Annotated in this window: 52 protein-coding genes (1 of these 52 running past the window's edge); 14 read left to right on the top strand and 38 right to left on the bottom strand. The window is 34.3% G+C overall.

Annotated elements, in window-relative coordinates; translation table 11 throughout:
- Positions 1-108 precede the first annotated feature (108 nt).
- The 10 genes from FD26_RS03850 to FD26_RS03895 form a co-directional block, all read right to left on the bottom strand.
- Complete coding sequence (locus FD26_RS03850; protein WP_057867124.1) at positions 109-957, bottom strand: DegV family protein; 849 nt, start codon at positions 955-957, stop codon at positions 109-111.
- A 5-nt stretch (positions 958-962) separates the two neighbouring features.
- Complete coding sequence (locus FD26_RS03855) at positions 963-1,496, bottom strand: DUF1836 domain-containing protein (protein WP_057867125.1); 534 nt, start codon at positions 1,494-1,496, stop codon at positions 963-965.
- A 233-nt stretch (positions 1,497-1,729) separates the two neighbouring features.
- Complete coding sequence (locus FD26_RS03860; protein ID WP_057867126.1) at positions 1,730-3,325, bottom strand: APC family permease; 1,596 nt, start codon at positions 3,323-3,325, stop codon at positions 1,730-1,732.
- 332 nt (positions 3,326-3,657) lie between these two features.
- Positions 3,658-5,280, bottom strand: coding sequence for an APC family permease (locus FD26_RS03865; protein WP_057867127.1), 1,623 nt, complete (start codon positions 5,278-5,280; stop codon positions 3,658-3,660).
- A 338-nt stretch (positions 5,281-5,618) separates the two neighbouring features.
- Positions 5,619-6,215, bottom strand: a complete 597-nt coding sequence (locus FD26_RS03870) for an NAD-dependent epimerase/dehydratase family protein (protein ID WP_057867128.1) — start codon at positions 6,213-6,215, stop codon at positions 5,619-5,621.
- Between the two features lie 147 nt (positions 6,216-6,362).
- A complete protein-coding gene (locus FD26_RS03875; protein WP_057867129.1) occupies positions 6,363-7,472 on the bottom strand; it encodes a DMT family transporter in 1,110 nt (369 codons plus the stop codon).
- A 211-nt stretch (positions 7,473-7,683) separates the two neighbouring features.
- Positions 7,684-9,564: an LTA synthase family protein gene (locus FD26_RS03880; RefSeq protein ID WP_057867130.1), complete on the bottom strand. Its 1,881-nt coding sequence runs from the start codon at positions 9,562-9,564 to the stop codon at positions 7,684-7,686.
- A 114-nt stretch (positions 9,565-9,678) separates the two neighbouring features.
- Positions 9,679-11,562, bottom strand: a complete 1,884-nt coding sequence (locus FD26_RS03885; RefSeq protein ID WP_057867131.1) for an LTA synthase family protein — start codon at positions 11,560-11,562, stop codon at positions 9,679-9,681.
- A gap of 187 nt (positions 11,563-11,749) precedes the next feature.
- On the bottom strand, positions 11,750-12,340 hold the full coding sequence (locus FD26_RS03890) for an NAD(P)H-dependent oxidoreductase (RefSeq protein WP_057867132.1): 591 nt from the start codon (positions 12,338-12,340) through the stop codon (positions 11,750-11,752).
- A 124-nt stretch (positions 12,341-12,464) separates the two neighbouring features.
- Complete coding sequence (locus FD26_RS03895; RefSeq protein ID WP_057867133.1) at positions 12,465-13,316, bottom strand: YitT family protein; 852 nt, start codon at positions 13,314-13,316, stop codon at positions 12,465-12,467.
- Positions 13,317-13,458: 142 nt separating this feature from the next.
- Here FD26_RS03895 and FD26_RS03900 point away from each other — a divergent pair, with 142 nt between their 5' ends.
- A complete protein-coding gene (locus FD26_RS03900; RefSeq protein WP_057867134.1) occupies positions 13,459-14,322 on the top strand; it encodes an NAD(P)-dependent oxidoreductase in 864 nt (287 codons plus the stop codon).
- 659 nt (positions 14,323-14,981) lie between these two features.
- On the opposite strand, the gene FD26_RS03905 is transcribed toward FD26_RS03900, so the two are convergent.
- The 3 genes from FD26_RS03905 to FD26_RS03915 are packed head-to-tail and all read right to left on the bottom strand — an operon-like array spanning position 14,982 to position 18,972.
- Positions 14,982-15,896, bottom strand: coding sequence for a sce7725 family protein (locus FD26_RS03905; protein ID WP_103429379.1), 915 nt, complete (start codon positions 15,894-15,896; stop codon positions 14,982-14,984).
- A complete protein-coding gene (locus tag FD26_RS03910) occupies positions 15,893-16,609 on the bottom strand; it encodes a hypothetical protein (RefSeq protein WP_057867135.1) in 717 nt (238 codons plus the stop codon). The genes FD26_RS03905 and FD26_RS03910 overlap by 4 nt, the downstream gene beginning before the upstream one ends.
- Complete coding sequence (locus tag FD26_RS03915) at positions 16,606-18,972, bottom strand: ATP-dependent DNA helicase (RefSeq protein ID WP_057867136.1); 2,367 nt, start codon at positions 18,970-18,972, stop codon at positions 16,606-16,608. The genes FD26_RS03910 and FD26_RS03915 overlap by 4 nt, the downstream gene beginning before the upstream one ends.
- Before the next feature lie 139 nt (positions 18,973-19,111).
- On the opposite strand from FD26_RS03915, the gene FD26_RS03920 reads away from it, so the two are divergent.
- The gene (locus tag FD26_RS03920; RefSeq protein WP_057867137.1) at positions 19,112-19,666 is read left to right on the top strand and encodes a TetR/AcrR family transcriptional regulator; all 555 of its coding nucleotides are present in this window, start codon (positions 19,112-19,114) and stop codon (positions 19,664-19,666) included.
- A 42-nt stretch (positions 19,667-19,708) separates the two neighbouring features.
- Here the strand turns inward: FD26_RS03920 and FD26_RS03925 are convergent, their stop codons facing one another.
- The 7 genes from FD26_RS03925 to FD26_RS03955 all read right to left on the bottom strand — a co-directional run bounded on the left by FD26_RS03925 (position 19,709) and on the right by FD26_RS03955 (position 24,110).
- Entirely contained in the window at positions 19,709-20,542 is an 834-nt protein-coding gene (locus FD26_RS03925; RefSeq protein ID WP_057867138.1) for a putative RNA methyltransferase, read from the bottom strand.
- 8 nt (positions 20,543-20,550) lie between these two features.
- Positions 20,551-21,117, bottom strand: coding sequence for an SOS response-associated peptidase family protein (locus FD26_RS03930; protein WP_057867139.1), 567 nt, complete (start codon positions 21,115-21,117; stop codon positions 20,551-20,553).
- Between the two features lie 68 nt (positions 21,118-21,185).
- A complete protein-coding gene (locus FD26_RS03935) occupies positions 21,186-21,608 on the bottom strand; it encodes a DUF805 domain-containing protein (protein ID WP_057867140.1) in 423 nt (140 codons plus the stop codon).
- A 10-nt stretch (positions 21,609-21,618) separates the two neighbouring features.
- Complete coding sequence (locus FD26_RS03940; protein ID WP_075887319.1) at positions 21,619-21,963, bottom strand: fluoride efflux transporter FluC; 345 nt, start codon at positions 21,961-21,963, stop codon at positions 21,619-21,621.
- Positions 21,956-22,372 (bottom strand): fluoride efflux transporter FluC, encoded by a 417-nt coding sequence (locus tag FD26_RS03945; protein WP_057867141.1) that lies wholly within the window; start codon positions 22,370-22,372, stop codon positions 21,956-21,958. The genes FD26_RS03940 and FD26_RS03945 overlap by 8 nt, the downstream gene beginning before the upstream one ends.
- Before the next feature lie 145 nt (positions 22,373-22,517).
- Positions 22,518-23,420: a phosphogluconate dehydrogenase (NAD(+)-dependent, decarboxylating) gene (gene gnd / locus FD26_RS03950; RefSeq protein ID WP_057867142.1), complete on the bottom strand. Its 903-nt coding sequence runs from the start codon at positions 23,418-23,420 to the stop codon at positions 22,518-22,520.
- A 123-nt stretch (positions 23,421-23,543) separates the two neighbouring features.
- Positions 23,544-24,110 carry a MerR family transcriptional regulator gene (locus FD26_RS03955; protein ID WP_057867143.1) on the bottom strand — a complete coding sequence of 189 codons (567 nt, stop codon included), beginning with the start codon at positions 24,108-24,110 and terminating at the stop codon, positions 23,544-23,546.
- Between the two features lie 225 nt (positions 24,111-24,335).
- Here FD26_RS03955 and FD26_RS03960 point away from each other — a divergent pair, with 225 nt between their 5' ends.
- Positions 24,336-25,724 (top strand): hemolysin family protein, encoded by a 1,389-nt coding sequence (locus tag FD26_RS03960; protein WP_057867144.1) that lies wholly within the window; start codon positions 24,336-24,338, stop codon positions 25,722-25,724.
- A 100-nt stretch (positions 25,725-25,824) separates the two neighbouring features.
- On the opposite strand, the gene FD26_RS03965 is transcribed toward FD26_RS03960, so the two are convergent.
- The 3 genes from FD26_RS03965 to FD26_RS03975 all read right to left on the bottom strand — a co-directional run bounded on the left by FD26_RS03965 (position 25,825) and on the right by FD26_RS03975 (position 29,163).
- Entirely contained in the window at positions 25,825-27,531 is a 1,707-nt protein-coding gene (locus FD26_RS03965) for a YfhO family protein (RefSeq protein WP_057867145.1), read from the bottom strand.
- Between the two features lie 149 nt (positions 27,532-27,680).
- Positions 27,681-28,496, bottom strand: a complete 816-nt coding sequence (locus tag FD26_RS03970; RefSeq protein ID WP_057867146.1) for a hypothetical protein — start codon at positions 28,494-28,496, stop codon at positions 27,681-27,683.
- 4 nt (positions 28,497-28,500) lie between these two features.
- Positions 28,501-29,163, bottom strand: a complete 663-nt coding sequence (locus FD26_RS03975) for an HAD hydrolase-like protein (RefSeq protein ID WP_057867147.1) — start codon at positions 29,161-29,163, stop codon at positions 28,501-28,503.
- 87 nt (positions 29,164-29,250) lie between these two features.
- Here FD26_RS03975 and FD26_RS03980 point away from each other — a divergent pair, with 87 nt between their 5' ends.
- Positions 29,251-31,584 (top strand): HAD-IC family P-type ATPase, encoded by a 2,334-nt coding sequence (locus tag FD26_RS03980; RefSeq protein WP_057867148.1) that lies wholly within the window; start codon positions 29,251-29,253, stop codon positions 31,582-31,584.
- Here the strand turns inward: FD26_RS03980 and FD26_RS11035 are convergent.
- The 4 genes from FD26_RS11035 to FD26_RS03995 all read right to left on the bottom strand — a co-directional run bounded on the left by FD26_RS11035 (position 31,564) and on the right by FD26_RS03995 (position 35,998).
- Positions 31,564-31,719: a hypothetical protein gene (locus FD26_RS11035; RefSeq protein ID WP_156401768.1), complete on the bottom strand. Its 156-nt coding sequence runs from the start codon at positions 31,717-31,719 to the stop codon at positions 31,564-31,566. The two genes, FD26_RS03980 and FD26_RS11035, sit on opposite strands and share 21 nt — an antisense overlap.
- Positions 31,720-31,730: 11 nt before the next feature.
- On the bottom strand, positions 31,731-31,895 hold the full coding sequence (locus FD26_RS11040) for a hypothetical protein (protein WP_156401769.1): 165 nt from the start codon (positions 31,893-31,895) through the stop codon (positions 31,731-31,733).
- Positions 31,896-31,991: 96 nt separating this feature from the next.
- The gene (locus FD26_RS03985) at positions 31,992-34,121 is read right to left on the bottom strand and encodes an SLAP domain-containing protein (protein ID WP_057867149.1); all 2,130 of its coding nucleotides are present in this window, start codon (positions 34,119-34,121) and stop codon (positions 31,992-31,994) included.
- A gap of 434 nt (positions 34,122-34,555) precedes the next feature.
- Complete coding sequence (locus FD26_RS03995; protein WP_057867151.1) at positions 34,556-35,998, bottom strand: glycoside hydrolase family 1 protein; 1,443 nt, start codon at positions 35,996-35,998, stop codon at positions 34,556-34,558.
- A gap of 269 nt (positions 35,999-36,267) precedes the next feature.
- Between FD26_RS03995 and FD26_RS04000 the strand changes: the two genes are divergently transcribed.
- A complete protein-coding gene (locus FD26_RS04000) occupies positions 36,268-36,636 on the top strand; it encodes a hypothetical protein (protein ID WP_057867152.1) in 369 nt (122 codons plus the stop codon).
- Between the two features lie 133 nt (positions 36,637-36,769).
- Here FD26_RS04000 and FD26_RS04005 read toward each other — a convergent pair whose 3' ends face one another.
- The 3 genes from FD26_RS04005 to FD26_RS04015 form a co-directional block, all read right to left on the bottom strand.
- Positions 36,770-37,330 carry an SDR family oxidoreductase gene (locus FD26_RS04005; protein ID WP_235525295.1) on the bottom strand — a complete coding sequence of 187 codons (561 nt, stop codon included), beginning with the start codon at positions 37,328-37,330 and terminating at the stop codon, positions 36,770-36,772.
- 198 nt (positions 37,331-37,528) lie between these two features.
- Positions 37,529-38,509 (bottom strand): ribose-phosphate diphosphokinase, encoded by a 981-nt coding sequence (locus FD26_RS04010; RefSeq protein ID WP_057867153.1) that lies wholly within the window; start codon positions 38,507-38,509, stop codon positions 37,529-37,531.
- A 15-nt stretch (positions 38,510-38,524) separates the two neighbouring features.
- Positions 38,525-38,905, bottom strand: coding sequence for a YueI family protein (locus FD26_RS04015; protein WP_057867154.1), 381 nt, complete (start codon positions 38,903-38,905; stop codon positions 38,525-38,527).
- A gap of 130 nt (positions 38,906-39,035) precedes the next feature.
- Here FD26_RS04015 and FD26_RS04020 point away from each other — a divergent pair, with 130 nt between their 5' ends.
- Together FD26_RS04020 and FD26_RS04025 are read left to right on the top strand one after the other, a co-directional pair.
- Entirely contained in the window at positions 39,036-39,284 is a 249-nt protein-coding gene (locus FD26_RS04020) for a hypothetical protein (protein WP_057867155.1), read from the top strand.
- 126 nt (positions 39,285-39,410) lie between these two features.
- Positions 39,411-40,229, top strand: coding sequence for a hypothetical protein (locus FD26_RS04025; RefSeq protein ID WP_057867156.1), 819 nt, complete (start codon positions 39,411-39,413; stop codon positions 40,227-40,229).
- 58 nt (positions 40,230-40,287) lie between these two features.
- Here the strand turns inward: FD26_RS04025 and FD26_RS04030 are convergent, their stop codons facing one another.
- Positions 40,288-40,893 carry an alpha/beta hydrolase gene (locus FD26_RS04030; protein WP_186809291.1) on the bottom strand — a complete coding sequence of 202 codons (606 nt, stop codon included), beginning with the start codon at positions 40,891-40,893 and terminating at the stop codon, positions 40,288-40,290.
- Between the two features lie 66 nt (positions 40,894-40,959).
- Positions 40,960-41,625 (bottom strand): type 1 glutamine amidotransferase, encoded by a 666-nt coding sequence (locus tag FD26_RS04035; protein WP_057867158.1) that lies wholly within the window; start codon positions 41,623-41,625, stop codon positions 40,960-40,962.
- Between the two features lie 202 nt (positions 41,626-41,827).
- Here FD26_RS04035 and FD26_RS04040 point away from each other — a divergent pair, with 202 nt between their 5' ends.
- Entirely contained in the window at positions 41,828-42,238 is a 411-nt protein-coding gene (locus FD26_RS04040; RefSeq protein WP_057867159.1) for a hypothetical protein, read from the top strand.
- Positions 42,239-42,464: 226 nt separating this feature from the next.
- On the opposite strand, the gene FD26_RS04045 is transcribed toward FD26_RS04040, so the two are convergent.
- The 5 genes from FD26_RS04045 to FD26_RS04065 form a co-directional block, all read right to left on the bottom strand.
- Positions 42,465-43,460, bottom strand: a complete 996-nt coding sequence (locus FD26_RS04045) for a helix-turn-helix transcriptional regulator (protein ID WP_057867160.1) — start codon at positions 43,458-43,460, stop codon at positions 42,465-42,467.
- Positions 43,461-43,628: 168 nt separating this feature from the next.
- Complete coding sequence (locus FD26_RS04050; RefSeq protein WP_057867161.1) at positions 43,629-44,594, bottom strand: helix-turn-helix transcriptional regulator; 966 nt, start codon at positions 44,592-44,594, stop codon at positions 43,629-43,631.
- Positions 44,595-44,678: 84 nt separating this feature from the next.
- A complete protein-coding gene (locus FD26_RS10870) occupies positions 44,679-45,488 on the bottom strand; it encodes a MerR family transcriptional regulator (RefSeq protein ID WP_235525293.1) in 810 nt (269 codons plus the stop codon).
- A gap of 98 nt (positions 45,489-45,586) precedes the next feature.
- Complete coding sequence (locus FD26_RS04060; RefSeq protein ID WP_057867162.1) at positions 45,587-46,537, bottom strand: zinc-binding dehydrogenase; 951 nt, start codon at positions 46,535-46,537, stop codon at positions 45,587-45,589.
- 616 nt (positions 46,538-47,153) lie between these two features.
- On the bottom strand, positions 47,154-47,912 hold the full coding sequence (locus FD26_RS04065; RefSeq protein WP_082596228.1) for a glycosyltransferase family 2 protein: 759 nt from the start codon (positions 47,910-47,912) through the stop codon (positions 47,154-47,156).
- Between the two features lie 70 nt (positions 47,913-47,982).
- Here FD26_RS04065 and FD26_RS04070 point away from each other — a divergent pair, with 70 nt between their 5' ends.
- Positions 47,983-48,735 (top strand): tyrosine-protein phosphatase, encoded by a 753-nt coding sequence (locus tag FD26_RS04070; RefSeq protein WP_057867164.1) that lies wholly within the window; start codon positions 47,983-47,985, stop codon positions 48,733-48,735.
- Between the two features lie 226 nt (positions 48,736-48,961).
- On the opposite strand, the gene FD26_RS04075 is transcribed toward FD26_RS04070, so the two are convergent.
- The gene (locus tag FD26_RS04075) at positions 48,962-50,875 is read right to left on the bottom strand and encodes a fructose-bisphosphatase class III (protein ID WP_057867165.1); all 1,914 of its coding nucleotides are present in this window, start codon (positions 50,873-50,875) and stop codon (positions 48,962-48,964) included.
- A gap of 721 nt (positions 50,876-51,596) precedes the next feature.
- On the opposite strand from FD26_RS04075, the gene FD26_RS11140 reads away from it, so the two are divergent.
- The 5 genes from FD26_RS11140 to FD26_RS04100 form a co-directional block, all read left to right on the top strand.
- Positions 51,597-52,259 (top strand): sensor histidine kinase, encoded by a 663-nt coding sequence (locus FD26_RS11140; RefSeq protein ID WP_162254847.1) that lies wholly within the window; start codon positions 51,597-51,599, stop codon positions 52,257-52,259.
- On the top strand, positions 52,252-52,875 hold the full coding sequence (locus FD26_RS04085) for a response regulator transcription factor (protein ID WP_057867167.1): 624 nt from the start codon (positions 52,252-52,254) through the stop codon (positions 52,873-52,875). The genes FD26_RS11140 and FD26_RS04085 overlap by 8 nt, the downstream gene beginning before the upstream one ends.
- A 187-nt stretch (positions 52,876-53,062) precedes the next feature.
- Entirely contained in the window at positions 53,063-55,003 is a 1,941-nt protein-coding gene (locus tag FD26_RS04090) for an ABC transporter ATP-binding protein/permease (RefSeq protein WP_057867168.1), read from the top strand.
- Positions 55,004-55,261: 258 nt separating this feature from the next.
- Positions 55,262-56,611 carry a zinc ribbon domain-containing protein gene (locus FD26_RS04095; protein WP_057867169.1) on the top strand — a complete coding sequence of 450 codons (1,350 nt, stop codon included), beginning with the start codon at positions 55,262-55,264 and terminating at the stop codon, positions 56,609-56,611.
- A 168-nt stretch (positions 56,612-56,779) separates the two neighbouring features.
- A protein-coding gene (locus FD26_RS04100) for an Ig-like domain-containing protein (RefSeq protein ID WP_057867170.1) crosses the window boundary here: on the top strand, positions 56,780-57,671 show its 5' portion. 1,037 nt of this gene lie beyond the right edge of the window; only the first 892 of its 1,929 coding nucleotides appear in the window; it begins with the start codon at positions 56,780-56,782; its stop codon lies off the right edge, out of view.

Here is a 57,671-nt window from a genome sequence, read left to right on the forward strand (position 1 = left end):
CGGATTAAATTTGCAATCTACCATTTAATATTACAGAGAAAAAATTCCTATACACTCTAAATTTGAGTGAGAACCTTTATATAGTTCATTGGATACCTTTTTGAACTATCATAACTTAACAATACCTACACCTATTAAACCTGGACCGGTATGAACACCCAAAGCAGGACCTACTTGTCCTAAAAATTCCTGTTGACCCTGAATTTGATTATCATGCAATAGATCTAGCATCTTTTGTCCACCTGCCTCATCAGCACCATGACCAACAGCCAGTAAATAGTTTTGATTATCACCCAAAAATTCTTGAGCAAAATTTAACATCATTTTTTGACCTTTTTTCATTCCACGAGCTTTTGCAGCTATTGTGTAAGAACCATCAGCCTTGCAAGTGATAATTGGGGCTAGTTTTAACATTCCTCCAACAGCAGCAGCTGTAGCACTGATACGACCTCCAGCTCGTAAATAAGTCAAAGTCGGAATACAGAAATAAACAACCGTATTTTCTATCATCTTTTGAACGTGAAGACTAACTTCCTCAAAAGATCCGCCTGCATCAATTTGATCTTTAGCACCCACAGCAATTAAACCAGCAGCAACAGCTACCTGTTTAGTATCAAAATAAACTGAAGTAAAGCGATCGTCATCTTCCAGAAAAACTTTTAAAAAGTTAAAAGTTCCACTTAATCCTGAAGAGACCGAAATAGAAATAACATGGGTATATCCGTCTTTAACAATTTGATTTAGTGTTTCTTGAATTGACTCGCCTGAAGGTAAAGAAGTCTTAGGTATTTCTACTGGCAATTTATCATAAACTTCTTGAGCAGAAATCTCTTTTCGATCCAAATAGGTTTTATCATGGTAGGTGATTTGCATTGGTAATTCATAAATACCAGCTTTTTTTAGATATTCTTGAGGCAAATCACAACAGGAATCTACCAATACAGCAATCTTTTCCATTATTATTAGCTCTTTTCGTCTGAATTATTAGTTTCAATCATCAAGATTTTTTTTGTAATTAGCTTGGTTGCAAAGGCAATTGTTACCATCTCAACTAATAAATAAGCTGCAGATTGATTTTTTTCCGACAGCACTTGGCCTTCTTCACGATGATTCAACATCTTCAACGCAATTTCTTGCTTATCACAGAAGAAATCATAAGCTTTGGCTATTCCACCATTCAATTTGGTCTGAACATCCAAACCTTCTTGAATTTCATTAATTGAAACAACTTGTTTCAAGAAAGTAATAGCAATCAAATAGGCTAAGTGTTCTCGATTATAACGTTTCTTTTCTGGATGTGGCATCAAACCGTTCTTAACATAGTTATTGACCATTGAAGTCGTTACTACAGGACTATCCTCTAACCAAATTGGCCCGATATATTTATCAACCAGAGTTAATAGTTGATCACGATATAGCTCCAATTCAGGAAGATCTTCAAATCTAGGTAGATGATAGTCTTCGATTTTATCTAGCCATTCTTGCAATTCATCCATAAAGAAACACTCCTTTTTTGTAATTACTGTTATAATTTACCATAGTTATTCAAACTATTCAATCTAGTTTTCAATACTAGATAAATTTTATTTTTATCAACTGGATATTGGTTCACATCATGTTAAGATTAAATTTTTCATGCATAAAAAAAGCTAATAGTTAAGACAAAATATTGTCTTAGTTATCAGCTTTTTATTTAACCTTCAAAACTTTCTTTAACATCATGCTCTCGCTAACCTAAAGCAATTACCATTGCTAAACCAGCTGCCGTTAACAAAATAATATAAACTAAATTACGACTAAAATTGGTATCACCCAAGTATAAATCTCCAAGCAATGTAACCAATACGGCTACCCAGATTCCTAAACGCTGTAGTTTAGTAAAAGCTGTTCCTGTCTGGCTTCTTCTCTCACGTTTAGTAATGTATGGCAATACAAATCCTAATCCAATCAAGACAATAATGGCAACAAAATTAATAACCAATTCATACCACCACATTGATGAACCAAAAGGTACATCCTGAGGTCCGATTGCGGCAATGGTAGCAATACCGGTCAAAATTAAGCACCACCAACCGACTGCTAAGGACATAGTCTTGTTCTTAATATAAACATAGCCAGAACTATACTTATCGTCATTCATTCTAACTTTTATAAAAGACCAGAAGATCCAACAAGTTACCCCTGGAGAAATAATTCCATTCAAATTCAATAGCCAATTAAAAATATCTTTCATATTTGGCAAAAGAATACCTAAGAACATAATAAAAGCACTTAAACTAACTGTCAGCAAGTAACCATTAATTGGCAAGCCAGCTGAATTAGTCTTTCGTAAAAACTTAGGCATATATTTATTGCCAGTATCAGAAATCAACATTCTTGTCATAGCATTTAATAATACGGCCAACAAAGCAGCCAAGTAAAAAATTTCAGTAAAAGCAAACAGATACATCAATGTATTTCCCATATGGAATCTTTGCCCTAAAGCTTGAAAAGCATAATATGAACCATTGATCTTCAAATCATCAGGTAGATGATAAGCATTGAAAAATACTCCTAATGAGAATGATCCAAAAATCGTTAAGAATCCAGTCATTACTGATAGCATAATCATTGCCTTAGGAAAATCTCGATTGGGATTACGCATCTTTGTAACAAAAGGAGCGATTCTTTCTGCACCATTAATCGCAAAAATCAAAAATCCTAATGTTGTCAGATAATGCAAATTGAAAGTTGGCACGATTGTATGAACAGTTAATGGCTTTGTGGCAATATGGCCACCCATTCCTAAGGCTGTTACAGTCATAATAACAAACAGAACCGTCATTCCAAACATGGCAATACCACCAATAGTACTTAGTATTTCCAAAGACCTTTCAAAACGAGATTGAATAATTATAAAGAAAATAAAAATCAACAACGTAAACAGAGCAAAATGACTGTTAGACATCTGTGTTTGTAATTTTGCATTACCATTAACTACCCAGCCCAAGGCCACTGCAATAGTATTAGCAGTATCAACTACATAAGGGATTGAAGCAGCCCAATATGTCCAGGCCGCAAAATACCCTAAGAATTCCCCACTAGTTTCTCTGACCCATGACGTTAAGCCGCCACCATCGTCGTCGAAAGTAGAACCTAGTTGTCCCACCATTAATGAGTACGGGATAACATACATAAGGATCATAATAATCCAGGACGTTATAACGCCCATCCCTTGGTTTTGGAAATTGTAAGTTAGATCATCAAATCCAACTACCGTTACAAAATCCATCAGGGCCAAAACTGGCCAGCTGATATATCTTTTCTTTGTATCTAATTCTGTCATGGCGTTTTCCTCAAGTGAAAATAAATCATTCTTTCTAATTTACTCACCTAACGGTTAATTCAAATATACAATATTTTTTGAAGAAAAGTAGAAAAATGATTTAAAAATATAAAAAAATTCAAGCGCTTACTTTCCCGACATGACCGCAATCCTGAGATTGACCTTTTGTGTACAATTTGGAAAGTTTTTTAGCAGCTCGAAATATTTTACCATAAAAAATCTTGCTATGATATAGAAAAATTTTTACTTAAGTAACTTATTTGTTCAACGATTTAAAAAAAGAACCAGAAAAACAATTATTAAGTCTAATTGCTTCACTGATTCTTTACGAGTTAGTTTTCTTTGAGATTATATTCTTTCCAGCCAAAAATAATTACTAATAAAATTCCCACAATACTAATTCCAACAATTCCAGCAATATTATGAGCTAACTTAGATCCACCCAAATATAAATCTCCGATAATTGTTAAGAGAATAACAGTTAAAATACCACTCCATTGCCAGCGGGTAAACGCTGAACCTGTAATGCTTCGTTCTTCACGACGTGTCACATAAGGTAGGATCAAACCTAATCCAATCAAAACAATGATAGATACAAAATTAATAATTAATTCGTACCACCAAGTTGAAGAAGCAAATTTAACATCTTGAGGTCCAATACCAAAAATTGTAGCTATCGCGGTAACTATCAAACACCACCAGCCAACTGTCAAAGCAGTTTTGTCATTCTTGATAAAGACATAATCTGATTGATATTTCTGACTATCCTGTCTAATTTTAATAAAAGCAAAGAAGACCCAACAAGTAACACCTGGCGAAATGATTCCGTTCAAGTTCAGAAGCCAGTTGAAAATATCGTTCATACTAGGTAAGAAAATACCCAATGACATAATGAATGCACTCAATCCACAAGTTAACAGATAACCATTAACAGGTAGCCCAACTGAATTTGTTTTCTTTAGAACCTTTGGCATATATCTATTTCCAGTATCAGAAATCAACATTCTTGTCATTGCATCCAACAAGACTGCCAACAAAGCTGCTAAATAGAAAACCTCAGCCAAAGCGTACACATATAACAATATATTTCCAAGATGATACTGTGCACCTAGTGCTTGAAACGCATAATAGGCACCATTCATCTTTAAATCTTTAGGTAAATGATAGGCATTGAAGAAAACACCTAATGAGAATGATCCAAAAATGGTTAAGAAAGCTGTCATTGCAGCTAACATAATCATAGCTTTAGGAAAATCGCTCTTTGGATGACGTAACTTAGTAACAAATGGTGCTATCAATTCTGCACCATTCATTGCATAGATCAAAAGTCCTAAAGTAGTTAGATAGTGTAAATTAAATTTCGGTATGATTGTATGAATCGTAAATGGTTGTGTTGCAATATGGCCTCCCATTGCCAATCCTGTAAAAGTCATAAGAACAAATAAGATTGTTAAACCAAAAATAGCAACTCCACCAATAGTACTCAAGATCTCCAATGATCTCTTAAAACGTGACTGTGTAAAAATAAAAACCACAAAAATAACTAATGTCCAAAAGGCAAACCAACCATTAGACATTTTATTTTGAAGCCCAGCATTTCCATTAAAAAGCCATCCCAAACCAACAACAAGCGAGTTGGCTGTATCAACGACATAAGGAATCGAAGCAGCCCAATATGTCCAAGCGGTGAAGTAACCTAAAAATTCACCATTGGTCCCTCTAATCCAAGATGTTAAACCACCGCCTTCTTTGTTAAAGACGGAACCTAATTGCCCCACCATCAAAGAATAAGGAATAACGTACAAGAATAGCATAATCGCCCAAGAGGTAATAACTCCCATTCCTTGACTTTGAAAATTATAGGCTAAATCATCAAACCCAATTACAGTAACAAAATCCATCAGCGCCAAGACTGGCCAACTAATGTATTTTTTATTTGGTTCTAGTTCTTCCATTAATAAACTCCCCGATAAATTTCTTTTAAGCACAATTTAAAAGTTTACAACTTATTAGGAATTTTAAATAGGACTTGAAAACGTTTAACTAAAATATAAGTATCCCGTCTTCCACAAAAAGTGGGAATGCTGTTGGAACGCTATGGGCTGGACTGAATCCTGTTTTGTTCACTAACTATTATAAAATTTAAATAGCAGATAAAAACTGCCACTGTTAAGAAATCCAAACATAACTGTATGTCTGGAATACCTAATAGTGGCAGTTTTTTTAATTTACTATTTTGTTCAATAATATTAGAATCAAAGACCTAATCGGTAGTATACTCACATAATTCCTACTATTGGTCAATATCCTCAATACCTAAAGTAACATTTTCTTTAGCATTCTCAATTGCGTCAATCCCTGCCAAAACAACTAAACTAACTGGCAAAGCACGATGGGCTGCTTTGCTATCAATTACATTATCATCGTCACTAGTCATGTTCGCTGGTCTCATAATAACAGTTCTAAAATTACGTTTATTCAAATTGTTTTCAGCATCGCGTTTAGTACTAATATATCTCTTATTAGCTCCCGGGATATCATCAACTGACATGTAAAGAAAAACTGGTACTTTGTATTTTTTGGCAACATCAGCTATATTCAATGCACTTTGATAATTAACTTTCTCAAAAGTTAAATCTTCATTCTTATTTTCTCGATACTCACCAATCGTATCAACTACCACATCGGCGCCTTCGATATATTTTTCCCAGAATCCTTTAGACAAGGCATTACCGATCTTCCAATCGACTTTGTTGTACCATGATTCATTTCCTAATGGTTCACCAGTTCTAGAAATACTAGTAACTGTATCGCCATTTTCAATAAATTCTTTTGCAAATTCTCCACCAACAAAACCATTGGCACCTAAAATAACAACTTTTTTTGCCATACGAAAATCCCTCTTTCAATTAAATAATAGAACAAAAATTAGAATTTGAAACAAACAAATTAATAAATCTTTTTTATATTCTATGTTATAGCAAAAAAAATAAGCTTACGCTTCCACATAATCTTATTTTAAAATGACAACTTGTCATTAATCTTCTGAAGGCAACTCGTGCTCTTCACGTTTTTGTTCTAGTGAATCTCTAACTGCTGCTTCAGTTGCTTTTCGGCGTTTAGCAAGTTCACTATTTTCAATTTTATCTTTTACAACTTCTAGTTCATCAACTTCTTGATGCGCTTCAGGATTGTTACGTCTGAAAATAGCCATAACACCGTAAGCAATCTTTTCGCCCATAAGTGTAACTAATGATCCTAATAAGATAACCACAATACCAACAATTGTATTGGCTGTCATTGCTTCGCCTAATACTAACAAGGCTAGTACGGGAGCTAAAGCTGGTTTAACCAAGAAAATCAATGAAGCTTGTAAAATACCGACTTTTTCCATTGAAACAAAGTATAAACCAAAAGCCACACCAGTAACTAAGACTGAAATGTACAAAATCAATGGTAAAGTTTGTAAACTAATTCCCTTGAAAAAAGGAATATTAGCAAATTCAGCATAACCACTAGGAATTGCATTAGCTACAGCTGGCACATGAGTAATACCCATTAAAATACCTAATTCTCCGGAACCGAATAAGAAGGCTAAACAAGTCATCGAAAGGCCATTTAAACCAATCTTATTACCATTAACCCGGGACATAACACCATAAACGCCAAAAATAATTGATGATAATAAACCTAGAGTAATTCCCATAGCACCAGTTAAATGCAGTGGATTAATAATAATCAATAAACCAACTAACGTTAAAATCAAAGCCAAGACATTAGTCCTTGATAATTTTTCTTTGAGGAATACAAAACCAATAATCAAGCCAAAAATTGGGTTAGCACTCAACATGATAGCAATAACTGAAGCCTTTGCCATACCAATTGATAATTGATAAAGTGTCATACTTAAAACAACAATCACAAAACCGGTTAGAGCAATTCGGCCCCAATCTGATCCAGAAATCTTTACATTATTCTTCTTTAAATAAAGAATTGTGAATGGCAGTAAAGCCAGTCCACCGATCAAAAATCTAATAAAATTCAATTCAATCGGATTAAACTGTCCTCCAGCAATCTTCAACGCAATTTCCATTGAGCTGAACAAAAAAGTTGGTATCAAAATGTATAAAAAACCCTTTAAATTCAAAACTTAATTTCATCCCCATTTTTGTAAGTGAATATCTTTAGTTTACTCCTCATTTTGGGGTCACAAAAAATGAAAATGTTTCCAAATACAAAAAAGGCAACTCCAGACTCATTAAAATTACAATTTTTATCATTAAAAAAACCAGCATAATCACTATTCTATAGCGTTATACCGGTTTATTTACGATTATTATTTTTCATTAAAGCCATTTTTACTTATTAATAGTCGATTGACTATAACCTTTGCCAACCGTTAAGTCATATTGAACCAATTTATAATCATGCAATAATTGCTTTTGATTAGTTGAAAAATGCTTACTTGAAATCTGTTTACCATCAGCATCAACGTACAAACTTGCATTTTTACCAACACTGTTCTTAGCCATCGCAGGCAAATCCTCTTGTACCTTAGTTAGTAAGGCATAATACGGCGTTACTTTTTGGTTCATTTGCTTTAATGCTAGTGGAATAAAACCATTCGGATCAGTCACTTCCGTAGAATCTGTCAACTTCTTAGTTCCATAACCATGCTCCAAAGCGTACTTATTACTGTAAATAAAATAGTCAGTCTCATGCTGAACGACATTATATTTTCGCATAGAATTGTGACTGTACAAACCTGGTAAATGGTCGCCATACCAGACTATTGTAATCGGCTTTTGAATTGCATCAATCTTATCCAAAAACTCTTTTGTTGAATTATCAGTGAAGTTAATGCTCTTAGCATAGTTTTCAGCTTGCTGAGTAATCTCAGTGGCTGATCCCTTGACCGTAAAGGGATTATCCGGATACATCACATTATATGGCATATGATTTTGCATTGTGACCAGACTAATAAACTGACCGCTGTGTTCTTGATTAATTTGCCATAGCGTATCTTTATACGCTGATTCGTCGCTAACATATGGATTACCATCAATCGTATCCTTATACTTCAAAGCTAATGAACCAGTAGTATTTAAATTACGAAAAGACTGAAAACCAAACTTTGGATAAACCGTTTGACGATCATAGAAATTGCCATAATAAGGATGAATTGCGGCCGACTTCTTAAAGCTATTAACAATATTTGTAGGATGCTTTTGATTAACTACTAATTGCGTATAAGGCGATTGAACCGCTTTGGAAAACTGATTGAAAGCTAATCCGGTAAAAGTCATGTATTCCATGTTCGCCGTTCCGCCACCATAGCCTGAACTAAGCATTAACCCTGAAGTATTTTCATTTTTTATATTCATGATATTAGGAGCTGCTTCTTGATTAACCTTTAAATTAGGAACTCGGCTAGGATCAGAAAAGCTTTCACTCAAGACAAAAATTAAAGTTTGCTTATTTAAATTATTGTTAGAGCGATTTTTATTAATAACATCGGCTTCTTTTTGATACTTTTTAACGATCTTAGTCATTGATTCTTTACTATAACCTTCCGGCTCATCCATGATATCAATGTGCATATTGCCCAAGAACGTTAACAGCGGACCATTAGTATTCGCAGTCAAACTAATGTTAGGAGTGAAATTAGAATAACCTGCTTTGGTCATCACAAAATTAATCGGCGTTCCTTCCTTATTAACATCATAAAAACTGGCAATACTTAAAATTCCCAAAACCACAAAAATTATTCTCATCAGCGGACTAAATTTCATCAACTCATAAGTAAAAATATTTTCTAAAATCATACAAACGGTAATAATCAAAATAATAACTAAAACCACAACAATTATGACTTTAAAAGTTACCATTGATAAAATTTGTCTTATATTTGTCAAAAAATTTAAATCGTTGGGCATGATTGGTTCCATTCTATACAGCATCTTTAATTTATTAGCTACTGTATAAATTGCAAAGAAAATATAAAACGCTGCCGTAGCGTAAAAAAAGTGATTAAATAGCCCATAAAATGCCAAATAAATCAGCATTAAAATTAATCCCGTTATTACATACTGCGCAATATCGGTTTTAAAAAGTATGCCATTAGTCATCTTAAAAGAACCTGTTTGCGAGTAGTCCAACAGATATCCAACCAAAAATGCTGAACAGATCATAAAAATAAATTGACTATAGTATAAAGCTTTTGATTTTTTTCTATGCACGAATAAACACCCTTAACTAAATATATTCATAATATATATTAACTCTTTTAGGATCAAAAAAAACGTAAGAACAAATTGAAATAAGTCTATACTTATTTTCTCTGCTCTTACGTTTTATTTATTAATTAATTTTTTACTATAATTTTGACCTGCTGTTAAATCATATTGGACTAATTTATAATCAGCAATTAGATTTTTTTGTTCAGCCGTCAAATCTTTTTTAAATATCTCTTTACTATTTTCATCAACATATAAACCATCGCTATTTTCATCAATACTCTTGGCCATCGCCGGAACCTTTTGCTGAATTTCAGTTAACAGCGCATAATACGGTGTTACTTTTTGATTCATTTGTTCCAAAGCCAACGGTATAAAACCATTTGGATCTGTAACTTGAGTCGCGTTAGTTAATTTAGTTGTTCCATAATTATGATTACGAGCATACTTATTACTATAAATAAAATAGTCCGTTTGATGCTCTACAATATTATTCTCATAAAGGTTATTGCCATCATAAATACCAGGTAAATGATCGCCGTACCAAACAACCGTTATTGGTTTATCAATCTGATCCAGTTGATTCAAAAAGCTTAATGTTGACGTATCGGTATAACTCATTCCTTTAGCATAATTGTTAACTTGCTTCCGGTTATCATCAGACACACCAGTCCCAGTATTAGTAAATTGATTATTATCATAATCATTTGTATATGGCATATGATTTTGCATCGTGACTAAATTAATAAATTGTCCACCTGTAACCTGATTAACTTGCCAAACAGCATCATTATAAGCCGACTCATCACTAATATAATCCATACCTGGTAAGGTTTTGGAATATTTAAGAGCTGCATCCCCAGTTGTATCGATATTTTTAAATGATTTAATACCAAAGCTCTTATAAACCGAATTACGATTATAAAAATTGCCATGATACGGATGAATTGCGGCTGAAGTTTTAAAGCTATTTGCTATATTAATAGGACCGTCTTGTTTATTAACCACTTGAGTATATGGTGTCTGTAATGAATTTGAAAATTGGTTCATTGCCAACCCAGTTAAGGCCATATATTCCATATTAGCAGTGCTGCCGCCATAACCGGAACTCATCATTAAACCGGATGTGGTATTATTTTTCAAATTTCTTATATTTGACATTGGGTCTTGATTCAAACTAATATTGGGTACTCGTGTAGGATCAGAAAAGCTTTCACTCAAAACAAAAATTAAAGTTTGGTCCTGCAAATTATTGTTATCACGATGCTTATTAATACTCTTAGCTTCCGCCTGATATTTTTCAACAATCTGTAACATTTTAGCTTTGCTATAACCAGCTGGCTTATCCATAACATCAACATACATATTTCCTAAAAAAGTCAGCATTGGACCATTACTATTAGCTGAACGATTGATATTTGAATCGGAATTAGTGTAGCCAGATGCAGCTAATATTTTATAGGTCATTGAATCAGTGTTGTCAGCTGTATAGAAGATTCCAATGCTAAAAGCCATTAATCCAATTAAAATCAATCTCACCCAAGTTTTAAAATGAAGCATCTTTTGGCCATACTTTTTCTCTAAAAAAATAAATCCTCCAACCAGAACTATCAAGATCAACCCAACTTTAATGATTAATCCTGGTGTAAGCATGGACAACAACGAACGACTATTACGCAACATTAATAAGTCACTAGGTAAAATTGGCTCTGATCGATAAATCACTTTTAAACGATCAGCCACCGCATATATCATAAAAAACACAAAATATATTGCTGAAGTATAGAAAAATCGATTAACCACTCCGTATATTCCCAAATAAATTATGAATAAAATTAAAACAGTTAACAAATATGTATTGAAATTGGTTCCAAAAATAATCTGACTAGTAAAAATAAAATCATTAGTTTGAGCAAAATTCAAAATAGCCCCGACAACAAATGCCGAGACAACCATGAAGCATATCTGTAATCCCTCAATCTTGTGACTTTTTTTATGCATTAAAAACATCCTCATGTAATATTCGTATTATATATCATAATAAACTAAAAAAATTTTATATCCATACGAATGGCACAAAAACTTTTGAGACAAAAGACCATTATCTTCGCAAAAAAAAAACAAGAAAAATGAGTTTCACATCACTCATTTTTCTTGTTTTTTGACTTTTTATTAAAAATAATTTTATCTACTTTATAAATTGTTGCGCGTATAAACTAGGTAAATCATTCAAAAATTGTTCTCTATCTTCATCGGTAGTTGTATTAACTTTGCCGAAATGAATCCAATGAACCGTTTTTTGATCAATTCCTAAATCTACTAACGTCCGATCAATGAAAACATTTTGAATAGGATTACCGCAATTATTTTCCAAATGTTCTTTTGTGACAGTTGACGTCGTTATAACGGTGGCTCTCTTAATATAAGTTAATAATCCTTGCCAACCGTTGCTTTCATCATAAGCAAAGCCATTCAACATTGTCTTATCAAAAAAGCCCTTTAACATTGCTGGTAAATTATGCCACCAAATTGGAAAAATAAACACTAACTCATCAGAACAGGCAATCTTCCGCTGATATTTTTTAACCAACTTATCGTCAATTTTTCCTTGACTGTACGTGGCCAAATCTTTTTTAGAAAGAATTGGATCAAAACCATCCGAATAAAGATCAATTAGCTCAAATTCTTCATCATTTTTAGAGAAGGAATTAGACAATCTATTTAAAATCTCATGGTTAAAACTACCCGGAAACGGATGAGCATAAATAATTGTTTTCATATACAAAATCTCCTTATAACCCTTATGCTCCACATTATATTATGTTTAAAGAGATTTTCAGACCCAAAAAGTGGTGTTTTTTCTGGTCTATTTTGGAATTATGCTATTGGATCTTTTAACCTGTTTAATTATCATTGAATTTTCCAGCAATTGACATTGTTGGTTGAATGTTGATAAAAGCATTCTCATCAACATCTAAAATAATTTTCTTAGCAAAGAACAATTGATATTTAGTCAGTACCATTGTTATCGACCCAATCTCTTCACCAGAATAAGCACCCTTTAGATGGTAATCCAATGTCAAACCACGATTAAGCGACTTCAACAACTCCTGAGATATTTCATCAATTTTATGAGTATAAACTGTAACAGTAATTTTTTGTTGTTGAATATACATCCGATCAATAACCAAATTAGTTATATAAATTGAAATAATTGTATATAGTGCTAATTCCCAACCAAAAGCAAAACCTGCAATAATAATGATAATTGCATTGATGGCAAAACTAACTTGACCAACTGATCTTCCCGTACTTCTTTGAACAATCAAAGCAATAATATCAGTTCCTCCAGTGGAAAAACCATAACGGAAACAAATACCAATACCCGAGCCAGATAAAATTCCCCCGAATACTGATGACAACAATGGATCTTTAGTAATTGGATATAAAGGTACGATTAAAATAAATAATGATGCTGCTACAACTGAAATAATTGAAAGAATTGTAAATTTTTTGCCAAGTTTAAACCAAGCTAATATTATCAAAGGTAGATTTAGTAACGCATACCACAAGTAAACTGGTGTGTTTAAATGAGCAAATTGCTCTAAAAGATTAACGATTAACTGTGAGGCCCCCGTTACACCACTGGTATATAATTTTGCCGGCTGTAGTAGTAATTGAATACCTAAAGCCGAGGTTATCCCATAAAACAAAGCTGCCAAAATACTTTTGTAGTAATTTTTTATAAATGTCATGAAATCCCCTCCCTGTCTATTTATTTGAACGTATGTCACAAGAATTATAGCAAATAAGTCCCCTCAAAAAATACCTTACACAGATTATTATCAATAGTTTTTTTCATATAATATAATAAACGTATTGATTGGAGGAATTGTCATGCAAAAAATTGGTTTTATTGGAACAGGAGTCATGGGTAGCGGCATCATCAATAATCTTCTCAAAGCTAACTATGAAATCCACATTTATACACGAACCAAATCAAAAGCCGAACCATTGATTGCTAAAGGTGCGAAATGGTACGCCGATCCTAAAGACGTTGCAGAAGCTGCTGATATAACTTTTACCATGGTTGGTTTTCCTAAAGATGTAGAAGACGTTTATTTCAAAGACAATGGAATTTTCGCAGGATTAACCAAGGGTAAAATTATCGTTGATATGACTACAAGTACACCTACTTTAGCCAAAAAAATCGGTAAAAAAGCTGAAACTATTGGCGTAGAAGCTATTGATGCTCCTGTTTCTGGTGGCGATGTAGGTGCCCGCGACGGCAATTTAACTATTATGGTTGGTGGTTCTAAAAGTGCTTATGAATCACTAAAACCTATTTTTAAAATCATTGGCAAGTCTACTCACTATTTCGGTTCCTTTGGCGCCGGTCAACATGCTAAAATGGCTAATCAAATTATGATAGCCGGAACCATGACTGGATTAACCGAAATGTTTGCCTACGCTAAGGCAGCTGGATTAGATCTAAATGATGTCCTTCAAACTGTCGAAGGCGGTGGCGGCGATAACTGGAGTTTGGAAAACTATGGACCAAGAATTCTTCAAGAAGATTTTAAACCCGGTTTCTATTCCAAACATTTCTTAAAAGATCTTCGAATCGCTCTAGACGAAAGTGAAAAGATGAATTTGGAGCTGCCTGCTACCCAACAAGCTAAAAAACTTTACGAAACTTTAGTTGACGATAAAAATCTTGGCAATGACGGTACTCAGGCCCTAATTAAATTATGGTGGTAATTATTCAATAGAAAAGATCCCTTCCAAATTTGGTTCTTACTCAAGTTGGGTTATAGCGTGAGTATACTAACTGATGTGGTTGAAGTATGCCATCGTCCGCAAAAAATCTGTGGGCCACTGGAACGTGGTGGACACGACTTAGAGCTAATAATTCCACACTTTGTGCGTAATTATGGATCTCTAAGCTCGGTCTTCTACTAACCTTGCTTCGCAAGCTAAGTAGAATATCACCACTGAGGGCCCACAGATTTTTTACTACCGATTAAGTCTTTGGTCCTAATATTATTGAACAAAACATTAAATAGTAAATTAAAAAACGGTCACTATTAGATATTCCAGACATACAATTATGCTTGGATTTCTTAACAGTGACAGTTTTTATCTATTATTCAAAATTCATAAACAAAGTAGAAAACAGTCCGGAACAAAAATTGGGAATGCGTTCAGCTATGAGATCATTGTTAGCGGCTTTGCCGGTTACAATGAGGCCGAGTTTGGAAATCCATTATTTTACACAAAGTGTAAAATAATTAGTTTCAAATCGGCCCATAGCGTTCCAACAGCATTTCCAATTTTTGTGGAGGACGGAAATTTAAACATACTCACGCTATAACCCAATGCGAGAAAGAGTTCAGATTTAGGCTATTGGAGGACCCTTTTTAAATAGATTCCAATAGTCGCCCCATTAATTGAAAATGATGCATTAACGATAACTTTTTAACTACACCTAAACCAGGAAATTTATTTTGTTGCCCATATTCTAGCAGTTGTTTCAATGCTGGGGTCAAATTAAGACCATGAATATTTTTATCGCACCAATTATTCATTTTATAAAGTGCCTCAAAAAATTTTTCTCTTTGACCACTCATCTTCTCGTTGCTGTCTGAAACAAAGTGATGAATTCTTAAACTACCGTCTGCTGTCACATAAATTAAATGTAAAGCAATCGCACGAGCTGGCATTCCTTTATCAAAGTAAACATGTCCTACCATTGAATAATCGCCAAATCCATCATAATTATCCACTTGCCGATACCAATTGGCAGGTTCAAAAAACTCATCTTTCAAGTCAGCATAATCTTCAACATGCCTTACAAAGGTTAAGGGGTCACATAATAAACCTACCTTATCTTTTACTAAGCGATGCATTCGTGCTACCTCAGGAATTAACACTTTATCCACATTCTGTAAAACTTTGGTATTTTGATAAGCTTTTAATAACTGATAATTTTGAACAACTAGCAATGATTCTTGTTTTTTTTGTTTTTTCAAAAAATCACTACTGAAATCGGCCGCTAAAATTGCACTGGGAACAAAATAATTTAATTTATCCACATCAGGTAGTGGATAAATTTTAGTACCATTCAATCCATAAACGCTTACTTGGGGATTAGCGATAACACTAAACGGTTGTCGTTGCTCAATAAAGGTCATTACTGTCTGCTGTAATTCCTTGGAATCTCGTACTGGCTCAATAATAGGAATAATGTCATGACTAAGTTGGCCTTGCTCAGACAATTCCTTTAGAGCCAATAAATCATACATTCTTCCCCGTAAATAAGGATAATACGTCATATTTTATCCTCCAGATTAGGCTGTTTCAGTTCTTGCAATTGTAATTTCAAAGCTTGATACTCTTCATTTCGAGCATCCAATTCATCTTGAAGTGCCTCAATTGCCTCATCTCGTAACTCTTCTACAAACCGATCGTACAAATTATGATCGGGACTATAGACATCGTACCCTGACTTAGTTCTTTTCTTGAGCTCTTTAAATAATCTATCATCAGAATATAACTGTAATCCCTTTTCAACTTTTTTGGCTTTGTCTACTTCTCTAAAAAGCGAAGCCACAAAATGACTTGTTAACTTCTGTTCATCCACTTGTAGCTCCTGATATTGAGCTTTTTTGGCAATCGTTAAAAATCCAGGTGCACGTAGTGTTTGTGGAGAAGCCTCGATTGCTTTTTTATCAAACGCCCGATAAATTAGGACACCAATCTGACTAAGTATTTCGTCACTCACTTCTTGATACAATTTTTGCGGCAAAACAAAATAATTATAATTGCCAATAAAAGACAATTTTGCATGCGAATGAAAGTCAGCCTTAGTTACTTTTAATTCATAGCAACGCCATTCTACTTGATCATCAGTCAACTGTTGATAACTTAAAGTATCAACAATTCCTTTTTTATCAGGCATTGAAACTTCTTCTACCACGTACGATCCCTGCTCATAACAATATTGATAGAGCGTTTTTTCTAAATCCTTGGTTAACTTAGTTTTCATTTCGCCTTACCTTCCCAAAAGTTATTAACAGCAGCTGTTAATTGTTGCTGCGATTTAATTCGGAGATAGTTTTGCCAGTGCTGTGGAAAAAGTCTGGTATACCGGCTGCTTCCAAAACGTTGGTCCAACAATAGGATAATGCCACAATCATGGCTACCTCGAATCAATCGTCCCGCGGCTTGCAAAACGTTATTCATCCCTGGCATTTGATAAGCATATTCAAATCCATGACCATTTTTAGAATCATAATAGTCCCGAATCAAATTGTTCTCTGGGCTTAATCCTGGCAATCCTACACTAACAATCGCCACCCCAATCAAGCGATTGCCTCGAAGATCGATTCCTTCTGAAAAAATCCCTCCTAAAACACAAAAGCCAACTAAAGTTGTTTGAGGATCTTCTTGAAACTGATCTAAAAACTCTTGACGAGCTAAATTATCCATCTCGCCTTGTTGCGACACGACAATAACCTCTGGATATTCGTTTTCAAAAGCTGTCTTAATTTGTTTTAAATAACTGTATGATGGAAAAAAGAACAAATAGTTGCCCGTTTTAGCATCAATCATTGTCTTCAGACTTTTAACAATATCATTTTGGCTCAATTGCCGTTGCCGATAAGTCGTTTGAATATATTGAGTAATCAGGATATCTTGATTTTGAACTGGAAACGGTGATGGCAACTGATAAGCCAAGCTTTTGTCGACTCCTCCTAAAACGCTTTGATAATAATCCATTGGCGACAATGTGGCTGAAAACAATACAGCTCCTAGTCCTAGATCTAGCGATTGATCGATAAAATGACTGGAGTCAAGACAAAGTTGCTTTACCACTAAGTTTTTCTCGTCTAAAAAAATTCTGGTTTTATAGCTGTCATCAAATAATGCACCGATTTTCACAAAAGTTAAACAATCAAAGAAGAAATTTTTAGCATTATCTAAAAAATCAGAGGGTTTTTGATCCTGCATCCATTCCCCCATAAAATCATTAAACTTGCCCATAGCATCAATTAATTTGTCTGGAGCTGATGAAGTTATTTTTTCTTGACGATTTTCTTCTTTTAAAACTTTTTTCATCTGATTAAAGACACGTCGTACCTTCTTCAAATGCTTTTGAAAGTCCTCGCTGGCCTTATTTTTTATTGCTTTAGCTTCCTTCAACAAACCTGCAATGGCAGTGTCGCTGACTGTTGCCGAATACATTGAGCGGGAACGACTGACCAAATTATGAACTTCATCAATTAAAAAGAAATTATCAGTATCCTTTTCAATAAAAAATCTTTGAAGATAAACTAATGGATCAAAAAGATAATTGTAGTCGCAAATAATAACATCACAGAATAGCGAGATGTCTAATGAAAATTCAAAAGGATCAACAGTATGCTTTTTGGCATATGTTTCAATTACCTCTCGTGTAATAGCATCCTCATTCGTCAAAATATCAGCTAATGCGGGCTTTAAACGATCATAATAATCAATCATATATGGATCTTCCTCTGGCGGCACATCTTGCTCTGGGAAGCGAATTTTATCCTTGGCAGTTAAAGTAATACTCTTTAACTTCAATCCCTTCTCTGACATCAAATTAATTGCTTCTTCGGCAACTCGACGCGTACTCTGCTTAGCCGTTAAATAAAACAACCGTTGAATCTTTTCTTCGCCCATGGCTTTAATGGTCGGAAATAAAGTCGAGATTGTTTTTCCAGTCCCAGTTGGTGCCTCAACAAATAAACGTTTTTGATAAACAACCGTTTTATAAACTGCCGCTGCCAATTCATGTTGTCCGGCCCGAAATTTAGGAAATGGAAACGATAATTTTTTTATTGAGCCATTTCGGGTTTTACGTAATTTAGCTCTCAAGGTTAACCAATATTCATATTCATCAATTAAACCTTGGAAAAATTTTTGAAGCTCACTTCTGTCGAATGTTTTTTCAGTAGTAGTAATCTCTTCGGTACTTACTCGAAAATAAGTCAATTGCAGTGCTACATGATTTAGTTCCGGATGTTCCTGCAAGATAATGTAGCCATAAACTTTTACCTGTCCCCAATACAGCTCTAAAGTATTGGTACTCAAATCATCAAAAGTCTGATCCGAAGTCTTGATTTCTTCAATCGTAGTTTTTTTGTCATTTGAGGTTATTCCATCGGCTCTACCGGCTATTAGATACTGATTATCATTCATCGTAACTTCTGTTTTTAAATAAACTTCGCTGTCGTAATCCTGATTTTTTGAACGCTCTTTTTGTAGTCGACGATGAATTCGTGCCCCATTTTGAGCAGTATTTTGACTATTTTTAATCTCATTTAAATCCCCACTACGCAGCACAAATTCTACTAGTTGGCGAATTCCAATCTTAGTCGTCATAGACTACCTCCTTAATTGCTAAATAACATTGTAAAACATATGTTCGATTTTGTCTGTAACGAATAGTTTACTAATTAAGCATGACGTTTCTTCCAAAAGCATATATAATAATACGGATCGAAAAAATTGGGGGATTTTAATGCCAAACGATACTGAAAAAATACTTAGTTCGGCGTTATGCGTCGTTTTACACCATAAAAACATTGATAAAATCACCGTTAAGGATATTGTCACTGAATGCGATCTAACTCGACAAACTTTTTACAATCACTTTAACGACGTTTATGACCTAGTTGAATTCTCAGCTGGTAAAATTGCTAAAAAAGTTTTAGATAATACTGCTAATTATGATAACTGGCAAAAGGGATTCTATGACGTTATGATATTGATCAAGCATAATAAAAAATTGTCTAAAAATGTTTATGAATCAATCTATCGCGATGTTATGGGAAAGTATACCTATGAAGTAATTTATAACTATATAATTGCTATTGTTGATAAGCAGGCCCAGGACATGGATGTAGCTCAGAAGCACAAGGATTTCATTGCTCATTTTTACAGTTTAGCTTTTATTGCAATTATCCTGGAATGGGTTCATAACGACATGAAAGAAGATCCCCAAGAAATAGTTGCCCAAATTGGTGTTTTAGTAAAAGGCGATTTCCAAAAAGCTTTGAAAAAATATGCCAAATAAATAAGACCTAATGACTTTTTATACACAGTCATTAGGTCTTATTTATAGTTTTGTTTTTCCAACTAAAATAGTTGCTCCAACAGTTATCTCCTGAACCTTGTTCCAATCGATTAAACTGTTATCCACATTAAACAACAATGGCGTCATATTAATAAAAGCTTCTCTTTCTTCTGCTGAAACCTGATAAGTTTTAGTAGCATCAATTTCTTCAACTAATTGATAGTGTTCTTCAAAATAATCTAAAACTTTTTTATTAGAATATTTTTCCTGTTGAAGCTGATCCTTAGCTTGTTGACGCAGTTCCTGTACGTGATACTGATTGGGAATAACTTTGAAAATATAGCCAGTTGGCTTTAAAATTCGCTTAAACTCATCATAATTAGCTGACGAAAAAATATCAACGATTCCATCAATTGATTGATTCTGAATAGGCAAATGCGCTAAATCGCCAATAAACCATTTTACTGGTGTATTTGGACCCTTAGCAGCTAACTGAATCGAGTCTTTAGAAATGTCAAAAGCCAAAACGCTTTTGTCAGTTAAATCAGCAATTTTTTTAGAATAATATCCTTCGCCACAGCCAACATCTAAAATATTTTTTATATTTACGTCACTTAACAACATTAATAGCTTATTGGCAATGTGATCATACATTCCATGTTCCAAGATCAAATGACGATTTTCAAACGACGCCCGATCATAATTCTTTTGTTGACGATTGTTTAAAATAAAATCAACGTATCCCTTTTTAGAGATATCAAAGTTATGCCCTTGTGGACAAACCAAACTATTTTCTTGCATACTCAATTGTTTTCCACAAAGAGGACATTGAAAATATTCTTTACTATCACTAAATTTTTGAATCTTACTATTCATTACTATCCCTATTTTTCTTGCTGAGATATCAATTGAGGCATGGTACTTTGTAAAAACTCCGTAGCAAAATCATCGTCATATATCCAAGCATTAATTTGGTTCTTTCTTAATATCAAAGGCATCCGATCATGAACTGCAATCATTGACTCGTTTGGGGCAGTGGTGAATAAAATACTTTGTGGCTCCCCGTCAAAATAATTATAGCAACCAGCAATAAATAGCGTCTCAGGATCATTATTAAAATTAAATTTGTATTTTTCCTTAGCTTTATTCCATTCAAAAAATCCAGTTGTTGGATAAACACAGCGCCGTTTCATAAAAGAATCAGCAAACATTTTCTTCTGTCTAACTGTCTCGCTACGGGCATTAATAATTGATTGTCCATCTTTAAATCCGGGGAATCCCCACTTCATAGCCACTACTTTTACTTTATGATCTCCAGCTATAATTAAAGCCGTTTTATCGGTGGGAAAAACTTCTCCTGTTTTAGGTTGATACCCAGCGTCAACTGCTAATTGATAGATTCTACCTATTTCAGGATTCTGGTCTGGTTGAAACATATAACGTCCACACATAATTTTTCCCTCCTTCAATATAGTTAAACCGGGCTTAGTCTGAAAAAGACTCTAGTCCGGTTTTTCTTCTATATCTCTTTTTGCCACCGATTGCCAAAGTTTCTCTGTGGCAAACAAAGTAATACTAACAAGGCAATATTTCCGATGATTGGTATTATAGCAATCAAAATCCACCATCCATGCATTTTTCGATCATGCAATCGTCTAATCATAGCTGTGAATATAGAAATCCAATAATACCCACAGACAATTGCTAAAGCTACGCCCAAAATTGAGCTCCAGTAAAAATCATCCACTGGCATCTTAGTAATAACCCATGCTAGTACTGCCATAATAATTCCTGCAAAAATAGTCATTCCTAAATATCCCCACCAAAAATCCTTGCGGCTCATTCTTTTTGCACCAACAAATAAATCTTGAAAATATAATCTGGTTGAAGAAATTATTCCTGGACGAAAACTTTCATTCCAAACTTGTTCTTTCATTTGCATTGAACTTCTCCTAAATGTGAATACCGATAATGAATCCTAGGATACCAAAAATATAAGTCAAAATAAAATAAAGCAAGCAACTTCCTAAGCGATGTTGGAACCATAATTGACTTAATTCCATATTGAAAGTTCCAAAAGTAGTAAAGCCACCACAAAATCCAGTTCCTAGCAATAATAATATCGCACCGTTATGAATTTGTGCAGTAAAAATGCCCAAGAATAACGCTCCTATAATATTTATCAATAACGTAATAACGGGAAAATCCACTTTTATTTTTGCCTGCTGCAGGGTCAATTCGTTTCTTATAAAAGCACCTATCGTGGCGCCAAATCCTACAAGCATAATATTAATCATTCTTTTTACCTCTAGCATAATCATTAAAGGCGCTAGTAGCAGCCAGATAATTTCCTAACAGAGCCATCAAAAAGCCCCCAACCATGGTTAATGTTAAATAAATTATTAATCCAATCCACTGACCTGCAGAATATAAACGATAACTATCAGCCGTAAAAGTTGAAAAAGTCGTATATGAACCTAATAAACCAGTACTTAATGTTAAGACAATTTCTGAGGAAAGATGATATCGGTCTTGCAAATAATGAATCAAAAACGGCAAAAATAAAGCACCGCTTAGGTTTGCTACTACCGTTCCCCATGGGAAGCCACTGCTAGTTTTGAATAATAAACTTTCTCCATAACGTAAATTGCTGCCAATAAAAGCTCCAATAAATAAAAATAACAACACTTTAACTCGTTTTTGCATAGCTTTCGTTCCTCTCTAAAATAATAGTTTAAAACACAATCTATTGTTTGACTAAACTTATTGTAAAAGTCTAGTTTCTTTTGCAAAAAAATAGCGTGACAGCCATCAAAATAGCTATCACACTGATTTTTTATTATATCCCCAATTATTTCTTTGCGTCGACTGCATGACCGCCAAATTCATTACGTAAGGCCGCCACAACTTTTCCCGTAAAGGTATCATCTTCCAATGAACGGTAACGCATCATCAACGATGCTGCAATTACTGGTGTTGGAACTTGTAAACGTAAAGCTTCATCCAAAGTCCATTTTCCTTCTCCAGATGAATGCATGACACCTTTAATTTCTTCTAACTTAGGATCTTTTGAAAAGGCTGACTGAGTCAATTCCATCAACCAACCACGAATAACTGAACCATGTTCCCAAACTTTAGCAACAGCCTCGTTATCATAATCAAATTGACCATGTTCTAAAACATCAAAACCTTCAGCAATTGCTTGCATCATACCGTATTCGATTCCATTATGAACCATCTTTAGATAATGACCGCTCCCGGCTTTACCAGTATATAAATAGCCATCTTGTTGAGCAATACCTTTGAAAATAGGTTCAATATATTCAAAAGTTTTTTCATCATCGCCACCAATCATGAAATTACCATCACGATTAGCACCACTCATTCCGCCTGATGTACCAACATCGAAGAACTTAATATTCTTGCTAGTTAGGATTTCATTATGTTGCAATGAATCTTTGTAAAATGAATTACCGCCATCAATAACGATATCATTCGGATCAAGAATTTCACTCAAGGTATCAACTGTTTTATTTGTAGGATTACCAGCTGGCAACATTACCCACACAATACGTGGTTTTTCCAAAGCATCAATTGCTGCTTGTAAGCTTTCTTTTACTTGAGCACCAAGGGTTGAAGCATCATTTCTTGCGCCATCATTTAAATCAAAAGCCACTACTTCGTTACCATTACGAATCAAATTCTCGGTCAAGTTGATCCCCATCTTACCGAGCCCAATCATTGCTAATTTCAAAATTAATCCTCCTAAGTTATGTTCTCACAAGTTCTAATTATACATAAAAAAGCCGCACCAAAAATAACATTTTGGTACGACCCGATTGCTCAAGAGGTTGATATCATAAGGCTAATTGGCTGACTAGTTCATAAACTTGTTCCACCAGTGACCCTTTTTATCGTCAGTAACCTTTTCATTGATACGTGCTTTAATATTTTCATCTTTTTCAGCAACTTTGTTTTCAATCTTTTCTTCAGCTTGTTGCTTCAAAGTATCTAGTTCAACTTGTAGTTGTTCTTTTGATTTTTGAACGTCAGTTAACTCTTGCTTCAAATCGTTGATAGTTAACTCGCGTTTTTTATTTTCTGACTCTAACTTGGCAATAGTCGTTTGTAAATTAGCAACTTCATCGTCTTGTTTAGTATCAGATTGCTTACCGCCGTCAGCAGCCGGAGCCGGATAAATTTGAGCAGCTGAAGTTTCCAAGGTCATCTTGGGACCATGGCTCAATTTAACCATTTCTTTAAAATCTTCAATATTTTTTTGAGTGTACAGACGATTGTTTTGACTGTTACGTTCAAAATATTTGCCATTCTTAGTCGTACGTTCGACGATCAAAGAATATTTGCGTAGCGTTGCAACGCTTATACCCAAGTCTTTTGCGGCTTGTGCAGGAGTTAATAAATTATTAGTTTTTACTTTACTCAAAAGGATTCCCCCAAGGTTGTTCATTCTCTTCATTATAAAAATAATAAATGTTAAGTTCAACTACAAAATTATAACTTAACCAAATTAAAACTGTCCTTAGTATATTTTGCACGCTAAATTAGCTATACTAAAGATGTAAAAATAAAATATTTACTCTTAGCCGACGCAGTCGGTTTTTCTTTGGTGTATAATTCGTTTTACAAGAATAAAAGGGGAAATCATATATTGTCTAGTTCTTCAATTACAACAAATTTTATTATTATCCTAATAACCTTTATTTTTGCTTTCTTCTTCGTGGCTGCTGAGTTTGCTTTAGTACAAACTAGATCCAGTCAACTAGAAGACGCAATTCAAAAAGGAAACGGTAATAAAAAGAAATTACAACGTGCTTTAATGATGGTCAACAATCTGAATGAATACTTATCAACCACTCAAGTAGGTACTAGTATTGCTGGTATTATTCTTGGTTGGATCGGTGAAAGTACCATTGAGTATTTATTAGTTGAAGTTATGGGTGTAGTTCATATTTCTGCTGGTGGTAGCAGTGGACTTCATGCTGTAAGTTCTATCGTTGGTGTGCTTTTGCTAACTTATTTGGAAGTTGTCCTTACAGAAATTGTTCCAAAGAATATTTCTATTGATATGCCAATGACTATGTTGATGTTAGTCGTTACGCCACTGAGATTCTTCCATTTAGCAGTTTATCCATTTGTTTGGTTATTGAATGTTTCTGCTTCAGGAATCGTTCGTCTCATGGGTATGAAACCTGCTGATACTGAAAATGAAGTCTTCTCACAATCTGAAATTCTCAGGTTATCTAAATCATCCATCAAGGGTGGCGATATGGAACCTGATGATGTTATCTTTATGCAACGTGCTTTTGAATTAAACGATAAAGTGGCTAAGGATATCATGGTCGATCGGACTAGTCTTTACGTTGTCGACATAACGGATAAAGTTAAAGATGTCATCAAAGATTATCTTCAACAAGGATTTTCAAGATTCCCTGTTGTCGCTGATAACGATAAGGATAAAGTTTTAGGTTACGTTTATGCCTATGATATTGTCCGTCAAAATCAAGTTGATGGCGATGTTGGCATCAGTCGCATTTTAAGATCTGTTAATACAGTTCCTGAAACAATGCCTATTCAAGATATTCTTTCTAAGATGATCAAGAAACAAACTCCTATCGTTATTGTTGTTGATGAATACGGTGGTACTAGCGGTATCGTAACCGATAAAGATATTTATGAGGAACTATTTGGTACCGTCAAAGATGAGATCGATGATGTTTCTGATGAATATATCGTTCAAAACGATGACGGCTCATATAATGTTTCTGGTAAAACAACTCTATATGACTTTGAGCGTTACTTTAGAACTGATGTTAAAGAGTTCCAAAGCTCAGACATTATTACTGTTGGTGGTTACCTAATTGAAAAATATCCTAATCTTCAAAAAGGCTCAACTTTGGAATTAGATAACTTTAAGTTCGAAGTTGCTGAATTCGATCACGGTTTCGTTAACTGGTTCAAAGTTACCGTTGATAAGACAGCCGTTACTAAACAAGATAATTTAGCATCATTAACTGACGTTGATGATTTAAAAGAATAGTTATTAATACTCAAAAATCCTAGTTACACCATTTTTAATGGTTATAACTAGGATTTTTTACTACAATTTGAAAAACAGTACTAGCGCTTTAGTACTTAAATCAATCTTTATTATTCCGTAACCCTTCGATTTTTTTAAAATCTACTAAATTTAATTTCTTAATAAATAATGCAGCCACAATAATTAATAAAGCTAAGAATGAAATCCGACGGCTAACTTTTTGCGTCATAGTTTCAAAGTAATCAACAGTAACTTTCCCTTTACCATTGATAGTAACCTGAGCTAAATTATTATTTTTCTTATCTACATGTAATTTGGAAACTTTACCAGTTGACTGAGTAGATTGAAAACCATAATAACCAATGATTGGCAAATCTACTTTGGCATTACGTGCATTTTTAAAGTCAAAGCTCAAGCGAGTACCATATTGTTTAAAGTTGCTAATCTTAGCCTTACCACTGCTTATTTTAGCTTTGTGAGACGTTCTTTCTAGAGTACTTAGATTTGTACCTTGAGGTAAATATTCTTGTCCTGCGCCAATACTGAACGGATATGGTTCATTATATGCAGCCTGAGTCACTAATTGTAAAGATGACTCGTTAACCAAACGATATTCTGCCGAAATAGTTAGTAGAAGTGCAAAACCGATTAAAATAAATTTAGAGACTTTGCCTGAAAAAATATTTAATGGATCAGAAGCCACAAATATTGCCAGCAGAATCGTGATGATCATGTCAAAGCGCCATGGATATTGCATCATCTTTAAAGGTGTCTTATTAAAAAGAACCCATGGGAAAACTTTAGAACTACAAATTAACAATATTACAGCAATAATTGAAAAGTGTCTTACCGCTGTATTTTTTACTTTAGTAAACGTAACTAAAACAATGATTGCCGCTAAAATTAGTACCAATCCGATATTAGGCTGTCCAATTGTGTTGTTCAAACTCCAACTTACTATATCGGATAAATCCGATGCACCTTTAGGCAACATACTTTGAGTTTCTGTCAAAACAAATTTGGTATGATGCAACTGCTCTATCATCGGTAAGAAGTACGCTATACTCAAAAAGCCTGATGATATTGCTGCCCAAAGCAACGAAAGCAATCGCTTAGGATGAACTTTTAATTCCTTAATTTGGAATAACGCTACCATAACGATTAGAATTGCTACCAAAATTGGTGCAATTGCGTGTGAATAAATTATAGCTGTCATTCCAAAGGTCAAGTAAAGCCAATGCTTACGGTTGCCATAAAAAATCTCATAGATACCTAACACTGCAATTGGTAAGAAAATCAAAGCACCCACTTCACCGATATCGCGTCGGAAAAGCATATCATGCAAGCGATAGGCCGACAATGTATAAATAAAACTAAAAACCAAGCTATTCATGTATCTTCGACTAACTTTGTAGAAGCATAAAAATGATACTCCCAAAGTCAAAAAATTAATCAATAGATAATATCCCATTAAAGTTTGGGCACTGGTAAAACCGATCAATCTTAAAAAAGCTGCCGGATATAACAAAAAGTCTGAGTAAAAAATATTAACAATATATCCAAAACCATTCATAAATGACATATTGATAATTGGAAAAAATTGATGTCGCTGTAGCGAATGATATAGTCCTTCAATTCGCATCATATGAAAACGATCATCACTAGTTCCAAGATAAGACCAAATTTTTCCTTGATAAACCTGTGTTTGATAAATTGCTAAAAAACTGACGACTAAAAATAAAATAATTGTCAAAACAATTATCATAAATTTTTTTGAATTTTTCTTCTTTAAAAAAGCAATTGGCATAAAATTTAATACCTTCCTTTAGTACACGCAATAATTTTATTATACTGACTGTTTACATTTTTAGGATACTCTATTTTCAATATTTTTTTGAAAAAATTACAAACAAAGGAATCTGAAGACAACAGTCTTCAAACTCCCCATAAATTATTTTAATATTTATATTTAGTAGTGCTTCCCCAATCAATCAAACTCACAATAAAGACCATAAAAATAATCGAAATGTAACTGAGCAAGATCCCATTGAGCACATTATAAAGAACATCCCTAACGTTGTAATCAATGTTTCCTACAATCAGATCCTGTAAGGGATAATAGGTTGCCCCTAACAATAATGCAAGTAAAATAGAAGTACAAATTCCTACAGTACCTAAATGATGGAAAAACAACATATTGGAGTGGACTTTAATTCGCAGACGAGTAGCCAGCAAGACAAAAAGGATCGCTGCGACAACCATTACAATTTTAATCAATTTTTTGATTGTTTGAACCTGCTCAATCACTTGCTCAATTGGTCCTAAATCATTATCAACAATTTGATTCATAATATCTTCATTGCTGCTGATAACCTCATCAATCTCGCTATCGATATTTAGACCGTACTGATTAGCTTCTTTCTTTAGTTTTGTACTGATTGTTGCTAAAATGGCGCTACCAATGGTTAATTTAGAGTCATCGCTATACACTTCGTCCACGGAGGTGTTGATAATTTTTCTAACATCGCTATTGGTCAGATTAACGGCAGAAAGATTTGCTGAAGCTGAGTAACTATTTACTAATCTTCCTAAACGTTGATTAGTATAATTTTTAATCAAAGTAACATTGTTTTCTCTACTAACGACCTTTTTTACATAATCACTATTTAAAATAGTTGATAAAGTAATTCCAAGAAAAACAATAATCATTAAACAAATTGACAACAAGGCTAAAGTAAAACCGTGTCTGTTGTATGACAATGACTCGTCCATAATTTTAATTCTCCATAGCTAGTTTAGCAATTTCTTGTGGTTCATTTACAATCCATTCAGAATTAGCTGCCTTCAATTCGGCATAATCACCAAATCCATAAGTAACTCCAATGGCTTTCAAATTATTCTTATGTGCCCCCACAATATCACTGCTACGATCCCCAACCATAACAAGATTCTTAGTATCTAGATCTACAGAAGTTTTATCAATGCCGTAAGAAATAACATCTTCCTTTAAAGAACGGACAGATTCATCTTCAGCAGCTCCAAATACATGTCTCACATATTGTTTCATATTTAACTGATCAATAATTTTTTTCGCAAAAATCTCTGGTTTTGAGGTAGCGATAAAAATCTCCTTATCAGCATTTTTCAAGGATTCCATCATATCATAAATACCATCAAAAACCGTATATTCTTCCCAGCCTTCATCTTGATAATATTCACGAAAGGCATTTATACTTTGGTTAATGAATGAATCATCTGCTGCTACATGATCGTACTTTTGCAAGGAATCACCAATAGTGGGTCCAATAAAAGCATGCAATGTAGCATCATCATGAGGAACATAACCCAAAGTATGCTTGTACATATACTTCAAGCTCTTCATAATTCCTATTTCAGAATTAATAATTGTTCCATCCAAATCAAAAAATAAATTGTTCAAATTAAATTCATCCTTTTATGTTAAATTTAAGTTATGTAAAGAGTATATAGCATTCATTCAAAAATAACTAACAGTCGCAGGTAGAGTATGGTAAAAATTAAGAAACCTCAAAAATATACCAGTCTCGAAACGGGATTAACTCATCTAGAAGTTGATTCACAGGTCAAACGGGGACTGACTAATGTTCAAATCAAGAAATTATCGCGACCTATACCTAAAATTTTAGCCGATAATTTATTCACGCTTTTTAATTTTCTAAATTTAATCATTGCTATTTTAATTTTTTGGACCGGTTCTTATCGAAATCTCTTCTTCTTAGGACCAGTTGTTGCCAATATTATTATTGGAAGCTATCAGGAAATCAGAGCCAAAATAACTGTAGATAAAATCAGTTTGGTCAATGTTGCTAGTTTTCATGTGACTAGAGACGGACACGATCAAAAAGTCGATATCAGTAACCTAGTTGAAGATGATATCGTTACGATTAAACGTGGCGATACTATCCCTGCTGATGGTATTGTCCGCTATTCTAATGGTTTACAAACCAATGAATCTAGTATTACTGGTGAAGCTGACACTATCAGTAAATCAATTGATGATGAAGTCTTCTCAGGTAGCTTTGCCATTGCTGGACAAGCTAAAATTCAACTAACTCAAGTTGGTAAAGAAAGTTTCGTCTCTAAAATTTCGTCAGCTGTCGGCAAGGAAAAACGCTCTGTTAGCGTCTTGATGAAAATCATAAATAATATCATTAAGATTCTAACATATACAATAATTCCTATTGGTCTTCTTTTATTTTTCCGTTCATTTTTAAAGAATGGCGATATTGCCAAATCTATTTTAGGAACTTCTGCCTCAGTGATTGGTATGATTCCTGAAGGATTAGTTCTTTTAACCTCTGTTGCTTTGGCTACTGGAGCATATAACCTTTCTAAACGGCGTATTTTAGTCCGTTCACTAAGTGCCATTGAAACCCTTGCTCGAGTTGATGTTCTCTGCTTAGATAAAACCGGAACTATCACTACCGGAAAATTAACGGTCAAGGATACTGTAACATATGGCGTCACTAAGGAGATAGTCCAGGGCATCGCGCAAAAAATCGTTGATGTTACCCAAGAAACCAACGCCACAGCAATGGCCGTAACAGCTTTAAATACTAAGGCGGCCGATTTAAAAATTGAAAAAACTATTCCTTTTTCATCCGAAACCAAATATTCAGGATTAGTAAGTTCTGATAATATCCGTTATTTAATGGGGGCCCCTGAATTCATTATTAAAGATATTGATCCAAGTGTAAAAGCAACCGTCCAGGAGGCTGCTGAAAAGGGCTTTCGAGTTATTGCTATTCTTAAAGAAAGCCCTCAACAAAAATTATTAGGCTTACTATTAATTTCCGACGAAGTTCGCAAACAAGCACCTGATACTTTCAGTTATTTAGCTAATCAAGGAATGGATCTCAAAATCATTTCTGGAGACAACCCTGTCACAGTCGCTAACGTAGCAGCTCAAGCAGGAATTGCTTCAGGACATGACTATATTGATATGAGTTCTTTACCAGAAGATACTGATTATCGTCAATTAGTTAAAAAGTACAAAATCTTTGGTCGTGTGCGTCCTAGTCAAAAGGCTGATTTAATCAAGGCCATGCAAGCTAATGGACTTACTGTTGGTATGACTGGCGATGGCGTCAACGATGTTTTAGCAATGCGCCAATCTGATTGCAGTATTGCTATTGCTGGTGAAAGCGATGCAGCTGAAGCTTCAGCTGACTTCGTCTTGTTGAATCGTAATTTTGATTCAATGATTTTCATGCTGAATGAAGGTCGACGCGTTATTAATAATGTTGAGCGAGTCGCATCTCTTTTCTTAATTAAAACAATCTATTCAGTTGTTTTATCAATTCTCTTCATTATTCTAGGTACTGGCTATCCCTTCCAACCATCTCAATTAACTCCAATTAATGCTTTGACGGTAGGAATACCCACCTTCTTATTGGCCTTAGAACCAAATTACACTCGACCAGCTGGACGATTCATGCACAACGTCATGGAAATTGCTTTACCAGCGGCTATCTGTAATATCTTATTCATTATTACCATCTCCATTCTGGGCAATCACTTAAACTTCAATTATGAAACCACCTCAACTCTGTCAGTTTTCACAATTGGTTTGATCGGATTCTGTGCTTTGATTTCTATCAGCAATCCACTATATGTTAGAAAAAAAGTCATGATTGCTATTGCCTTTGCTCTCTTCATCATTACCTTTATCTTCAGTGGCAATACTTTTGGATTACAAAGTATTCTTACTTGGAATTACACTTATCTATACGTTGCAATCTTTTTAACCGCATGGCCATTATTCATGTTTCTACGTGAAGTCTTAGGGCGACGTATCTTTTCAAAAATAAATTGGAAATAGCAAAAAAGCACTCAAGAATATACCTACTACTAAAACTCCACCAATCATAGTCTGACTAACCTTTAAAATACTTAAAACAAAGACTATTACAAAGGCAACGAACCCCATGATTAATCCACGTGTACTATTATCCATAAACTTAACCTCTATTTATCAACTCTCATAATTAAGGAGACAGCATAAACAACTAATCCAATTAAAACGACGTAGATTATACTTTGGATGATTCCATTTATTTTCAAAGTCGAAACTATTGCCACGACTAATCCTGCTATCACAGCAACCGCCAACATCTTAAGCATTTTACGCATGAAAAACTGCCTCCTTCTTTTATTGATATAAGTGTACCGCTTTATGAAAGCGTAGACAAAAAAATACACCAAACTTAATTGGTGTATTTAAAGTAATTATTTCAATGTTGAATCAGAAGCCTTGATCCATTCATCAGTAGCGACACGATACATCTTATCGCCCTTGATTGTAGCAATACGATCTGTATACCAAGGTGTATTTGTATCAAGTGCTTGATCAATAATCAATTGACCCTTTGAATTATAAACTGGTGTGACGTTCTTTCCATTTGTTGTGGCAACGGTTTGTTGAGGTGTGTACTTGTAAACATCACTAGCCTTAACATATTCGTCAGTAGCAACACGGTAATATTCAGAACCATCAATTGTTACAGTCTTATCGATAATCCAGCTTGAACCTTCTGAAAGGACAACATCCTTATTCAATTTACCTTTATTGTTATAAATCTTAATATAGCCATTCTTTGGATATCCAGAAACAATATTATCTACTGTTTGATTAGATTTTTGAACATAGATAGTTGATTTAGAAGTATCTTTATCAATCTTATAAGTTACATCATCTGCACTGACAAAAGCATATCCATCTGGAGCTTTAAGAGTAATCTTTGATCCATCGGCACCCTTACCAGTTTCTGTACCAACCTCTTTGCCACTATCTTGATCAACATAAGAAATATTGTATGGAGTATCAGCAGCTACAACATACTTAGTAACATTTTGATTATCTTTGAGAAGTAAGAAACCATTGTCAGCAATTGTAGCAAAAGCGTAGCCATCTGGAGCTGCCAAGCCAACATAATCACCTAAGGCACCTTCACTTTGTACCTTGCTGCCAACAACCTTGCCTGTACTCTTATCTCTAAATGTAACAGTGTATGAAAGATTCTTAACAACACTCTTTTGAGGCTTTACATAAACATCTTTGCTTGTTTGGTCAGCATTCAATGTTTGCATAAAGTCAGAAAGATCAACTAGTTGATAACCTGAAGGAATACTCTTTAAAATTGTTGTTGAGCCATTGTTGCCGGATAGTGTTTCTGTTCCAGCTGACTTACCAGTTGTATTATCAATGTAATTGATTGTTGTGTCAGCAGCTTGGGTAACCGTAAAATCAGTTTCGGTAGTATCAGCAGCAAGAGTATGCGATTCACTTCCAGTTAGAGTATATCCAGAATTAGCAAGTGCTGTAGTAGCTGCAGTTTTGTCTACAGTATCACCAACTTTTCCATTTTGATCAGAAGTGTAAACTACATTACCCGTCTTGGCATCTTTGAAGACCATAGTGTAATTTACAGGGTTTTCTGCATTAGCTGTATTAGTAACACTTCCCGTTAGACCTTTATAAGTAATAGCACTTCCTGTTGTTGAATCAGTTATTGTATTACCAGCGGAATCAATAGCTGTAACATCATACTTAACATTTGCTAAATCACTTGTATCTGTTGGTGTAGCTAAGAATCTTTGATTATTAGCAGTAAATATCATTGGATTCTTAGCCGTTGCTTCACTAGATACAGTTCTTGATGGAACTGTTGGTTTACTATAAATATTAACTTGAGCTTTTGCCTGAATACCACTGCCATAAATATCGCTTGGAGTAAATGTAACTAAAGTACTTGAAGTTACAGAACTAGGATTGGCACTTACTGTTGCTGAATTCTTATTGCCATTAGCATCATCGCCATTAGTTGTTTTAGCTGATACTAAGCTACCTAAAGCAGTATTAGCTTCAGTACTTGAGGTAAAGTTCATGACTTGACCCTTACTGAATGAAACGGTAGGTTGTGCCATATTATAATTAACATTTACAGTCTTAGTAGTTCCATCTAAGGTATAACTAACTTTAGTAACAAAGCCGGTCTTAGAATCAGTATCTACAGCTTTCATTGGTACTAATTGACCACTATCGTCAACAACGTTTAACTCACTTTGCAAAGTTGTAGTGAAATCAGATGCTGTTTTCTTCCCAAAGATTGGCGTTACACTTTGAGTTGAGCCATCTTCCAAATTTGAGAAGGTTGTTTGAGCATTCACTTTATTAGCAGTTGAACTTGATCCTAGTAAATCATTGATTACTTGGATCACATTTTGAATGCTACTTGTATCTACCTTAATTGGATTAGTATCGCTTGTACTTGCGGCCTTAACGACTGAAGTATTTGCCCCTAAAATTGTACTTGATAACAGAATACCTGTTAAAGCCATCATTTTAAATTTTTTCATAAACACATATCTCCCTGATAAATTAATATATATCTACACACACTTAGCATATCAGTTATGACAAAAAAAAGAAGGCATTTTATCTCTAAAATGTCTCCTTTTTGTATTTTTTTTAAATAAAATTTAATTTTTATAAACCGGTAACAATCTATAAAGAATCTTTTCGTCTGCGATGCCGCATAAATACTTCGTGATTTCGTTCCATCCCACCTAAATAAATTATAGATAGAACAATCACTGCAAATATCGCTAAAATTGCATTTGGTCGGTTGAAAAAGTAAAGAATGATTGTCGTTAAAATCAATAATAAAATCGATACTCTCAGCGTGACCCTAGGTACTTTATCTTTCATATGTTAATTACCTCTTTGCTTTGAGATTTTACTATATTATGGAAGATTTTTCCCTGCTACGCAATCAAGACGCCTTTAAAAATTATAATTCTTCACCATTTGATTCGATAACTTTTTTATACCAGTAATAACTCTTCTTAGGCTTACGACTGAAATCGCCCTTTTCATCATCATCACGATCTACATAGACAAAGCCATAACGTTTGGCCATTTGACCAGTTCCAGCAGAAACTAAATCGATACAGCCCCAAGGAGTATATCCGATAAGATCGACCCCATCTTTAATAGCTTCCTTCATTTGTTCAACGTGGCCTTTTAGATATTCGATCCGATAATCATCATTGATAGATCCATCGCTCTCTACTTCATCACGAGCGCCAAGTCCATTTTCAACTACCATAATAGGAATGCCGTAACGACCATAAACATCGTTTAGATACCAACGTAAACCTTTAGGGTCCATTGCCCAGCCCCATTCACTATATTTCAAGTAAGGATTCTTAACACCCGTCGAAAAGTTACCGGCGGCTTCTGATTTACTTGGGTCTGTTGTCAAAGCATTTGAAGAATAATAACTGAAACTGTAATAATCAACTGTTCCTTCTTTAAGAACTTCAGCATCTTCGGCGGTAATATTCAACTTAACATTATGATCAGCCCAGAAACGTTTTGCAAAGTGTGGATAAGCACCACGAACTTGAACGTCGCCACAATAATAGTTGTTAATTTCATTAGCAAATTGGGCCTTCAAAACATCATCTGGATTAGATGTTAAAGGATAGTTAACATTTCCCGCGATCATACAGCCAATCATATTGTCAGGATTGATTTTATGACCGATTTTTACTGCTAATGCACTAGCAACGAATTGATGATGCAAACCTTGTAAGTTATTTTGGATATCTTCATCAGACATTTCAGGATTAAAAGGTGCAGCACCATCTTTAATTGGCAATCCTAGCGACATATAACCGCCAAACATCATACCAATATTAATCTCATTGAAAGTCAACCAATATTTTACTAGTCCCTTGTATTCTTTAAACAAGGTTTCAGCATATTTAACGTAGAAATCAATCACCTTACGGCTACCCCAGCCACCATATGCTTCCGTCAAATGATAAGGCATTTCATAATGAGAAATTGTTACCAAAGGCTCAATACCATATTTGTGACATTCTTCAAAGACATCTCGGTAGAATTCCAAACCTTTTTGATTAGGTTCAGTCTCATCGCCATTAGGAAAAATTCTTGTCCAAGCGACTGATAAACGATAAGTTTTATAACCCATACCTGCTAAAAGATTTATATCTTCCTTATAGTGATGATAGAAATCGCTGCCCTGATGCGATGGATAATAAGCTCCTGGTTTAACCTCTTTAGTAAAAGTACGTGGTTTATCGTAAGTTCCACCTAGCAAAAGATCAGCTGTACTGACTCCTTTGCCATCAACATCCCAGGCACCTTCATATTGATTGGCTGCCGTAGCGCCACCCCACAAAAAGTTCTTTGGAAATACTGTCATCTTAATCTCTCCCTTTTTTCAACTATGTTCATTATATATGTTAGCGTTTTCTAAAACTAATCTAAATCAATTATTTCATCGCCATGATCAACTTTTTTATTAAAATTTATTTATCCTTTATTTAACCTTCCATTCAAATCGTCTATTAATCTGCCAATATTGAAATATCAGAATTTCAAGATATCTTTCACAAAAACTTCAAGCAAACTTTACAGACTCCCCACTTCTCTATGCTAAGATACGATAAAATCCGAAAGGAGTTTATAAACATGTCAAAAAAAATTATTGCAGTTGCTCTCGATATTAACAATATTCCTTTCGTTAGCGATGATGAACTCATTCTTACGTTGGAACAACAAAAAATTTGGTATACTACCAATACTCAGGCCATTGAAGTACCAGGATATATAAAATTCTTCGATAATTTAATTAATTCTTTCTTTAAGAAATTTTTCAAGAATAAAAAGCGACAGAATTCATTAAGATATAATTATTTCACTAAAAAAGTCTCTCATTATTTAAAAACTCACGATTATGATGAAATCATTTTTGAAAATCAAAAATTAAAGAGTAGTATTCTGCCCAATTTTAAAAATAAAAGCAAGTACGTTGCTAAGGATTCAAGTTCTATAGTATAAAAAAGACCAGCATAGTAATTAATTACCCTGCTGGTCTTTATAGATTTAGTTCCTATTTGATTGCTTCGACGATTGATTCGTCTCCTGCCACAAAATTATAATCTTTCTTAATTGAAGATGGGGTTTCAAGTGCCTAGGCAATAACTTTTGCAACATCGCCTCTAGCTACTGATCCGCCTTCATAATTACTTTGAATTTTGATCTGATTTGTTGCTTCATCGTCAGTCAAAGTACCGGGATGAACGATTGTATAATCTAAATTAGTTCCACGAAGGTATTTGTCAGCATAATGCTTGGCAATGTAATATGGTCTAATACCTGACTGTTCCCACTTGCTACGGTCATCGCTGTAAACTGCACTAACCATAACATAACGCTTAATGCCAAGTTCTGGAGCAAGGTCCATTGTTTTAATTGCACCATCTAAATCAATTTCCAATGTCTTATCATATCCGGCACCACCAGCACCAGCTGAAAAGACAATCGTATCAGCCCCTGATTGAGCAATTGAATCTTTAATTTCTTTAGGAGATGCTGTTAAATCAATATATTGTGTTGGAATGCCATCTGCTTGATAAGCCTTGATTTGTTCCTCTTTACGCAGTCCAGCCGCAAAATCAATCTTGCGAGCTTGCAATTCTTTAACCAACAAACGGCCCACTTTTCCATGAGCTCCAATAATAAGTACTTTCATAGTCTAAAACCTCCTCAAGTACTTTTACTGTATCAATTAATAATTATTTTCGCCATTATTATGTATTTGAACTAAGAAGTATTCAATTATATACAAAAAGAGCTAATGACTATAAATATCAAAAGTCATTAGCCCTTTTTGCATTTAAAATAGAAAATTGAGTAACGGTCACACTATTTTTGTAGAAAGCGTAATTTACTATTTAATTTCTGTGTAGCTGTCACGTACATTAAATAATGAGTCAATTGATTCATTAAGCTGTGACATGCGAATTGTATCGCCAACAAGATCTGTAACGGATAAAATCTTCAATTTATCAAATTGACATTCTTCAGGTACTACGATTGAATCAGAAACTAAAACTTGCATCAAGTCAGAAGCTTCCAATCTCTTAGCGGCATCTTTAGAGAAAATTGGATGCGTAGCCACTGCTGAGATTGTTTTAGCACCGGCAACTTTAACTGCTTCAGCACTATTGATCATTCTAGTACCTGTATCGATCAAATCATCAACGATAACACATTGTTTACCATCAACATCACCGATGATATCAGGTACAACGTTCTCGTCTTCGGTTGATCTTTGGTCAACAATAGCAATTTGTGAACCAAAAACTTCAGCAAGTGCACGAGCACGTTTTGTTGAATTATGATCTGGAGCTACGAAAACAAATTCATCTGGGTTCTTAATTCTTTTTTCAAAGTAGCTTGCAAAGATAGGCATAGCGCGCAAATGATCTACCGGAATATCAAAGAATCCCTGAATTTGGTCAGCATGCATATCAAGTGCAATTACACGGTCAACTGATCCCAATTCCAACATATTAGCAAATAACTTAGCTGAGATAGGTTCTCTAGAACGAGATTTTCTATCAGAACGAGTATAAGCAAAGTATGGCAATACACAAGTAATACTATTGGCACTGGCACGTCTCAAGGCGTCCACTGCAATCATCAATTCCATGAAGTTGTCATTAACAGGATCAGAAACTGAATGAATAATGTAAACGTCTTTACCACGGATACTTTCATTCATTTGGATGTTAATTTCACCGTCACTAAAGTGTGAAACAGTGGCATCCAACAATGGAATCCCCATATAGTCAGAAATTCTTTTTGCTAATGGTCGATTACCATTTAAAGAAAGTAAAGCAATTTTATCTAATGAACTATTAGACATATTTGTCCTCCAAAATTATATAAGCACTGGTTTATCAACAGGTTTACCCTCATTAGCAATAACCAATCCCATGTCATTATCGGTCAAAGCACGGTCTCGATTACGCATTCCTGATTGTGAAACTATTGTAAACTTATACTTTAATTTTACACTCAACTGTAGGTATTTATCCAGTATATATGAGTCTATTTTTCCATTTAAATAAAGATGGTATTGAGGATACTTTTTCATAACGCTTTCAACCGTTTGGATATTGTCCTCATTTTTCAATTGAGCAATTGTCAGAGCAATCGCTACTCTTTCCGCAAAATTACCTAAGAACTTATTCTTCTCATCAGGTTTCAATTGTGGCTTACCAAAAACATTTTGTTTAATATAATCTTCAACGTTAGTCATATTTTACCCTCCATATGCCATAGTATAGCTGAGATATCTACTTATTAAAAGAATGACAAGTTACGTTATTCTTACCTCTCCGGTCTCGTAACATTGTATAATATGGATAAAGAGAAAGGATGTGTTACTTATGGACGAGATGGTATTTTTTAACCCCGGCGATGCAATTGCCAATTCTAAAGATTATGGCGAAGCAGTCCGTGGAGCACAAATTTATAAAGCAAAAGATCCTTACGAATCATCCCTAATCATTGCTCAGGATATGACCGATAATAAGAGCTTTGCAGTTTATTTTGCTAAAGATGAAAAAAAGGGTGTTAAAGATATTAACGTGGATAACGAAAGCGTTATTCCCTATCATATTAAGAAAAAAATTTAGCCAACAGATACTTCAATTTTTAGATAATTCTAAAATTGGAGTATTTTTTTAGTCATTCTATTTAATGTCATATTATGTCCACCCCATTTACTAAAATATAGTTATTAAATGGATGGGGGAATTTATATGAAAACTATAACAATCAATAATCAATTCAATAAGGAAACTCAATTTTATTATGCCATTGAAAACTCGCATGATGGCGACACTATTGTTTTAACGCCTGGAACATATTTTGCTGACCATCCTTTTTCTATTACAATTAAACATAATTTAACCATTATTGGGTCCTCAACTAATCTCGATTCAGTAATCATGAATTGTGCATTTATCATCGGCGGAGGAAATACCGTTTTTATGAAAAATCTGACGCTTAACTTTACAGACGATAAATTCAACACTCTTGCAATTTACGATAAAGCTGAATTTTATGGCGAGAACGTCCATATCAATCACGATAACAAGTACGAATGGGACACAATTTATAGTAAAAATTCTACTATCTCTTTGACCAACTCGGTCATTTCCTCCCATCAAATACAAGGTGTCGCCTTGAATTTAGAAGATTCACAAATTATCCTTGATCACTCTAAAGTTGATACTTTATATTTGAAAAAATCCGAATGCAATTTGAACGGATCTACTATCAACGTAACTATGATATTAAGTAATAAATCTTCAGTTCATTTTTCTGATTTAACAATCAACTCTCCCATTAAACGCGATAGCAAAGACCTTTATGCTTACAATAATTCACATATTAGTGGAAGCAATCTTATTTTCACTAATAATTATCCAATTGTCGAAATACATGACAGTTCTGTCAAATTAAACCAAATCAAATCTAACATGTCTGCCATCTCGTGGCAGTATGAAGGACAATCTGATGTGACCGTCGATGATGTGCCTCCATTTAATGAGGGACCTGATATTTTTGAAGATTAAGAAAACTTAAGTCCAACTTTTAATCTTTGTGTATAGCAGTTTTTAAACAAACCTATATTTATTCTCGAATTTTTGATTCCATCCAATGATTCAAAAAATCCACTTGTTCCTTTGTATGGAACCAATGCTGACCATTTTTCATAATTGTCACGTGGGCATTATGAGATTGAATAAAACTATCTAATGTTTCTCTGGAAGTATGGTCATCATTTTGTCCGTACAAAATTTCTGTCGGTATCTGCCAATTAATTGGATTATCTTCAACAAATTGCAAATATTTCCACGATAAATTCTCACTACCGGGTACAACAATTTCGCCCTCATTTTCTAAATCAGCTGTTGTTAATCCTAATAATTGCAATTTATCATAAATAGATTTTTTCATATCCAATATAGGAGAAATAAATAGCGCTTTATTTATAGAACTATTTTGTAGTGCTAGCATGCTAAAATAAACTCCAATACTATTGGCTACTAAATCTATTTGATCATAATTAAATTTAATTTCATCATACTTAACTTGTATTTTTTCTCTTACGATCCAAGGTAAATATTCCTGATAGTCAATCCCTATCATATCAAAGCCCGGACAATTCTTCTTGAAATTCTCGGCCTCTAAAGCACTACCACCCTTACCGTGAACATAAATAATCGCTTTTTTCAAAATTTTAACTCCTATCAAAAAAGACAAATTTGATCTGCTCAAAAGCAAATCACGTTTGTCTTTATTTTAATTTGTAATGTAATTTAATAGTTTAAATAAAGTTGTTTTATTTTTGTAAGGAACTGCTTTAGTCAAAATATCAGCAGTTGATTGATTCAACACCGAACCCTTCAAGTATGGAAAATCATTTACAATCATTTCTCTGATATTATCGGCTGCGGGTTCTAAATGAAATTGTAAGCCTACAATTCGATGTCCCATAACAAAGCCCTGGTTTTCAACCTTATCGCTTGAGAACAGTAATTGAGCTTTTTCAGGTATTTCAAACATTTCTTCATGCCAATGTAATACATCCAGTTCTTCAGGAATATCCAATATCTTAGTATCTCGACGATAAACTGGAGCCCAACCAACTTCTTTAGCTGGCGCTTTGGTAACTGCATATCCTAAAGTTTTTACAATTTGTTGCGCACCATAACAGACGCCAAAAATCGGTTTATCTTGATCAATCAATGTTTGAATCAATTCCCGTTCCTGTTTAATCCAAGGTAAATCGTCATTGGGACTCATCGGACCTCCCAAAATAACCAATAAATCAGTCTCATCAGCCGTTGGCAAATAGCCAAATTGATAAGGATGATAGACATACATCTGATGCCCGTTTTCCTGTGACCAACTCTGAATCATCCCTGGTCCTTCGTTTGGAGTATGTTGTAAAACATTTATTCTCATAAAAGTTCCTTTCACATCAACGGCAATGTTGGTATGGGTATCGCCTGCAACTCCCCAAGATAAGGTAATTATAGCATTTTTGAGAAATTATATTCGTGAGAAATGTTCCTTAAAAAAATAATTATTCTTTTACCTAGAAAAAGTCATATTCTGGCCTGGTCTTGTGCTATCCTTACGATATTAAAGCATACGGAGGGTTTACATGGTAAAATTAGCATTCAATTCATTCGATAGCTGGGCACTTTGGCGCATTCCCACTGAGAATTTAAACGAAAAAACACCTAAGGAACGTGAACAGGCTTTTGGCAATTCATATCAGCCTAATATGTTTCCCACTGATCAATTATCAGATAACCTTGAGGCAAAGTTAAAGAATACTCAATATGTTCTTGTAGGTATGAATCCCGGTAATGGAGCAAAAAATCAATCTCAAGATGAACTATTTTTAAATTTCCATGACGCAAAAAAAAGTATGGATTACCGTTTAGCAGCTGCAACTTATAATACCGATCTATGGGGTGCCTTTATGTCTGACCTATCTCATACTATTGAAAGTGATAGTAAGAAAGTTAAATTGTCTAAAGAAGATGTTAATAATTTGAAGCTCATTTAGATGAACTTGGCATTCCAAATGATGCTACTTTAGTCGCTCTTGGGGGAACCGTTTTTAAAGCTTTACAAGATTTTTCTAATCATCCAGTCGCCCACATGTATCACTATTCAAATTCTAATAACGGTCATTGGACTGCTGAAGTAGCTCGAAAGCAAGTTTTGGATATTACTCAAAATAATTAAAAAGAAGGCCATCGTAACGAAAAAGTTCATTGCGATGGTCTTCCTTATTCATAAAACTCTAAAGTACTCTTTAATCGGTTCTTGACTTCATCAATTAAAGATTGTAGCTGTAAAACTTTAACTCGATTACCCTGACTCAAAATCCAGCGAATCGCCCCTTCTGAAAATAATTCACCAGTAATAATGACACTTTTATCATCTAATCGTTTTTCAATTTTTGATGATGGCAACTTATCTAAAGCTGCTTGGGGATAATCCAAATAAAGAATCCTAAAGTGTATATCATTTCCCATACTGAGCAATTGTGTTTTACCCAAAACTTCACCGGTATCTTTTCGTTTAGCGGCTGGCACTATTAGCGACTTATGAGTCATTTCTATCTTTTTAAATCTGTCGAGCCTAAACAAATAAGTTTTTTTCTTGTCCGACAAGTATATCATTGTATAAAAATATGATTCTCTAAAATAAATATTATAAGGTACACCGACGTAAGTTTTTTGAGAATCATTGTTTCGACCGCTATTATATGTAAATTCAATTACTTTCTTCTCAAGAATCCACATTGCAAATTCTCCAACCCTATAAGAAAGATCATCAACGGGTGTGGTTGCTCGATACTTATCCATTTCCGACATCATTAACTTTTTAATATCAGCTTTGCCTTTCTTGGAGGCTAGTTTCATTAATACCCCATCAATTTCTATCAACTCTTTTTTACTAAAAATTTTAGTTCCGACTAAAATCATTAATATCGTTAAAATTTGTGATGCTTTCATCATGCCGTTATCTTTAATACCATGTGCTTTTCTTATATGATCATAGTACATTTCATAATTAGGCATATATGTTTGTGAAGTGGATCTTATGATTTGAAAATCAACCTGAATCGGCTTGATTGAAGTATGGTAACGTTCCATCGCATCTTTATAATTGATTGTATCCCCTGATAACATACGCATAAGCTCTTCAAGAATTCGTTCTCGACTGCCAATTTTGATATTTTTATCTTGTGCTTGTGATTGCTCTATCTTTTTAACCATTAGTTTATCCTTTCCCCATTTATAAACTGGCGTTAGTAATAAATCACTTAACAAGATAAAAGATATCATTTACCCGTGTCACAATATGTCATTTGAAAAAGTCGAATTAATTTAACAAAAAAAGATCCCGTGTGGCAATACACAGGATCTCTTTTTGTTCTCTCCAAACTATTGTTTATAACTGTTTAAGGTTTTTTGCAAAGTTTCCTTTAAATCGCGAATCAATGTTTCTGGCTCTATTACTTTAACTTGTGTGCCCTGACTCAAAACCCAGAACAAGGCTCCCTGAGAAAACAAGTCTCCTTCAACGATAGCAACTTTAGAATTGTTTGGGTCATCATCTTTGGACAGATGCGAATTAGGAACGTTATTTAACGCCACTGCCTTGCTACTAAAATAACGGAACTTGTAGTGGATGTAATTTCCTCCACCTAACATATAAGTTTCATTGAGGACCCTGCCTTCATCGGGTTTCTTGTCCGCTGGAATATTCATAACTTGACCAACGTCAATTTTTTGAAAACGATCCAGACGGTAGACTAATGTTTTATCTTTTTCAATTAAATACATCATCACATAAAAGTGACGATTAGCGAAGTACATATTCACTGGCACACCCGAACGGACTTTACTATGATCAGTCGTTTCGATACTACTTGTATAGATAAAGGATAATTTTCTTCTTTCATTAATCCAATCAGCAAAACTGCCAATCAATGGCAAAATAGCCTTATTAACTGCTGGAACATAACTTTCCGTAGTAGTTGTTAATAATTTATTAATCTTAGCCTGTTCCTTAGAGTCAACTAAATTCAACAATTGCTTCTCCACAGTTTTTAATTCATCTTTATTTAGAGCATTACTGCCAATTAAAATTTTTAAAATTGCCAAAACCGTTGCAGCAGTTATTTTTCCCCTACTATTTATTCCATAATCTTTTTTAGTTGCATCATAATCAATATAATATTCATCAGCAAAGATGGAATTATTTCTAATGACACTTAAATCACGTTTAAATGTTCGCTCAGATACTCCATAATCTTCACTAACTATTTCAGCATCAAATCTTTTTCCCTGTAACATTTTCATTAAAATATCAATCGTTCTCTCATTGATATTCATTGGCTTCTTCATTTACCTGACCTCAATTCACATGGTTATCCCTAGAATATTTCTAGATTACCACGAAAAACGTCATAATGTGACATGAAGCTCAATTTACTTACCCTTTACCAAATATTCCAACCATAAATAATCAGAACCGCCTCGATTGGTTAACGCACTATTAGTATTCATTTGCCATAAGTCCGTTGCCAATACTAATTTCTTTTTATCAGCAAATTTTTTCAATTTATCTAGTCCACGATATACTCCCGCTGTACTATTTTCTACTTTAACAACTATATAATTTCCAGCTTGCTTTTCAATCTTAGGCATTACTTGGCCACTATTATTCGTAGAGGAACCTTTGATGACTCTAAATGATGCTTCTGGATAAGCTTTGGAATTTGCATTAGGAAGGTCTGTTAAGAATCCCGATTGACTGCCATCCATCAATGCAAGTTTATCTAACTGGGCGTAAAATTCAGCGAATAACTCAGCTATCTCTTCTTCAGTACAAGAAACAGACTTTCGTGAACACCAAAAAGTGGCTTTGGGACGTTTGATTATCATGGGCTGATAAGGTTTAGCCATTAATTCAGACCCCTCAGCGACCTTCTTTGATACGACTAATTGTATCTTGGATAATTCATCAATTTTAGAATCAATAGTCTCTTGAACATTAACGAGTTCCTCCACTATCTCTGAACTAGGTTTATTTTGAAGTTCCTTGATACGTTTTAAAGGCAAACCCAAATTTTTCATTCCTAAAATGAATAACAAATCATAAAGTTGGTCATAATCATAGTATCGGTAACCAGCTTCCGTGCGTTCTTTAGGCATAAAAATACCCTGTTCATCATAAAAGATCAGCGTTCTTCTAGTCGTATTGGCAAGTTTGGCCATCTCACTTATTTTTAATATCACTATTCCTCATAATTTGTAAACATGATACTCTCACGTATAACAATACTCTTTAGAGACAAAAAGTGCATGAGCTCTTCAGCACATACACTTTTTCATTTTTAATCTGTTGTAACAATAACTTGGCCCATAGGACGATCATGTTTCATGATATATTCTTGAGCTGTCTGAATATCATCAAGTTTAAATACTTTAGAAATAGGAATTGTTAAATGATTATCATTGATTAATTTAAACATTTCATTAATAATCGCATCACTAATATCCACGCCATCAAAAGCTGTGACATACTTTCCACCGATATTTTCAAAGGGATCAAAGTCTTCCCAAACCCATTTTCCGGAAAGTAAACCAACTGTCGTATAGTAACCGCCACGTTTAACATGAGCTAGTGAGTCACTAACGACAGAGGCTCCCACCATATCCAAAAAGCCATCATATGTCTTATCAGTTTGCAACTTGCCATCATTATCAATGACAACATCATCGGCACCCATATCAAGTAACATTTGCCGACGTTCTTCACGTCTGGTAGTAGAAGTAACCTTGATTCCCATAGCTTTAGCTAACACTAAAGCTGCCATACCAACACCTGTTGTACCGCCACGAACTAACAAAGTTTGTCCGGCTTGTAATTTTGTTGTCTTCAATGCCCCAAATGCTGTATAAAACGTTTCTGGATAGTTGGCAAATTCAGTCCATGAGCCGTCAAAATCAACAGGATGAATAATTTCATCAGGAACCAAAGCATATTCTTGTTCACTACCATCAAAGGCTCGACCAAAGCCACCATTAACTACTAGAGCTTTTTGCCCTTTAGTTAACTTACTATTCTTAGAAGTTTCAAAAACCTCACCCACAGCTTCCACACCAATAACTCTAGGAAACTTAATTGAAGGAGAACCGCCTTCACGAGTCAATACTTCATAACGATGAACAGCAAAAGCTTTGATATGAATTACGGTTTGATCTTCTGTAGCCTTAGGTATTGGACGATCTTCAATCTTTAAAACTTCTGGACCACCAGCTTGACTAATAACAACTGCTTTCATAATTTAAATCTCCCTTTATTTATAATATTTAATTTATTTCTCTCAACAATTAAATACTATAGACTGTCCCGTTACGTTACAGTCAATTGATAGTTTCAAATTTTTTCAAAATATTTTTGAAAGCATAAAATATATATAAAATGTATTCTTAAGTAGGTACTTTCTAGGCAGTCGCTCTTTGCGGTTACAGTGTAAACTTGCCGTCCTCCACAACAAAGGAAATCGGGTTATTACTTTGTTGATTAGTTATTTTTAAATTCAATATTAAACATATTTGTAGTCTTTATTCATTTATATGGCGTTAAAAAAGCTCCAGACACGGTAATTTTATTTAGTAATACTAGAAACAAAAAACTAGTCGGTAGTAAAATCTCTGTGGATGCTCAGTAGTGAAATTGTCCTTAGTAGGTTTCCCACTTAGGACAAGACCAGTATTTGAGACAATTGTGAACTTCAATTGGCTCAAATCTGTGTCCACTACGTTCCAGCGTCCACAGAGATTTCACGGACGACGGCATCTTTCAATCTGCTTAGTTAATATTAGACTTCTTTGATACTACAGATGGCACAAAAAAAGCCAAGCACTCTGCTTGACCTTACCCACTATTAATATATATTAAATCTGGTTTTTCTCATTTCGAGTGCTTTCTCGAATTGTCTTATAAACTTTCATTCTAGCAACGCCAACATCACGAACATTTTCCATAGCAAATTTTTGAGTAATACTGCCCTTTCGGGAAATATAATGATAAAGCGGTACATTATCAAAGTAAAACTTTCTAGCGAGAGTCGCATATTCTACATTAAAAACTTGATCTTCCATTAAATCTAGATCAGCTTGAAATGATAGGTTATTTTCTGCAATTATGGAACGAACATAAGCCTTGTTCCACGTGTAACCCATTACGGTCCCAGTCATCTTAATAATTTGTTTCACAGCCTCATCGCGACCGACAATAGAAGTTTGTCGTTTAGCAATTTTATTTTTAATTTTGCCGCTTTCAGTTTCGTTAAAAAAACCGCAAGTGACCATATCAACATCTTGGTCATCAAAAATTGAAATGAAATGTTCTACATAATTGGGCTCTACCCAATCATCGCCGTCGATAAAAGTTACTAATTCACCATTTGCTTTCGCTAAACCAGTATTTCTAGCTGTTGAAACGCCAGCATTATGAGCATGGCAAACAACAGAGATCCAATTATAGTTCTTTTCATAAGAACGAATTATCTTCTGAGTTTGATCTGTAGAGCAATCGTCCACAATAATTAGATTGAAATCCTGATTAGTTTGAGCAATCACTGAATCAATCGTGCTGGAAATATAATCAGCAACATTATATGCTGTCATAATAATTGAAAGTTTATTCTTCACCATAAATCACCTTAATATTATTTTACTTCTAATGACCTAAAATACGCAACGAATCGGGGAGGAGAAAAAAATGAAACGTATATTAAATCTCGAAGGTGCAATAAATTTACGTGAACTTGGCGGATATCCCACTAAGGATGGTACAACAATTAAATATAATAAGCTCTTGCGTTCTGGGGATATAAGTAATCTAACAGGAAAATCTTTAAGTTACCTTAAAAATTACGGATTACGATATGTCGTCGATTTTCGTTCCAACAGCGAGCAACAGACTTGGGCAGATAAAACTGCTGATTTTTACCAAATTTATTCAGATCCAGTTTACCCGCTTAAAGGCAATGGCGACAAGTTAGCCGGCATGCTTAATCAAGGAAATTATGGTTATTTAGGTATGATTTACCAAAGCGTCGTTCTCGACACTCATGGTCAACAAGCTTATAAACTTTTATTTGACCTTCTTTTAAAAAATGATCAGAAAAATCACGCTTTATTATTCCACTGTGCCGCTGGAAAAGATCGTACTGGAATCGGTGCACTCTTAATTCTGAAAGCATTGGGAGTCGATGACGAAACCATTACTAAAGATTATTTACTAACCAATCTTATGTATGAAAATACCGATACAATAGAAAAAACTTTAAATGATAAAAATGGCAATCAAGACATTAATCGTATGAATATGACTCAAGGTGACTTTGAAAGCATCACTTCTGTATTTAAAGCTATCGATCATTATTATGGTAGTTTTGAAAATTATTTAAAGACGGCTTTGGGTATCGATAAAGAAAAATTAGCTCAATTAAAGAAGATTTATACTGAATAATCAACTTTCTAATAAGCTTTTATATCAAACTAGGTTAGATAAATTGAATTAACTTTAGTTATAATTATTTTGTGGGAAGGGACATTCCTCACCTTTACTAACCAGCCTTTCACTTCTCACAACTATTAATTCGTAACATTTCCATACCTAAAAGTTTGACTAATACAAAACCAGCAATCGTTTTCCTCATTCATTTTCTAATGAATGAGGTTTTTTTGTTTACCAATCACTTATTTTTTAACCGTGCTTGTAAAATACTAATTTGTTGCTTCAATTGTCTACCTGTATCAGTTTCAGCAACAGTTTTTCTACTAACAGATTGTTCAATTACTCGTTTGGTCGAAACAACATCAGTCATCCCATCAATTGCTTTTTGTCTAGTGGTAAAAGGCTCATGGGTAACTAACTGTAAACCATAAGAATTGGATAGCAAAGTATATCCGCCTATTCCTGTGGTCTTGTGATAAGGTTTTGACATGCCGCCGTCAATTACAAATATTTTTCCATTTGCCATAATTGGAGAAGTTCCTGCTTTTACAGGCGTATGACCATTAATGATATGTCCAGTTTCATTCAATCCAAAATCTTTAAACAATTCGTCTGCAAACCACTCTTCTTTACGCAATGAATAATAAGGATTCAATTTTTCAACTTGCAACTCGTCATTATCTATAAAATATCTTTCGAATGTAGTCATTTTGTCCTTACCAAATAGTGGAGACATTTTTCCCGTCCATAAATACCAAATCACATCTGAATTGAAGCAATCTGAAGCTGTTGGATTGGATAAGGCATCTCTGATAATGCTGTCAAAATAATCAAACAATCGCTTGCCAGCGTATGCTTGCCCGTTAATTTTCCAACTTAACATTTTTCCAGTTGCATCTACCGGAATACAGCCATGAAATAATAGATTGCCATTATATTTTAAGTACATCGAACCATTATTAACTAAATAGAATATATGCTTCTTAAGTTTTTTTGAATTAATAAATTGTGTAATTAAATCTGCAATAATCTCATGTTCAGAATCAGTTAATTTATACGGATCATTTGAATCAACTAACTGAAAACAACCATCTTTAATAGGATAAGTAACTCCTTTTATAAGAATGTAATTATTATCAAGTTCCAATTTATCCAACAACAATCGATTTTCCATCTGAAATTCAGGTCGTCTGGCAATAGTTTGGCCTTCTAATTTAAACTGCATGATAGCAATAGCCTGTTGAACACAATTATGCGATTTTTGATCACATTCTGACATTTTTTCATCTGTATCAGACTTAGGATTAAAAGCCTTTTGGGGTTGATAATTTTTTTCAGCAAATTCTATTAATTTTGTCAGATCAATCCCGTAGGCATTTTTCAATAATTTAAGATTGTCATATCTAGCAGCAATCCTCAAAAGGTTGAGCATACATAATTTAGATCCGGCTACGCTACCCATCCATAAGATATCGTGATTTCCCCACTGAAAATCAAAGTTTTGCCAATGGTGAGCTAAATGATCAATGATGTAATCAGGATGCGGTCCACGGTCGTAAATATCGCCAATAATATGAACATGATCCACGACCAGTTTTTGAATAGAATGACAGGTAGCGACTATAAAGGCATCTGCCATCCCTAGCTTAATAATATTGTCCATAATTAATTGATATGACAATTGCTTTGTATCAGCATTTCGATCTGCATAAAGAAGTTCCTCAGTTATATAGACAAAATCTGGACTAATCGACTTTCTAACTTTCGACCTTGTATACTTATTTGCTGTATATCGGAGTAACTCAATTAAATGATTAAAGGAATCCATATACCATTGAATTAATTGGTCATGATTAGACATTTCCGTTTTGGTCTTTTGTAGAATTTCTGAAGGATAATAAACTAAAAAAGCCAATTTCTTTTGACTAGCTAAAGATAATCTGCCTGTGAATAGTTCTTCAATTTTTTGTTTAGTATTTCCAGATCCATTACGCATGATATGAGCAAATTCATCGTATTCACCGTGAACATCACTGATAAATGCTTCTGTTCCCTTTGGTAATCCTAGGATTGCGGATAAATTAATTATTTCCTCTTTAATCTCATTTGTAGTTGTCAGCTTTTTATCCATAAATTGTATATACCTCTCCATCGATAAATCGTTTATTACATTGACTATAAGCGTACATTCGTAACTATACCATTTATAAAAAGTGTTTCCAACATCATTTCTGAATGCGCTTAACTAATTTATTTCAGACGTCTTAAATTTTAAGATTCCTTCCCAGCCTTCTCAAAAAAATAGTGTTCTGTATTTACACAAAAAAAAGGAAAATAAAATGCATTTCAAAAAACATTTAGGTTTTTATCTCAGAATATTAACTTTACTGATAGTCATTTTAGAAATTGTAGTGACTAATCTTGCTTTTCAAAAGAAACTCATCTTACTCAGCTTACTAGCAATAGCTCTTGTTTTAGACATAGCCATTCATAATCCTTGGTACAGAATTAAAAATAACAAAATTTTCGAATGCCTTACCTATCTTATTTTTATTCTATTAGGACCAGTTCAACTATATGGTCCTCTTACAATTTTAGTTATTTATTATTACTTTATGGTCGTGGCAACCGCCGAATTTACTGTCAAACACCAGCCCAGGCTTAAACACTTTATTATTATTCAATTTATTATTTATTTCAGTTTTTTTACTATCCCAACAATCAAAAATTACGATTTTAGCTCTTGGAAAACCTACATTGCCTTAATCTTTTCGCCCTATACAATTCAATTTTGGAGTACTTATTTAATCTCATATTTATATCTCAATTTGTTAGAAAAGAACCGTGCTATTGATGGGCTTAACAAAGAATTAATGACTAAAGTTGAACAATTGCAAGATTATTCCAATCAAATTAAAGAATTAACCTTAATTGAAGAGCGACAACGTATTTCCCAAAATTTGCATGATATGCTAGGACATTCTTTAATTGTTTTACGATTGCACTTAGATGCCCTGAATCAATTTATTGATACCGATCCAAAAAAGTCACACCAAATCCTCGATAAATCAAAGGGTATCATTGACCATAGTCTTGTTGAGTTGCGAGAAACCGTTAATGAACTTAAGGAAACTAAAGAATTAGCCGATCTAAACAGTGCCCTCGAAGAATTAGGCAATTCTATTTCTGTTACGGATAAAGTTAAAGTCAATCTACAGAAATATTTTGATGTTAATAGGCTAGATATATCTGTTAAAGATTTAATTTATAAAACTAGTCAAGAATTCATTACTAATAGTATTAAACACGGTCAGAGCTCATTAATTACCATAAAATTACGACTTAAAAATCAAACTTTGATTTTTAATTTAAGCAATAATGGTTTAGATGCTAATAATATTGTTGCCTCTAATGGTCTTAAAGGGATTGAGCATCGTGTCAAAAACTTAAATGGAACTGTTAGTTTTTCTAGCAACCAACCTAGTGGTTTTAAAACTGACATTACAATTCCGATTGGAGTAAAAATTAATGATTAAAATGATTATCGCCGACGATCAAGCTATCGTTCGTGAGGGTTTAAATTTAGTTTTAGGTTTCGATGATGAAATTGAAATTGTTTTTCAAGCCAAGAATGGACAAGAAGTCATCGACTATTTAAAAAATAACAATTGCGATATCGTTCTAATGGATATAAAAATGCCTGTCCTTAATGGCGTTGAGACTACTAAAATAGTTCATCAAACTCATCCTGAAGTAAAAATCCTTATTCTAACAACCTTCAATGATTATGAATATATTTTTCAAGCACTTAAAAATGGTGCTAATGGCTATCTGCTCAAAGATACCGATGGAAAGGAATTAATTAGCGACGTCAAAAAAGTCTATCGCAATGAAGCCATTATCGGCAGTCAGATCAGTGATAGCTTAGTGGCTGGTCTCCAAAATAAAACTCAGCAAGACATGATTGCTAATTTAACAACCCGAGAATTACAAATTGCTCGAGCAATCGCCGATGGCAAGAGTAACAAAGAAATTAGTACAATTCTTTTCTTATCCGAAGGCACTGTCAAAAATTACATTACAAATATTTTTGAAAAACTGCAGCTTAACAATCGAACTGAAGTCGCTCTCTTTATGAAAAAATATGACTAAAGTCATATTAATCTTATGACCTATTTCAATATCTAAATATTTTAAATCAAGCTATACTTCTAATTGTCGATGAACGATTAGAAGTTTTTTTATTAATTCTATAATCTTCAAAAAGGAAAAATAATTTTAAACATACTATAATAGGGCCTACAACGTACGCCTAATTATAATGAAGAGGGGTAACTAAATGAGCTTACTTGAATTAAAGGACGTCAAAAAATCCTTTATGCTGAACAAACAAGAATTTCCAGTTTTAAAGGGAATTAATCTCAAACTAGATCGTGGAGAATTTGTTTCTATTCTTGGTGAATCTGGTGGTGGTAAAACTACCTTACTAAATACTATCGGTGGTCTTGATTCGCAATTTCAAGGCGATATCCTAGTCAATGGCAAGTCTTTAAAAAAGGGCTCCGACAAAGCCCTCGACAATTATCGTAGTCATACTGTCGGTTTTGTTTTTCAAAGTTTTCATTTAATCAGCCATCTGACTATTTTAGAAAATGTCATGGTGCCATTAGAAATGTCGGACCTCAATAAGGGGCAACGGATTGATCGTGCTAAGTCATTATTAGCTAAGGTTGGTTTATCAGAACATCTTGATAAACATCCTAGTCAATTATCTGGTGGTCAAAAGCAACGTGTGGCCATCGCCCGTGCTCTAGCTAACGATCCTGAAATAATTATTGCTGATGAACCTACCGGTGCTCTTGATTCCGAGAATACTGAAGAAGTCTTGAAGATTCTCGACGACATTGCTAAAGAAGGCAAACTGGTTATTGCCGTTACCCACTCTCAAATCGTAGCGGATTATGGTACTCGAGTTGTGCATCTCCAAGATGGAAAAGTTGATTCTGACAAAAAATTACGCAATTCCTATCCTATTCCCAATGAGATCAGCACTGACAAAAAAATCACTCATTTGAGTTTTGGCGATACTTTCCGTCTCGCATGGGAACATATGCGTTATACCAAGGGACGTAATATCTTAATCATCATTGGTGCCGCCATTGGTATCTTCTCAGTTATTTTTATGTTGGGCCTAGGTTCAGGGATTACCAACTATATTAATGGTGAAATGACTAAGCAGGTCAATCCTAATGCCATACAAGTAACCAAAACTGTTTCACGTGACAATACCGATCCAAATAGTATCAATATCAGCAACTCTGATGTAAATACATTTAAGAAAATCAAAAATGTTAAAAAAGTTGAAAAAGCTTATTTTGCACAATCGCCAAAGGTAAACTACGGAACTAAAAACACATCCATTCAATTTTTCCAAACTTGGAACGCAACTGAAAAGCCCGGTGATATTACCAAAGGTAAAAAGCCAGGAAATAATCAAATCATTCTATTAAAATCTGATGCTCAAAAGCTAGATAAAAATAATTACAAAAATATGGTTGGTAAAACAGTGAAGATGTATATCACTAGTTTGGATAAAAATAATCAACCTACTCAAGTAGCTATGAATTTAAAAGTTTCCGGCATCATTAAATCCGGTTCTTCTGCTGTTACTTATAACACACTTGAATCAGCTGCTAAGGACGCCAATGTTTCCATCAAACCAAATTTCGTCACTCTGTCAGTTAATAACACTTTGAACGTTAAAGGTGTTCAAGAAAAAGTTAAATCTTACAAGACGACAATTGATAAAAAGAAGCAAAATAAATACACCATTACTGGTGTCGGTGCCATCATCGATTCACTAAATACTTACTTGAAACTAGCCTTCGATGTTCTAGCTGGTATCGCTGGAATTTCTCTAATAGTTTCAGCAATCATGATTATTGTGGTTCTTTACATCAGTGTTTCCGAAAGAACTCAAGAAATTGGTATCTTACGTGCCATCGGTGCTAGAAAGAAAGATATCCGTAATATGTTCATCTCCGAATCATTCTTAATCGGACTATTATCAGGTGTCTTCGCTTCAATCATTGCCTGGCTCGCTCAAATGGGAGTCAATGCCGGAACCGAAAGTGCCTTCAAAGCCACTATTGTTTCCATCTCCCCAGGTAACTTTATCTTCGGTATCGTTATTAGTATAGTAATTAGTTTGTTAGCTGCACTTGCTCCTTCAAGACGTGCCGCTAAGTTGGACCCTCGTGATTCATTGACTGATGAATAAAACAAATAGTACTTTAAACTAATTAAAATAAAATACCTAATGACTTGTAAATTTACTGAGTCATTAGGTATTTTGTATATATAGCTGAGTTTTAAATAAAATTAAATCATCTTTTTAAGCAAAGTCTAAGAATATTTTGTATAATTGAGTTTCGGATATACAACATGTGACATTTCTGTGAACTTTCACTGAATGTCTTCCTATAGAATAGGTTCTCTTGTATACTTGTTTTGTCAACATAATGGAGGAATGCGAAAAATGTTTTGTCCAAATTGTGGCCATAAAGTTGATCCAGATCAGAGATTTTGTGATAACTGCGGTTGGGCCCTTAAAAAGAAAAATACCGAGGATACAAAAGAAACAAAAGATGATGATACCATTCGTTCATTGTCTGAAATCGAAAATGAATTAAATCAAGAGGAACCTTCTTCAGAAACTAAAACTGAAGAAAAGGCTTCTTTACAACAAGCACCTGCTCAAAAACAGGAATATGGATCTTTCGATCATCCTCATGTACAAAAAAAAGAAGAGCCAATTCGTCCAGATCCTGAACCAGAAATGAAAACTTATGGTGGGTCTTCTAACCGATCATCTTTCAGTAAAACGAGTGCCGATGAACCCATCGACGATAAAACTCAAGTTTACAGTAAGAATGATTTCAACCCTATTTCCCAAAAGCCTTATAAAAAGACTGAACCAAGTAAATACAATAAGACCTTTGAAGATCCTATCAAGGACCCTCTTAAAGATCCTTTTGAACCTACTGAAAGTGAGCGAAGAGCAGCTGCTGCTAAGCAAAAGGCAGAAGAAGTTGACCCTAATGATGGCTTTATTCACAACATGCTGAAGTTTACTAAAAACAACTCATATGTAAGTATCTTTGCTGTGATTATCGTTGCTATTCTGTTAGTTGTCAAAAGAAATTATGGCTTCATTGCCTTAGCAATCGTTATTATCTTATGGTTCTTACTTTCCCAATTACGACACGGGAACGAATTAGGAGCCAATAAAGCTCTTAAAAAAGAAACCTCTTTGAAAAAGAGCTCTGATAATACTGCTACTGATGCACCAACTGAAAACTACGAAGCTCGACCTACTAAAGCTGCCAAAAAGCAAAAATACCAAACGGCTGCCGATAGACTAAAACCTAATAGAAAGACTACTACGCAAAAAATAATTATTGTTTCATCAATTATTGGTTTCATCGCTTCTGTTAGTGGTCCTTTCCTAGATGGATTATCTCTATCAAGTACAATTGCAAATGCTGCAAGTTACACCGCCAATTTAGGGGCACAGCCTACTTGGATAACTAATGGATTTTCTGCTATTCGCTTAATCTGTTTCATGTCCCCTGTAATAGCCTTGATTGCCGGATGCTTTAGATCTCGTGGTAGTATTCGGTTGGTAAGAATTTTCACACTACTCCCTACCATACTTTATGCCGCCTTATACGGTATTTTATATGCTGGAGTGGTAAATTCCTCTGCTATCACTGGTCAAGTTGCTGTTACTACTAGTGGATCATTTGGAACAAGTTTCTATGTCTTGCTAATTACTTCAATCATTTCATTAGTAATGGCATATGCTCTACGCCCTAGAATAAGATAGATTCTTAATGTATAAATTATATTTTAAAAAAGCTATAAATCCCGTAGTCGGATTTATAGCTTTTTTGTTATCAAAATATTGAAAAATAAATTGCAATATTTGCTTTCTCTTATCACTATTATTTTATATACTAAGTACTGGTATAGACAACTAGTGAGGAGGAATTTTATGAATCTAATTTTTATTTTTAAAAATCTCAGATTTCTTATTTTACCTATTCTCACGCTCTCCTTATTATTCGTAGTAGGAGAGCAACCAGAAATAATTCAAGCCGCTAGCCGCGAAGATAATAATTACTATCGCAAACCTTCTAAGCGCCCCATCAGTATGGGTATGGGTATGGGTATAGGTATTTGGCTTTCTGGCGGCTTCAATATCAATCCCAAACCAGACTACTACATTACTTCTGGCAATGAGCTATCAATTGTAACTAACTCAGTAAGATCTACAGCAAGTTTCACAGAAAATCCTTTTGAACCTCTTACACATACTTGGTACCAAAGAAAAGAGGATGATCCGAGTTGGAGTCAAGTTCCTAACTCTAATAGCTCCTCTTTAAAGGTCAAAACTAACCAACTTGGGACCACCTACTATCAGCTTCATGACCACTATCGAGGAATTTTCACCTCCGAAAATTACTACTCAAATGTGGCCGCAGTTCATGTAACATCTCGCGATGTTCCCGCCAAATCCTTAACAGTAAATGTTGATACTAATTACATTTACAATTCAACTAACACTTTTAACAATGACACTGCTTTTGCGAACGCTACTCCTGACCCTCAAAACTCCACTGAAGAGGTCACTTGGTCTGTCAGTGATCCATCTCTAGCTACAATAGATTCCAACGGAAAAATTACGGCTGTCCCTGGTAAAGAAGGCAGTTTCTTTGTTAAAGGTACAATTATTAATAAGGATGGCACTGAAGCTAGTGACACTAAGTTAATGAATGTAGGTGGCGGACTTTTTGATCAAAAAGTTCGAGCTGGACAAAGAGTTACCTTTTCTATTCAAGGATTCGATAATGCAACTAGAGATAACGATTACAACAATATAAAAG

This window comes from Companilactobacillus crustorum JCM 15951 (genome assembly GCF_001434585.1).
Classification (GTDB): domain Bacteria; phylum Bacillota; class Bacilli; order Lactobacillales; family Lactobacillaceae; genus Companilactobacillus; species Companilactobacillus crustorum.

Bases quoted from the DNA above. Each gene is read 5' to 3' on its own strand.
- FD26_RS03850 (WP_057867124.1), bottom strand. From the start codon at position 957: ATGGAAAAGATTGCTGTATTGGTAGATTCCTGTTGTGATTTGCCTCAA.
- FD26_RS03855 (WP_057867125.1), bottom strand. From the start codon at position 1,496: ATGGATGAATTGCAAGAATGGCTAGATAAAATCGAAGACTATCATCTA.
- FD26_RS03860 (WP_057867126.1), bottom strand. From the start codon at position 3,325: ATGACAGAATTAGATACAAAGAAAAGATATATCAGCTGGCCAGTTTTG.
- FD26_RS03865 (WP_057867127.1), bottom strand. From the start codon at position 5,280: ATGGAAGAACTAGAACCAAATAAAAAATACATTAGTTGGCCAGTCTTG.
- FD26_RS03870 (WP_057867128.1), bottom strand. From the start codon at position 6,215: ATGGCAAAAAAAGTTGTTATTTTAGGTGCCAATGGTTTTGTTGGTGGA.
- FD26_RS03885 (WP_057867131.1), bottom strand. From the start codon at position 11,562: ATGCATAAAAAAAGTCACAAGATTGAGGGATTACAGATATGCTTCATG.
- FD26_RS03890 (WP_057867132.1), bottom strand. From the start codon at position 12,340: ATGAAAACAATTATTTATGCTCATCCGTTTCCGGGTAGTTTTAACCAT.
- FD26_RS03895 (WP_057867133.1), bottom strand. From the start codon at position 13,316: ATGACATTTATAAAAAATTACTACAAAAGTATTTTGGCAGCTTTGTTT.
- FD26_RS03900 (WP_057867134.1), top strand. From the start codon at position 13,459: ATGCAAAAAATTGGTTTTATTGGAACAGGAGTCATGGGTAGCGGCATC.
- FD26_RS03905 (WP_103429379.1), bottom strand. From the start codon at position 15,896: ATGACGTATTATCCTTATTTACGGGGAAGAATGTATGATTTATTGGCT.
- FD26_RS03910 (WP_057867135.1), bottom strand. From the start codon at position 16,609: ATGAAAACTAAGTTAACCAAGGATTTAGAAAAAACGCTCTATCAATAT.
- FD26_RS03915 (WP_057867136.1), bottom strand. From the start codon at position 18,972: ATGACGACTAAGATTGGAATTCGCCAACTAGTAGAATTTGTGCTGCGT.
- FD26_RS03920 (WP_057867137.1), top strand. From the start codon at position 19,112: ATGCCAAACGATACTGAAAAAATACTTAGTTCGGCGTTATGCGTCGTT.
- FD26_RS03925 (WP_057867138.1), bottom strand. From the start codon at position 20,542: ATGAATAGTAAGATTCAAAAATTTAGTGATAGTAAAGAATATTTTCAA.
- FD26_RS03930 (WP_057867139.1), bottom strand. From the start codon at position 21,117: ATGTGTGGACGTTATATGTTTCAACCAGACCAGAATCCTGAAATAGGT.
- FD26_RS03935 (WP_057867140.1), bottom strand. From the start codon at position 21,608: ATGCAAATGAAAGAACAAGTTTGGAATGAAAGTTTTCGTCCAGGAATA.
- FD26_RS03940 (WP_075887319.1), bottom strand. From the start codon at position 21,963: ATGATTAATATTATGCTTGTAGGATTTGGCGCCACGATAGGTGCTTTT.
- FD26_RS03945 (WP_057867141.1), bottom strand. From the start codon at position 22,372: ATGCAAAAACGAGTTAAAGTGTTGTTATTTTTATTTATTGGAGCTTTT.
- FD26_RS03965 (WP_057867145.1), bottom strand. From the start codon at position 27,531: ATGCCAATTGCTTTTTTAAAGAAGAAAAATTCAAAAAAATTTATGATA.
- FD26_RS03970 (WP_057867146.1), bottom strand. From the start codon at position 28,496: ATGGACGAGTCATTGTCATACAACAGACACGGTTTTACTTTAGCCTTG.
- FD26_RS03980 (WP_057867148.1), top strand. From the start codon at position 29,251: ATGGTAAAAATTAAGAAACCTCAAAAATATACCAGTCTCGAAACGGGA.
- FD26_RS11035 (WP_156401768.1), bottom strand. From the start codon at position 31,719: ATGGATAATAGTACACGTGGATTAATCATGGGGTTCGTTGCCTTTGTA.
- FD26_RS11040 (WP_156401769.1), bottom strand. From the start codon at position 31,895: ATGCGTAAAATGCTTAAGATGTTGGCGGTTGCTGTGATAGCAGGATTA.
- FD26_RS03985 (WP_057867149.1), bottom strand. From the start codon at position 34,121: ATGAAAAAATTTAAAATGATGGCTTTAACAGGTATTCTGTTATCAAGT.
- FD26_RS03995 (WP_057867151.1), bottom strand. From the start codon at position 35,998: ATGACAGTATTTCCAAAGAACTTTTTGTGGGGTGGCGCTACGGCAGCC.
- FD26_RS04000 (WP_057867152.1), top strand. From the start codon at position 36,268: ATGTCAAAAAAAATTATTGCAGTTGCTCTCGATATTAACAATATTCCT.
- FD26_RS04005 (WP_235525295.1), bottom strand. From the start codon at position 37,330: ATGAAAGTACTTATTATTGGAGCTCATGGAAAAGTGGGCCGTTTGTTG.
- FD26_RS04010 (WP_057867153.1), bottom strand. From the start codon at position 38,509: ATGTCTAATAGTTCATTAGATAAAATTGCTTTACTTTCTTTAAATGGT.
- FD26_RS04015 (WP_057867154.1), bottom strand. From the start codon at position 38,905: ATGACTAACGTTGAAGATTATATTAAACAAAATGTTTTTGGTAAGCCA.
- FD26_RS04020 (WP_057867155.1), top strand. From the start codon at position 39,036: ATGGACGAGATGGTATTTTTTAACCCCGGCGATGCAATTGCCAATTCT.
- FD26_RS04025 (WP_057867156.1), top strand. From the start codon at position 39,411: ATGAAAACTATAACAATCAATAATCAATTCAATAAGGAAACTCAATTT.
- FD26_RS04035 (WP_057867158.1), bottom strand. From the start codon at position 41,625: ATGAGAATAAATGTTTTACAACATACTCCAAACGAAGGACCAGGGATG.
- FD26_RS04040 (WP_057867159.1), top strand. From the start codon at position 41,828: ATGGTAAAATTAGCATTCAATTCATTCGATAGCTGGGCACTTTGGCGC.
- FD26_RS04045 (WP_057867160.1), bottom strand. From the start codon at position 43,460: ATGGTTAAAAAGATAGAGCAATCACAAGCACAAGATAAAAATATCAAA.
- FD26_RS04050 (WP_057867161.1), bottom strand. From the start codon at position 44,594: ATGAAGAAGCCAATGAATATCAATGAGAGAACGATTGATATTTTAATG.
- FD26_RS04060 (WP_057867162.1), bottom strand. From the start codon at position 46,537: ATGAAAGCAGTTGTTATTAGTCAAGCTGGTGGTCCAGAAGTTTTAAAG.
- FD26_RS04070 (WP_057867164.1), top strand. From the start codon at position 47,983: ATGAAACGTATATTAAATCTCGAAGGTGCAATAAATTTACGTGAACTT.
- FD26_RS04075 (WP_057867165.1), bottom strand. From the start codon at position 50,875: ATGGAGAGGTATATACAATTTATGGATAAAAAGCTGACAACTACAAAT.
- FD26_RS11140 (WP_162254847.1), top strand. From the start codon at position 51,597: ATGACTAAAGTTGAACAATTGCAAGATTATTCCAATCAAATTAAAGAA.
- FD26_RS04085 (WP_057867167.1), top strand. From the start codon at position 52,252: ATGATTAAAATGATTATCGCCGACGATCAAGCTATCGTTCGTGAGGGT.
- FD26_RS04090 (WP_057867168.1), top strand. From the start codon at position 53,063: ATGAGCTTACTTGAATTAAAGGACGTCAAAAAATCCTTTATGCTGAAC.
- FD26_RS04095 (WP_057867169.1), top strand. From the start codon at position 55,262: ATGTTTTGTCCAAATTGTGGCCATAAAGTTGATCCAGATCAGAGATTT.